Source organism: Streptomyces griseus subsp. griseus (genome assembly GCF_003610995.1).
In the GTDB taxonomy this organism is placed as follows: Bacteria; Actinomycetota; Actinomycetes; order Streptomycetales; family Streptomycetaceae; genus Streptomyces.
In genome coordinates this window covers 7,161,116-7,216,327 of the sequence record NZ_CP032543.1, presented here as the reverse complement: position 1 = coordinate 7,216,327, position 55,212 = coordinate 7,161,116, and the positions used below count along the sequence as shown (strand labels likewise).

Here is a 55,212-nt window from a genome sequence, read left to right as displayed (position 1 = left end):
CTCCGGTGCCGCCGCCGAGCGGCGGGTTGGCGTTGCGCAGGAGCTCCTGGAACTGGCTGGAGAACCAGTGCCCGGCCACCGGGGAGTCGGGCAGGGCGCCCGTCAGGTTGAAGCCGTTGCGGCCGTTGCCGGTGTACGTGGGGTCGCACATCCGGTCGAAGCCCTTGCCCTCGTCGTTGTCGATGGGCTTGCTGCTGCCGTCGGACTCACCCGGGGGCTTGGCCCAGACGTAGGCGTCGATCCCGGGCTCGGGGGCGGCCGTCGGTCGCTCGCCGACCCCCGCGCCCTTCTGGTTGCACCAGTTGCCCGCGTGGATGCGCCGGTCGGTGCGGCTGCCGTCGACGTAGGCGTCGACGCTGGTCTGCGGCCCGGGACCGGTGGGCCGGGAGGGCCCGCCCAGCCACTGCGGGCGGTGTCGATGAGCATCCCGATGCCGGAGGCGAACCCCTGGCGGACCAGCTCGGTGCGCAGGGCCTGGGCGAACGAGAGCTCGTCCACGTAGTAGTTCCAGTCGACCCAGGAGGACTGGCGCACCGTGGTGCCGTTCACGGAGTCGGTCACCTTGAAGTGGGGCTCCTTGAGCACCGAGTAGTTCGCCGTGTTCACGATGAAGCCGTGCACGTCGGAGACGGAGGCGCCTTCGAGCGTGGCCGCCTTCTTGAACTGCTGGGCCGCCGGTGTGAAGTTGGTGTCCCAGCCGAGCCAGCCGTGGTGGGCCGCGTCGACGTAGTTGTAGACGTTGGGGAGGGCGCCGAGCTTGTGGAGGGCGTACCCGATGCCCTTCTCGTAGTTCCCGTTCGCCTTCATCGTGGCGCACTCGGGCGTCGAGCCTTCCGTGCCGCCCGCGTTGGTGACCAGGTTGGGCAGGGAGTCGGGTTCGATGAGGGTGACGATCCGCAGGTTCGCGTAGGCGGGGTCGCCGAGGACGGCGGCGATCGGGTCGATGTAGTCGCTCTTGTAGCGGCCGAGCTCGGTGGGGCCGAGCTCGCCGTTGGAGGCGAGTGCGGAGCAGTCCCGGCCGGGGAGGTTGTAGATGACGACCTGGAAGAGGTCGGCTCCCTGGGCCACCGCCGTGTCGAGGTGGGCGCGCAGGCTTCGCGCGCCGGGTGTGCCGCCGATCGCGGCGATGCGGTCCATCCAGACGAACGACGGCTCGTCGGCGATGACGCCGCCGCCCGGCTCGGCGGCGGCCTTGGCCGACCAGTCGGGGTTCACGTAGGGGGTGGCGCCGACGTAAGGGTTGTCGACGCGGGCGGCGGCCGTCGCCTGGCCGGGTGCGGCGATCGCCAGGGACGCGCCCATGACCAGGGCGGACAGTGCGGCGACCGCTCGTCTGCGCGGTACGTGCGGGGTGGTGCCTCTGATTCTCATTGCGGCTCCGTGTCCTCTCGTTCGTCCGCCACGGCCTGACGTGGCGGACGGGCTCAGGGGTACGTGGTGCTCAGGAGGTGAGGCGTGCGGGGTGGTGCGGAATGAACTGTGGGAGCGCTCCCAAAGTGGCGTGACTGCCGGTACATGTCAAGGATCCCGGCGCAATCACCTTGCGCTGGAGGGACTTTGACCGAATGGAAGCGCTCCCATACCGCAGTGGAGACGCTCCTCGCCTGGGTCCTGCCGGACGGGTGGGCCGGGCTGTCGGCCCACCCGTCCGGCCCGGCTCACTGCAACCGCCGGATGTCACCCCGGACCCGGTAGAAGCCGCCGGCCGCCGCGTGCAGGGCGTCCACCACGTACCGCGCGCCGGGCTGCCGTATCGCACGGGGGAACTGGACGTTCCAGGAGGTGTCGTAGCCCCGGAGACCACGTGCACGCGGAGGCGGCCGCCGGTGTCCTGGACGCACTCGACGACGACCGATCCGGCGGGGGCGTGGGCCACGGTGGTGACCGCGGCGGCGGCCGTCGCGGGCGCGTAGGTCGGCAGCGCGGCGGCCAGCTTCACATCCCGGGGAGCGGGCACCGTGCCCTGCTGGGCCGCGGAGATGGCCGCCTCGCTCGCGTCGACGCAGACCAGCGAACCGTCGGTCGTCACCAGGTACAGCCGTCCCTCGCGGTACTGCATGGACAGCGCCGACCCGCCGCCCGTGCCGAGCTTCCACAGGCGGGTGCCGTCCTGGTCGAAGCAGTACACGGACGAGGAGGCGTCGCCCGCGAAGACGAACCGCCCGCCGGGCGAGGTCGCGCACGAGTAGACCGCGCTGTCGCAGGCATACGTGGCCTCGATCGCGCCGGTCGCCTTCGCCAGCCGCTGGACCGCCCGGTGCGCCGTCCCCGCGTACACCGCGTCGTCCTCCTGCCAGCCGAACAGGACACCGCCCCGGGTGGCCGTGTGCCACAACTCGCCGCCGCCGTCCGGGGCGTAGGCGGTGACGCCCCGGTGGTGGCCGTGGTAGACCGCCCGGTCGTCGGCGCGGACCATCCAGGCGTGCTCGCCCTGGCTGCGGCGCGACCACTGGTGCTCGTCCTCGTGGTCGATGACGGTCAGCCGGCCCTCGCGGTCCGACACGTTCAGCAGGCCCTCGTGGATGTCCAGCCAGAAGATGTCGACGTCCGCCGCGATGTCGTACGCCGCGAACGGCAGCTTGGAGGAGAGGTCGTAGACCCGGCCGTCGTCACACCCCGCGTAGATCCAGAAGTCGTCGGCGACCAGGCACTTCACCCCGTCGGGGAGGCTGAAGCGGGCCAGGACGCCGCCCTCGTGGTCCAGGGTGTAGACATCGCCCGCCTGGTTGCCCACCCAGCACTGCTCGTCGTCGACGTGGATGCCGAAGGCGGAGGAGCCGGTGCGGAAGCGCCAGAGCACGGGAGCGACGGCGCGCGCGGTGGAGGGCGCCGAGGCCACCTGGCGGCGGGTCACCGACCGGGGTGCGCGCTGCCCGGGGACGGCCGGGGCGTAGCCCTTACGGACCTTCTCCCCCACCTTCTTCGCCGCCGCGGCCTGCGCCTTGGCGAGCGTGGCGAACGTGGAGGTCTGGGTCTGCCCGGCGGCACCGATCCGCCCGTAGCGCACCGTCACCACCAGTCCGTCGACGGTCACCTCGTAGAACTTGTGCGCACCGGCGCCTTCCTGTGACAGCTCCAGATACGTCGTCGTCGGCACGGTGGACGCGGCAGACATGGCAGACCCCTCCCCAGGGCGGATCCGCGGCCGTTCCGGCGGATCTCACTGATCACACCGTAGAAGAGGGCACTGACAACGCGCCTTCGCCGCCGCTCCCCTGCGGGAGCGGCGGCGAAGGCCGGCGGTGTGCGGGCTCCACGCCCGGCGGGCTACCAGTAGTGGCGCCGACCGCCCACCGCGCGGCCCGTCGCTCCCAGGACCCAGAGCACCAGACCGATGGCCACCAGAACGATGCCGATGGTCCAGAGGATGGAAATGCCGGCGATCAGGCCGATCACCAGCAGAATGACACCGAGGACAATCATGGAGCCCTCCAAACAATGCCGACTACCTTCGAGTATGCGCCTCATAAACGTTTTCCGTCGGCCAAGGGTTTTCGTCGGCCGGCTCCGCGTGGGCCCACCGGATCCGGGTACCAGAGAGCCCAAGCCATACCCGAGGGAAAGCAAGGTGGTCGTGCATGTCCTCCTCCATCGTCGAGACCGTCGACATCCAGGCTCCGGTCGCCGTCACCTGGGCGCTGTGGAGCGATGTCACCCAGTGGCCGAAGTTCCTGAGCCACGTGCAGCGGGTCGATCCGCTGGACGAGCGGCGTTTCGCCTGGCAGCTGTCGCTGCCCGGGGCGGAGAAGGGGTTCGTCGCGGAGCTGACGGAGGTCGTGCCCGAGGACCGCATCGCCTGGAAGACGACCGAGGGTGTCCATCACGCCGGGGTGGTCACATTCCACCGGCTCGACGACCGCTCCAGCCGGGTCGCGCTCCAGATCGAATACGACCCCCAGGGATTCCTGGAACGCCTCGGCGCGCTCACCAATCTGGATTCGGTGCTCGCCAACTACGACCTCGGGGAATTCCAGAAACTGGCCGAGCTGACTGCGTCCGGCGGGGATCCCGGCACCCGCTGACCGCGCCGCCGCGCACCTCGGTATCGGGCGCCCGGGCCCCTGTGCCGCACCCCACTCGCACTTCCAGGTGCAATCCGGCGCGCAGCGGGTACGAGTCCCCCTGACCCGAGTTCATGCAGGCGCCCCCCCCCTCCTGCCTGCACGAACCGCCGAGGCCCCACCGGTCCACCGACCGGTGGGGCCTCGGCTCTGTTCAGGGGTGGATCAGCCGGGCGTCTTCCAGCGGCGGCCCTTCGCAGCCGCGACCAGGGCGGGCACCGTGCCGAGCTTGACGCGCGGCCGGCCGTGCTCGCGGCCGCGAGCCGTCTCCGCCCGGTCGATGGCGGCCAGCCCCCGGGCGTCGACGACGTTCCGGCCACGGCCGCGCGCGAGGCGGCGGAAGGCCGTGGCCGGGTGGGCCGGGGAGGGCAGGGCACCCGCCACGGCGTCGGCCAGCAGCGTTCCGACGGTCTCGGCCGCGCAGGTCCGGTTGGCACCGATGCCGCCCGAGGGGCCGCGTTTGATCCAGCCGACGACGTACGTCCCCGCCATGCCGCTGACCCTGCCGCCCTCGTGCGGTACGGTCCCCGACGCCTCGTCGAAAGGCAGGCCCGGGACGGCCACACCCCGGTAGCCGATCGCCCGCAGCAGCAGGCCCGCCGGAATGTCCTGCTTGCCCGGCCCGGCCGTCACACGCACGGCAGTCAGGGCGTCCTCACCGACCCCCGCGACCGGGGCGGAGTGGAAGCGGAAGACGATACGGCGGCCGGGCCCGGGCGGCCGCGTCCAGTCAACCGCCCGGCGCTCCACGTCCCGCAGCAGGGCCGCCTTCGTACCCGGGGCCGCCGCGTCGATCGCGGCGCCGGTCCTGGGGTCGTGGTCGTCGACGACCAGGCCGACCCCCGGCAGGTGCTTCAGGGCGAGCAGCTCGGACGCGGTGCAGGCCGCCTCCTCGGGCCCGCGCCGCCCGAGCAGCACCACCTCACGGACCCGGGACGCCCGCAGCGCCGCGAGCGCGTGGTCGGCGATGTCGGTGGCGGCCAGCGCCTCCGGGTCCGTGACGAGGATGCGGGCGACATCGAGGGCGACGTTGCCGTTGCCGACGACGACCACGCGCTCCGCCGCCAGGGACACGGACCCGGGCGCCACCTCCGGGTGGGCGTTGTACCAGGAGACGAACGAGGTGGCCGAGGCGCTGCCGGGCAGGTCCTCCCCCGGGATGCCGAGCCGGCGGTCGGTGGAGGCGCCGACCGCGTAGATCACCGCGTCGTGGTGGGCGGCCAGCTCCCGGGCGGTGACGTCCCTGCCGACCTCGACGCCCAGATGCATCCGCACCCGGGGGTGGGAGTGGAAGCGGGCGAAGGTCTCGCCGACCTTCTTCGTCGCGGGGTGGTCGGGCGCCACGCCGTAGCGGACGAGGCCGCCCGCCACCGGAAGCCGGTCGACCAGGGTCACCTCGGCGTTGGTGTGCAGCAGCAGGTCCTCGGCCGCGTACATGCCGGCCGGTCCGGTGCCGACGACCGCCACCCGGATCGGGGCGAAGTCGGCGGGCAGACCGCGCTCGAAGGTGGGCTCACCCCAGGCGTGGAAGTTCGGCCCGGCGGGGGCGGGTCCGGGCTCCCGGCCCGCGAAGTAGGCCGCGTTGATGGCGGCGTACTCCTTCTGCGCCCCGAAGAGGCTGTCCACCGGGAAGATCGCGTCGACCGGGCAGGCGTCGGCGCAGGCCCCGCAGTCGATGCAGGTCTCCGGGTCGACGTAGAGCATCTCCGTGGACCCGAACGCCTGCTCCTCGGGGGTCGGGTGGATGCAGTTGACGGGGCAGACGGCGACGCAGGTGGCGTCGGAGCAGCAGGTCTGGGTGATGGCGTAGGTCATCTCGTCGTCTCGGGTCGTGGTGAGGGATCGGACCGGCCGCGGGGCCGTACCGCCGCCGCGGTCAGATCAGCGAGGCGCGCTTGTAGAAGAACAGCGCCGGCTTCGTCAGCAGCCGGGCCGAGGCCAGGAACTCCATCAGCCCCGAACAGCTGGACCGCATCAGCGACTTGTGGTGCTCGTTGGCCTTGGCCTCGGTCCGCGCCCGCCGGGAGTCCAGGCCCGCGTTGGCGTAGACGTCCCGGTTCACCATGCTGGTGACGATGTAGTACGAGGCGATCGCGACCACGATCGCGTTGAGCTGACGGCGGACGGCGCCCGCGTCCCGCAGCCGTTTGCGGGTCTCGGCGCGGGCGAACTTCATGTGCCGCGACTCCTCCACGACATGGATGTTGTTGATGGTGCGGACGAAGGGCGCCACCCGCTCGTCCCGCATCCAGTCGCGCTGCATCACGTCGAGGACTTCCTCGGCCACGAGTATCGCCGCGTACGCCGCCTCACCGAAGGCCAGGGTCTTGAAGGCGCGTCCCAGCTCCACCACGGGGCGGCGCGGCCGGTAGGCGGGGGCGCCGAGCTTGGCCGCGCCGCGGGCGAACATGATCGAGTGGCGGCACTCGTCGGCGACCTCGGTGAGCGCCCACTGGAACCGGGGGTCGGTGGGGTCCTTGGCGTACATGTCGCGGAGCACCATCTGCTGGAGGATCATCTCGAACCAGATGCCCGTGCTGGCGACGGAGGCCGCTTCCTGACGGGTGAGCGCCTTGCGCTGGGCGTCGGTGAGCTCGTTCCAGTACGCGGTGTTGTAGAGCGTGGACCACTCGGGGCTCGCCCCGTGGTGGTCCGGGTCGAGGGGGGTCTCCCAGTCCACCTCGGTGGCCGGGTCGTACGAGAGTTTGGCGGCCGAGTCCAGCAGCCGTCGGGCGACGTCCTGCTCGGCGAGCCGGTCCTGGTCCTCCGGCCGAACGGTGCTGCTTGACATGGTGCGGCTCCTTGACTCGAGAGATCGGCCCGGCGCCGCCCGGCCCGTCGCCCATCGCGTTCCCGCCCGATGAGATCGATGGCCGCCGAGCGCCGCCCCCGCTTGTTAGACGCTGCGTCTAGCAAGCTTATTAGACGCAAGGTATAGCAAGAGGGGAGTGCGGGCCTAGACCCGTGCGGAGAATCTGTACGAGCTCTCCACGACCCGGCCCGCCGCACGCCGGAAGCGGGCCACGGAGAACCGGCCCGCCTCGATGGTGCCGAGGCTGGCCGGTGCGGTCCAACAGCGCTGAGCGGTCAAGTACGCCGAGAGGAAAGGCTGTTACGGCGTCATGCGGGAACCGGGGTGTCGGACTCGGGGCCGCCCGGCACCGGTTCGGGCTCCGGAACCCGGTCCTGCTGCTCCGACCCCTCCCCCGGGTCGCTGAGCTGCTCGCGCAGATAGTTCCAGATCACGGCGATCAGCGCCGCCGCCGGTACCGCGAGCAGACTGCCCACGACGCCGGCCAGACTGCCGCCGAGCGTCACCGCCAGCAGGACCACCGCGGCGTGCAGACCGAGCCCCCGGCTCTGGATCATGGGCTGGAAGATGTTGCCCTCCAGTTGCTGCACCACGATGATGATCGCCAGCACGATCAGCGCGTCCGTCAGGCCGTTGGAGACCAGCGCGATGAGCACCGCGACGAAACCGGCGAAGACCGCGCCCACGATCGGTACGAACGCGGAGACGAACGTCAGCACCGCCAGCGGCAGCACAAGCGGAACGCCCAGGATCCACAGGCCGAGGCCGATGAAGACGGCGTCCAGCAGGCCGACGAAGGCCTGGGACCGCACGAACGAGCCCAGTGTGTTCCAGCACCGCTCGGCCACGACGGGGATGTCGGTGGCGAGGCGGCCGGGCAGCTGACGGGCGAGCCACGGAAGGAAACGCGGGCCGTCCTTGAGGAAGAAGAACATCAGGAAGAGGGCGAGAACGGCGGTGACGAGGCCGCTGAAGACCGTGCTGACCCCCGTGACCGCCGTGGTGACGACGCTGCCCGCGCTGTTCTCGATGCGATCGACCGCCGCGTCGAAAGCGCCGGTGATCTGGGCGTCGCTGATGTTCAGCGGCGGCCCGGCGGCCCAGTCGCGCAGCCTCCCGATACCTGCGACGACCCCGTCGGCGAGCTGGCCGGACTGGGAGGCCACCGGCACCGCGATCAGCGCGACGATGCCGCTGCCGACCAGGAGGAACAGCACGGTGACCAGGGCGGCGGCCGGCGCGGGCCGCCACCCGCGGTTGCGCAGGAAGCGGGCGATCGGCCAGGTCAGGGTGGTGAGGAGCAGACCCACTATGAGGGGCCACACCACCGACCACGTACGGCCCACGAGCCACAGGACGACGGCCGCCATCAACAGGACCAGCAGCAGTTCGAGCGAGACGCGCGCCGATCTACGGAGCGCGCCCGCGGTCTTTTCAGAGCTCAACGTGGCAGACATGGGCTCACCTTATGAGTGCTCGGGCCGCTCTCCCGCATTGCTGGTGCGACGGGCCGGAGCGGGCACCGTGGCGCCCGGCCCGGAGCAGGTCCGAGGGGCAGCACCGTGCGGTGCTGCCCCTCGGACCCCCGGACCTGGCCTCAGCTCTGCGGGCGCTTGCCGTGGTTGGCGCCGTTCTTGCGTCGGGCCTTCTTCTTACGACGTCGCTTCGAGGACATCGAACCCTCCTCTTCCCTCTGCTCGGTTGGGCACACATGATCCGCCGGACCGTGGGGTCCGGTGGTGAGGAATACCACTCCCCGCCCCTACCGTCACAAAATCGGGGCGCCGTCGCAAACCGCCGTCCCGCCGTTCGAGGTCACTTGAACAGGTTGTCGCCGAAGTCCTCCGCGCAGCGGTCCTCCTGGGCCTGGGTCTCGGCGCGGTCCACGCAGTCCTGGAGGTCCTGGAACGACTCGGAGTTGAAGAGGGATATACCGATGATGAGGACGACGACCGAGCCGATCAGCCCGAGCGCGCCGAGCACGGCACCGGTGATCGCCATGCCCTTGCGCGGAGCCTGCCCCCTACGGGCGCGGAGCGCCCCGAGGATGCCGAACACCAGGGCGAGCAGGCCGAGAAGGAGTCCCCCGACGACCGTCCAGAAGAAGAGGCAGGCGAGCAGGCCCAGGACGAGAGCGGTGACCGCGAAACCGTTGCCGCTGCTGGTGGGTTCCGGGGCGCCGTACTGGGTGTCGTACTGCCCTTGGTCCGCGTTCGGCTGCTGAGGGTAACTGGGCATGGACATCGGATATGAACTCCTTACCAAAAGTTGTCCTGTCCATATGCCCTACAAGAAACTCTGTATGCAAATCCGACCTATCCTGCGGCGTTCCCGGAGCTAGGGGTTCCGGAGCCAGGCCGGGCCGCACCGCCGGAGCTCCGCCGACAGGTGGTGTTGCAGTGGCTGTCCGACCGCCGCGAGGTCGTGGACGAACGTGAGGGTGTCCGCGCCGGTCAGGGTGTAGCGGCGGCGGGTGGCGTCGACCTGCTTGGCGGTGGGTGTGAGAGCCACTTCACGGGTGGCGAGGTCGACGGAGCCGTCGGCGGCCCGGCCGACCGCGATCTCCGCGATGCCGGTGGGCTGGGTGATGAGCGCTTCCACCCGCCCTTCCGGCTGGAGCCGCCACCAGCCGCCCTCCCGGGCCGACGGACGCAGCGGCCGCCCGTCGGCGTCGACCAACCAGGCGCGCGACGCATAGTGGAGGAAGGGGCGCCCGTCATGGCTGAAGGTGACCTCCTGCGCGTAGGCGAACGCACCCTCGATTGTCGGATACTCCCCCCGCCCACTCCCCGCCCAGGTGCCCAGCAGCCCGAGCACCGGCGCGAGGAGTGCGTGCGGCGCCGGCGCTTCGTCCGGCCCGAAGCCATCGGGGTACGGGTGGTGCGGGGCGTGCTGGGACATGGGGCGTGCTCCTGGGTCGCTGCCGGTTCTCGTGCCGGTGGCAGCCTAGGCGCATCGCCCCGCGCGGCGTGGGCGGCTCAGGCCGGGCCGGCGGCCAGGCTCTCCTTCAGGCTCCTGGGCCGCAGGTCGGTCCAGTTCCGCTCCACGTAGTCGAGGCAGGCCTGGCGGGTGTCCTCCGGGTGCGCCACGGTCCAGCCACCGGGCACCTCCGCGAAGGCGGGCCACAGGGAGTGCTGCCCCTCGTCGTTGACGAGCACCAGGTAGGTGCCGTTCTCGTCCTCGAACGGGTTGGTCACCGGTCCTCCTAGACCTTAGGTAAGGCTGTCTTTACTTCGACGGCAGCGACTCTACCCGCCCCGCCGTCCATGGAGTCCCCGAACGCGGCAACTCCCCTGCCCATCGGGAGCATTACCGCACGCGATCGGGGCGCGGCCTCAGAGTCCGAGGTCACTCAGGCGCGCTTCGTACCGGATGGTGAGGTCCTCCTCGTCGCCGACCGGGTTGTCCCAGAGGGCCACCAGCTCGGCGCGCACGGAGTCGGGCAGGGCCTCGTACCGCTCGTTCCAGCTGTCGGCGTCCGGGATCCAGTAGCCGACGACCTTGAACCGGGTGGCGGGCAGCCCCAGCTCCTTGCGGAGGTAACGGCGTACGGCACGCAGCGCGTTGGTCTCACCGGCGACCCAGACGTAGCCGCCGGTCATGTCCGTGCCGGGCGGGATCGCGGCGCTCACCAGCTCGGCCAGCCGGCTGGCTCCATGGCCGTTGCCGCCGTAGGTCCAGGTCACCTTGGTGCCGGGCAGCGGCTGGACGGCCTCGGGGCCGGGCAGTTCGACGACCGCACGGGTGGCTACCTCGTCCGGGGTGTTCTCCACCAGACGGGCCACGGCGGGCAGTCCGGTCTGGTCGGCGATCAGCACCTGCCAGGCGAGGTCGGCCGGAGGGCTGTAGAGGCCGGTGGGGTCGTTGACGCCGATGACGTCCCCGGGCCGCGCCCCGGCCACCCAGGTCGACGCCACCCCGTGGTCGTGCAGCACGAAGTCGACGTCGACCTCCCGGCTCTCGGGGCGCACCGCCCGCACGGTGTACGTACGCATCGGAGCGACGGGCCGGCCCTCCGGGGTCTCCCAGCCCTTCTCCGTCGTGAGGGGCAGGGACAGGTCGGTGCGGTCGGGGCCGTGCGGGAAGAAGAGGCGTATGTACTCGTCGCCGACCCCGGTGGACTCGAAGCCGGCGAGCCCCTCGCCGTGCAGCGTGACCCGGGTCATGGTCGCGGTGAGCGGCTGGACTCGGGCGACGACGGCTCGGTGGATCGTCATGGGCATGGCCCCTTCGTACGCGGCGGTCGACCTGTTCGCGAGGGCGACAGGACGCGGATACGGCCATCGGACACCGCCACGGGCGACGGGTGCGCCACCGGGACGGGCTTCGGCGCGCGCGGAGGCGGCCGTCCGGCCCGGAGCGCTCACCATCAGGGCAGCTCCGATTGACTTAGGTCAGCCTAACCTTCTCTGGCCCCTTCTTCGATACCACCTCGGGGCTACTGCCCGATACCGGCCGGAGCACCACGGTCCTGGACTACCGGGCCGCCATCACCGCGCTCCACCAGCGGTGCGGCACCTTCGAGGCGTGCTGGCGCACTCCCTGGGGGGCGATCGGGTCGTTCTTCGCACGCGAACACGGCGACCGTCCGGAAGGTGGTGACCATCAGCGGGGTGGCATCCAGCCCGGCGCCGTTCTCCGTGCCCCGCGCGGCGCCGGCGACCGTCCGCGCCCGCTGGTCCGCCTACGTGGAGGAGACCGTGTCCGGGGCGCGCGCGGCCGGCGAGATCGCGGAGGACACGGACGTCCCGCAGCTCGCCTTCGAGATCGCCACGCTGCTGGAGCCGGCCAACACCCCATCCGTCCCGCACAACGAGTGCAGCAGCCCGCAGCCTCTTTCCGGGGACCGCGCGCACGTCCCGGCCGGTACGTGCGCGGTGGCCCTCCTGCCTCCCGCACCCGCGGACGCGGACACGCCGACGGCCCCCGCCGCGGTACGCGAACGGGGGCCGTCGGATGCGCGTCAGGACTCGGTGAGCACCGCGTCGATCTGGCGCAGGAAGTCCTTCAGGTCATCGGGCGTCCGCGAGGTGATCAGCGGCCAGCCGCCCTCGTCGTCCCGGACCACCGACTTGTCGACCCAGGAGGCGCCGGCGTTGGTGAGGTCGGTCTTGAGGGAGGCGTACGACGTCAGGGTCTTGCCCTGGACGTAGCCGCCCTCGATCAGCGCCCACGGACCGTGGCAGATCGCCGCGACGGGCCGGCCGGACGCCGCGAACGAGCTGACGATCCGGGTGGTGGCGTCCTGGAGGCGCAGCGTGTCGGCGTTGAGCGTGCCGCCGGGGACGAGCAGGAGGTCGTACGCGGCGGGGTCGACGTCCGTCAGCGTGAGGTCGGGCCGCACCGTGTCGCCGGGGTCGCGGTCGCCCACGAGGGTGCGGATGTCGTCGTCGGAGACCGCCGCCACGCTCACCTGGGCTCCGTTGTCGCGCAGATGCTTCACGGGGACGACGAGTTCGTCCTGCTCCACCCCGTAGTTGGTGACGATCGCCAGGATCCGGCGGTTGCCGAGATCGGTGGTGGCCATGTGCTGCTCCTTTCCTCACAGGTCGTGCGGTCGTGTCGTCGGTCGGTCGCTCTCAGCCCCCCGTGATGCGGACGCATTCCGCGACGGTGTCGCGGAGGCTCCCGGTCCGCTCCAGGATCTCGCGCTGGACCCTGGCCCCGTTGCCGCGCCGCTCCAGGGCGGCCAGCGCCTTCTGCGCGGCCTTGAGGTCGCCGCTGTCCTCCAGGGCGTCCCGCACATGGGTCACCAGCGCCTGGAGCACATCGGCCGCGGGCTCGGGCCGTAGGGTCCCGGGGTGGATCAGCCGGTCCTCCAGACCCGACCGGGCCGCCTGCCAGGACGCCACCCGCAGCAGAGTCACGTCGGTGTCCAGGGCGGGCTTCCCGGCCCGCCACTCCCGCGCCGCCGTCTCCACCAGCGCGCGCACCAGTGTGGCCAGCAGCACGGTGTCCGCCGGGTCGAGGCAGACGTCGGCGATCCTGACTTCCACTGTGGGGTAGCTGTCCGAGAGGCGCGCGTCGAAGTAGACCATCCCCGCGTCCTTGAGCACGCCGGTGCCGACGAGGGCCTTCACCTGCTCGTGGTACCGCTCGGCGGAGCCGTGCAGCCCCACCGGCCCGGCCGAGGGCCACCTGCCCCACACCCGGCTGCGGTAGCTGGCGTACCGGGTGTCCTGCGCCTGCCAGAAGGGGGAGTTGCCGCTCAGGGCCAGCAGGACGGGCAGCCAGCCGCGCACCCGGTCGAGTACGGCGACGCCCTCCTCGTCCGACTCGACCGAGACATGTACGTGGCAGCCGCAGGTCAGCTGCTCCTGGGCGGTCAGCCCGTAGCGCTCGGCCATCCAGTCGTACCGCTCGCCCGTCCCGATGGTGGGGCTGACCGGCAGCGGCGAGGTCGCCAGGGCCGCGACCGACGCCCCCGCGTCGGCGGCGTGGCGGATCGCCTCGGCGCGCCGGCGGTGCACCGCGTCGGCGATCTCGTCCATCTCGCGGCAGGGATGCGTGGCGAACTCCAGCTGCTGGCGGTGCAGCTCCGGCTCGAAGGCCGACTCCCCTTCCGCTTCCCTCTCGGCGAGGGCCAGCACGGCGGTGGAGAGGGCACGCGCCTCCCCGCTCTCCGGGTCGACCAGCAGCAGCTCTTCTTCCACGCCTACGGTCCGCACCATAGCGCCCACCCCTTCGTTCTTCATCCGGCGATCAGGCAGAGAGGACGGAGTCGTCCTGGGGGCGGGCCCCCGGCAGCCGGTGCCGGGCGGCGACCAGCGCGCTGTCGACATCGCCCGTGCCCGTGGAGACGCACAGGGTGTAGGCCACGTCGTCCATGCGCTGCCGTGCCTCGGTGGAGCCGCTCTCCGCGTGCAGCAGGCGCAGGGTCTCGTACTGCTCGACCAGGTTGCGCAGCACGGTGGGGTGGGCCATCAGCATGCGGGGGATCCTTCCGCGGGATCATTCGTGTGAATGTCGTGTGCCCGGCTTGTGCGCTCGGGCACAGCCCCGGGTACCCCGGCCGGGGCGACCCATACCTCCGTGTGGGAAGTCTCCCCCGGCCCCGCCTGCGGTGAATCGATCGGTCCGCAAGGGGTACCCAGCAGGACGGACGCCCCGCCCCGGGCACTTCCGGGGCAGCACGGAAGGAAGCTCTCATGACCGACCGCAGGCCGGAAGGCACCGCCTATACCGGGGCTTCCGGCAGCCCGCCCCCCGTACCGGCGGATCTGCCGGACCAGCAGCACCAGGAGGGCGAGGACGCCCTCGACATACCGATTCCGGACCGGGTCGCCCGCGAGAGCGGCGACCGGCCCGATCCGGACGAGGCGGGTTCCGGCCGGGACGAGCCGCGCAACGCCGGCGCGCACCCCGAGGAGCACCCGACACCGGACGAGTCCACGGGGTAGCCGGCGCCGGACGCACCGGGCCCCCAGGACGCATGGCGTCCTGGGGGCCCGGTGGTTGTTCGACCCGGATCAGGCGGTGGTGATGTTCTCCGCCTGCGGGCCCTTCTGGCCCTGGGTGATGTCGAAGGTCACCGCCTGGCCTTCCTGGAGCTCACGGAAGCCGGTGGAGTTGATGTTGGAGTAGTGCGCGAAGACGTCGGGGCCGCCGCCGTCCTGCGCGATGAAGCCGAAGCCCTTTTCCGAGTTGAACCACTTGACGGTTCCGCTGGCCATGCCTGTACCTCTCAGCAGTAAACGGATCCGCACCGCGCGGACCCGGAGGTGATCGCCCTGGTTCTCAGGCACTGCACAGCAAAACGCCCGCGCCAGGCGCGGGCAGGTACTGCGAACCACGACATCTTCCGGCGACGCTACACGGCGGGATCACTCCTCACCAGAGAGCAACGCCATTTTGCTGTGGATCTTCCTCCGGGCAGGTGGCTCGAACCCCACCGACTGCGCCCCCTTCAGGGTGTGTCGGCACCCCGGGCGACGCTCTGCGCCCACAGGACCAGCGGCAGCTGGAGGGGCAGCCTGGCCAGGGCGGCAACCCGCTGCGGCCGGGGCCGGTCCCGCCAGTCCACGGCCATCTGGACATTGGCCGGAAACACCCCGACGAAGAACCCCGCGGTCGCCCGGGCGGCGGCGCCCCGCGTCCGGGGGTGGGCGATCCCGGCGGCCAGGGCGAGTTCGACCACTCCGCTCGCGTACGTCCACGTCCGGGGCGCTCCGGGCAGGATGCGGGGCACGGTGGCGTCGAACGCCTTCGGGACGGCGAAGTGGAGCACCGCCGCTCCCGCCATGAGTCCGGCGAGCGGGAGGGGCGAACGGGTCCGGCGGGACATGGGGACTCCTCGGTTCGTCAGATGGTCCGGGAACTCGACTTACTTGTCAGTAAGTTACCGGCTCCCGGCGCCCTCGTCCCCCCTTCCCGCTACTGGATGAACCGGGGCAGCCACCGCGCCTGGTAGTCCGGATGCCCGGCGTACTCGGCGGCCAGCTGGCGTACGGCGAAGCCCAGGCCCACCGCCCGGCCGGAGCGGAAGTCCTGGGCCGGGCGGTCGGTGTCCAGCTCGGCGACCTCGACGTACTCCCCCAGCAGCACCCGGTGCGTCTCGATCCGCTCCAGGGTGCGGGCGGGGTCCTGGAGGGCGATGTGGTGGTCGAATCCCTGGTCCCGGACCGTGAACGCGACGCCTCCCCTGCGGTCGTGGACCTCGCCGGGCACATCCGCCGGACACCGCCACCGGTCCCCGCCGGCAGCCAGGGCGACCTGCTCCTCATCGGCGAGACGCGCCTGCACGAAGGCCACCATGTCTGTGTTGCCGGCCATTGGATGCTGCTCCCTCGTGTTCATGGATCACTGCGGTGATACGGGGAGCATTGTGGTGGACCGGGGCGGCGCGATCCACCGCGGCAGGCGGTGCGGGCCCCGGTGGGCGGGTGTGCGAGCGGCCAAGGGGACGAGCGGGTCAGTCCGCCGTCTCCCCGGCCCCCTTCGCGGCCAGACCGGCCAGGACCTGGTGCAGGGGCTCGGTCAGCCGGCGGCGGTACTCCTGCACGGCCCAGCCGTTGCCGTCCGGGTCGGTGAAGTACAGGAACGTGGCCCCGTCCTCGGGGGCGTACCGCTGGGGCTCGGAGACCTCCACCCCTCGGGCGGCGAGCTCCGCGTGGGCGGCGTCGATGTCGGTGACGCAGAGCTGGAGGCCGTGGTACGTGCCCGGCTGGGGGTCTCCCGTCGGGTTGGGCACGCCGTCGGTCAGGGCGATGGAGCAGCCCGAGCCGGGCGGGGTGAGCTGGACGACGCGTGCGCCGGGCATCACCTCGCCGTCGATGTCGACGTGGAAGCCGAGCTTGTCCCGGTAGAAGTCACGGGCCCGGTCCAGGTCGGTCACCGGGAGCACGATCACTTCAAGGGTCCAGTCCATGGCCGTGGGGACCTTTCGTCGTGTCGTCGGCCGACGCGGAGGTGTCGTCGGTCGTGTCCGGCAGCGTCTCACCGGGGGTCGCGCCGCCCTGGAGGCGGGCCAGGTCGGAGGGGCGGACCTGGATGACGAAGAGGGCGACGAGGGCGGCGAGGACGGCAAAGCAGGCCGCGACGACGAAGGCGCTGGACACTCCGGCCGTGAGGACCTCGTTGCCCCAGGGCGGTGGCAGCTCCTGTGTCCTGCCGAACTGGAGCTTCTGGGCCGGGGTGGCCTCTTGCATGAAGCGCGGCAGCTGGTCGGTGAACTCGTGGCGGCTGGCCGTACCGAACATGGTCACCAGGATCGACAGCCCGAGGGAACCGCCGACCTGCTGGGTCGCGTTGAGGATGCCGGACGCCGCACCCGCCTCCCTCGGCGCCACCCCCGACACCGCCATCAGCGTCAGCGAGACGAACTGCATGCCCATACCGAAGCCGAAGACGAGCATGGGGCCGAGGATGGAGCCGAGATACGTGCTGTGGACGTCGGTCAGCGTGAGCCATCCGAGGCCGGTGGCGGCCAGCAGCGCACCCGTCACCATGAAGGGTTTCGGCCCCCATCGGGGCAGCAGCTGGGAGGCCAGGCCGGCACTGACCGCGATGATGACGCTGACCGGGAGGAAGGCGAGTCCGGCCCGCAGCGGGCTGAAGCCGAGCACGTTCTGCACGAACAGCGTCAGGAAGAAGAACATCCCGAAGATCGCTGCGGACAGACTCAGCATCATCGCGTAGGTTCCGGCGCGGTTGCGGTCGCGGAACATCCACAGCGGAGTGATCGGCTGCCGGGAGCGGGTCTCGATGGAGATGAAGAGGGCCAGGAGCACGAGCGCGGCGGCGAAGGAACCGAGGGTGAGCGGATCGGTCCAGCCGTCCTCGGACGCGCGGATGAAGCCGTAGACGAGCAGCACCATGCCGGCCGTGGAGGTGAGGGCGCCGACGACGTCGAAGTGGCCCGGGTGGCGTTCGGACTCGCGGATGTAGCGGGGGGTGGCGAAGGCGATGAGCAGTCCGATGGGCACGTTCACGAAGAGGACCCACCGCCAGTCCAGCCATTCGACCAGCATCCCGCCCGCCAGTAGCCCGATCGCGCTACCGCCCGCCGAGACCGCGGCGAACACGCCGAACGCCCGGTTGCGTTCGGGGCCCTCGCGGAAGGTGGTGGTGATCAGCGACAGGGCGGTCGGCGAGGCGATGGCGCCGCCGACGCCCTGGAGCGAGCGCGCGGCCAGCAGCTGCCAGGACTCCTGGGAGAGCCCGCCGAGCAGCGAGGCGAGCACGAAGAGCAGCACGCCGAAGATGAAGACGCGGCGGCGCCCGAGAATGTCACCGAGCCGGCCGCCGAGCAGCAGCAGTCCGCCGAAGGTCAGCGTGTAGGCGTTGACCACCCAGGACAGGTTCTCGGTGGAGAAGCCCAGGGCCGTCTGCATGTGCGGGAGGGCGATGTTGACGATGGTGACGTCGAGAACCACCATCAGCTGGCACGAGGCGATGACGAGAAGTGCCAGTCCGCTGCCCCGGCCCCGTTCGTCGGGCCGGGCGGTCGTGCCGGGTGTCGCGTCGGAGCCCGTCATAGTGGGTTCGTCTCTCGTTCCGAGGGCGATACGCCCCGTCGGGGCGGTCGGTCTCTCCGTCGGCCGGATGAACGCGGGCGTTCACCGGACCGACGTTATTCCCGAACCCCCCGGCTCGCCATTCGATCACTGCAACGCGTGGACCGCCGCCCGGAAGAGGGCCGGTAGGCGATGGGCCGCCGTGACGATGTTCCGGCGCGATACGGGGTGGCCCGCGGCGCCCAGCAGGGCCTGGGTGAGGAGCCGGTAGCGGCGGGTCGCCCTGGCCCACCGCGCCGGGTACTCCTCGGGGCGTCCGGCGGCCAGACAGCCGACGGCGGCCGTCGCGGTGGCCACGGCGAGGGCGATGCCCTCCCCGGTCAGCGCGTCGGTGTACCCCGCCGCGTCGCCGACCAGCAGGACGCGCCCGGCCCGTGGCCCCCGGGCACGCTGCCGGAGCGGGCCCGCCCCGCGTACGGGGGTGGCGTGCGGGCCGAGCCGGGCGGCCAGGGCCGGGAAGTCGGCCAGGTGGTGCTCGTACGGGCGGCGGTCGCGGCTGAGTACGGCGACGCCCACCAGGTGGTCTCCCACGGGGGTCACGTACGCCTCGCCGTGCGGCGACCAGTGCACCTCGACCAGGTCGGTCCAGGGGGCGGTGCGGTAGTGGCGGCGCAGCCCGTAGCGACCGGGGCCGGGGGCGGGGTGGTCGAGGCCGAGGGCGCGCCGCAGGGGTGAGTGCAGCCCGTCGGCGGCGATGAGCCAGCGGGCGGTGAGACCGGCGGCGGTGACGGTCCGCTCGTCCTGGCGGACCTCCCGGACCTTGCCTTCCACGATGCGTACGCCGAGGGCTCGCGCCCGCTCGTGCAGGGCCGCGTGCAGGGCGGTGCGGCGTACGCCTAGCCCGTACGCGCCGCGGAACCGCGCCTCCGCGCTCCGCCGCCCGTCGGTGTACCGGATGCCGCGCAGGGGGTGTCCGTCCGGGTGTACGCCGAGGCGGTGGAGGGCCGCGAGGCCCCCGGGCATGATGCCCTCACCGCAGGCCTTGTCGACGGGGGCGGGGCGGGGTTCGACGACCACCGCCTCCAGGCCCGCCTGGGCGGCCCGGATCGCGGCGGCCAGACCGGCCGGGCCGCCGCCCGCGACCAGGATGTCGATCACGCCCGCGCTTCCGCCGCCGGGAGGCGGGCCAGCGCCTCGTCCTCGCAGTGGATCCGGACGGCCATGAGGACGGCGTTGAGCAGGGTGAAGACCATCGCGGTCACCCACGCCCCGTGGACCAGGGGCAGCGCGATGCCTTCGGCGGCGACGGCGACGTAGTTCGGGTGGCGCAGCCACCGGTAGGGGCCGCCGGTGACCAGGGGCAGGCCGGGGACGACGATGACGCGGGTGTTCCACCGGGGCCCGAGCGTGGTGATGCACCACCAGCGCAGCGCCTGCGCCGCGACGACGACGGCGGCCATGGTCCAGCCGGGGACGGGCAGGAAGGGGCGGTCGGCGTAGTGGGCCTCGGCCAGGCAGCCGGCCAGCAGGCCGGTGTGCAGGACGACCATCGCCGGGTAGTGGCCGCCGCCCGCCTCGGTCCCGCCGCGGGCCAGGCTCCAGCGGGTGTTGCGGCGGGCGACGGCGAGTTCGGCGAGGCGTTCGCCGGCGACGGCGAGCACCAGGGCGGTGTACCAGATCATGGGCCGTACCTTCCTACCAGCGCAGCAGCACCAGTTCGCAGCAGAAGCCCGGGCCCATGGCCAGCAGGACTCCGGGGGTGCCCGGTTCGGGGCGGCGGTGTTCGATGGTGTCCCGCAGGACGTGCAGGACCGAGGACGAGGAGAGGTTGCCGACGTCGGCCAGCGAGCGCCAGGTGACGTCGAGTGCCCCCTCGGGCAGGTCGAGGACCTCGGTGACGGTCTCCAGGACCTTGGGGCCACCGGGGTGGCAGACCCAGTGGGCGATGTCCTTCGGCTTGAGACCGTGCTCGTCGAGGAACTCCCGTACGTCGTCGGCGAGATACCGGCGTACGACATCGGGCACGGCCGGATCGAGGACCACGCTGAACCCGGTGGAACCGATGGACCAGCCCATCACATGCTCGGTCTCCGGGTACATCCGGCTGCGGGTGGCGACGATCTCGGGCCCGGTGACGGCCCGGCGTCCGCCGAGGGCGACCACCGCGGCCGCCCCGTCGCCGAACAGGGCGGTGGCCACCAGGTTGGCGGGGGTCACGTCCTGGCGCTGGAAGGTGAGCGAGCAGAGTTCGACGGAGAGCAGCACGGCCACGTCGTCGGGCCGGCCGAGCAGGTAGTCGTGGATCCGGGCCACCCCGGCGGCTCCTGCGACGCAGCCGAGGCCGAAGACCGGCAGCCGTTTCACATCGGAGCGCAGGCCGAGGCGGGCCACCAGCCGGGCGTCGACGGAGGGGGCGGCGATGCCGGTGACGGAGGTGAACATCAGCAGGTCGACATCGGTGGGGCGCAGCCCCGCAGCGCGCAGGGCGCCGCGTACGGCATGGCCGCCGAGGTCGACGGCCGAGCGGATGAACACGTCGTTGGCGGCGCCGAAGCCGTCCAGGTCGCGGTAGCCGTCGAGGGGGAGCGCGGTGTGCCGTGCGCGGACGCGGGCGTTCTCGTGGAGCCGGTCCAGGAGACGGCGGTCGGCACCGGGCGGCAGACAGGTCTCGGCCACCATGTCGGTGACCTCGCGCTGGGTGTGGCGGTGGGGCGGCAGGGCCCCGTGGACCGCGGCGATCCGGGTCATTGCGGCTCCTGCGTCGGGGGCGTCATTGCCCCATCCTGACCGTAAAGTCCGGAGAATCCCGGTAAGGGACCCGCGCGGCCACCGTATTGACGGGCCGACAGGTCTCTACGATCGCCCGATGGGTGCCATGGACGGGGCAAGGGCGTCGGTGTCGGCGGTCCGGTGGCCGGGCCGCGTGGCGGGGCTGGCGCTGGCCTGCCATCCGGGGCCGGTGGTCGCGGTGACCGCACTGGCCTGCGCCCTCGCGGTCGGGGTGGGCCTCCCCCCGGCACGGCTCGCCCTGGCCGGGGTGGCGGTGCTGACCGGGCAGCTCTCGGTGGGCTGGTGCAACGACGCGTACGACGCGGGGCGCGATGCCCGGGCCGGACGCCGGGGGAAACCGGTCGCCGACGGTGCGGTCTCCGTGCGCGCGGTGTGGCGTGCGGCGGCGGTCGCGCTCGCCCTGTGCGTACCGCTCTCCCTGGCCTGCGGTCTTCTCGCCGGTACGGTGCACCTGGCCGCGGTCGCCGCCGCCTGGCTCTACAACCTGCAGCTCAAGGCGACGGCGCTCTCCTGGGTTCCGTATGCCGCCGGGTTCGCCGCGCTCCCCTCCCTGGTGACGCTCACCCTGCCCGACGCCCCCTGGCCCCGGTGGTGGACGGTCACGGCGGGGGCGCTGCTGGGGTGCGCGGCGCATCTGGGCGACACCCTCCCGGACATCGAGGCGGACCGGGCCGCGGGTATCCGGGGGCTGCCGCACCGGCTCGGCCCGGCGGGGACACGGCTGCTGCTGCCGGTGCCACTGCTGGCGGCCACGGGCGTCCTGGTGCTGGGCCCGCCCGGCCCGGTGGACGCCGGGTCCCTGACCGTGCTCGCCCTCGCCGGTGCGGCGGCGCTGCTGGGTCCCGTGCTCGGCCGGCGGTGGCACAAGGCCGCGCTGGCGGGAGCGGTGATCGTGGCGGCGGCGGACCTGGCACTCCTCTTGGCGCGCGGCACGGCGCTCTCCTGAACCACGCACCGGGGAACGTCTTCTGACGGGACGTCACTCAGCATGCCCTCATGACGTGAGCATGCGAGAACCGTTGACAAATCAGAAACAGACCAGAAATCTATCAACTGCTGTTTGCAAAACATTGACTGCATGGCTCAAATACCGTGGAAGCAGAGGACAGCATGAGATGGAAACGGCTCAGCGAAAGATCGATCACCGGCCTGCTCATAGCGGGGCTCGTCACCGTCGGACTGCTTCCCGTCCAGGCGGCAGCGGCTGAGGCGACCGACCTGGCCCGGGGCAAGACCGTCACGGCCAGCGGATCGCACGGCGGCTTCCCCGTCGTCAACGCCAACGACGGCCAGGTGAACACCTACTGGGAGTCGAACGGACACCCCTCGAACCTCACGGTGAAGCTCGGCGCCGACGCGGACCTCCAGTCCGTGGTGATCAAGCTCAACCCGGATCCGATCTGGGGCACCAGGACCCAGGAGTTCCAGGTGCTCGGCCGGACGCAGAGCGGCACCAGCTTCACCTCGCTCAAGGCCCGGGCCGGCTATGTGTTCAACCCGGCCACCAACCAGAACACGGTGACGGTCCCGGTCAGTGGCCGGGCCGCCGATCTCCAGCTCCAGTTCTTCTCCAACACCGGGGCGCCCGGGGCCCAGGTCGCCGAGATCCAGATCCTCGGGACACCGGCGCCCAACCCGGACCTGACCGTGAGCGCCCTGTCCTGGTCGCCCTCGACCCCCTCCGAGAGCGACACCATCACGGTCAACGGGACCGTCCGCAACATCGGCTCCGCCGCCTCGGCCGCGACCACGGTCGATGTGAGCCTGGGCGGTGTGGTCGTGGGCAGCGCCCCGGTCGGCGCGCTCGCCGCGGGGGCCTCCGCGGCCTTCTCGGTCCCGGTCGGCAAGCGGCCGCAGGGCTCGTACACCGTCTCCGCGCTGGTGGACCCGGCCGACACGGTCATCGAGTCGGACAACACCAACAACAGCCGCACCACCGCCTCCCCGCTGGTGGTCGGCCAGAGCCCCGGCCCCGACCTGGAGGTCCGCTCGATCACCTCCAGCCCGTCCAACCCGGCCGTCGGCGCTGCGGTCACCTTCACCGTGGCCGTGCACAACCGCGGCACCACCGCGGTGAGCGCGGGAACGGTCACCCGGCTGACCGTGGGCTCCACCACGCTCAACGGCACCACCCCGGCCGTCCCGGCGGGCGCCACGGTGAACGTGCCCATCAGCGGCAGCTGGACGGCGACCAGCGGCGGGGCCACCCTGACCGCCACGGCCGACGCGACGAACCTGGTCGCGGAGACCAACGAGACCAACAACGCGCTCGCCCGCTCCATCGTCGTCGGGCGCGGCGCGGCGGTGCCCTACACGGAGTACGAGGCGGAGGACGCCAGATACCAGGGCACGCTGCTCACGTCGGACGCCGAGCGGACCTTCGGCCACACCAACTTCGCCACCGAGTCCTCCGGGCGTAAGTCGGTGCGGCTCAACTCCACCGGTGAGTACGTGGAGTTCACCTCGACCAACGCGTCGAACTCCATCGTCGTACGCAACTCCATCCCGGACGCGGCGGGCGGTGGCGGCCGTCAGGCGACCATCAGCCTCTACGCGAACGGCCAGTTCGTGCGCAAGCTGGACCTCTCCTCCAAGCACAGCTGGCTGTACGGCAACACCGACAGCCCGGAGGGGCTCACCAACACCCCCGGCGGCGATGCGCGGCGGCTGTTCGACGAGTCGCACGCGCTGCTCGCCCAGACCTACCCGGCGGGCACCAAGTTCCGGCTCCAGCGGGACGCGGGCGACAACGCCGCGTTCTACATCATCGACCTGATCGACCTGGAGCAGGTCGCCCCGCCCACCGCCCAGCCCTCGGGCTGTGTCTCCATCACGCAGTACGGCGCGGTGCCCAACGACGGCATCGACGACACCGCCGCCATCCAGCGCGCGGTGACCGCCAACCAGAACGGCCAGATCAGCTGCGTCTGGATCCCGGCGGGCCAGTGGCGCCAGGAGCAGAAGATCCTCACCGACGACCCGCTGGACCGGGGCCAGTGGAACCAGGTGGGGATCCGTGACGTGACGATCCGGGGTGCGGGCATGTGGCACTCCCAGCTCTACACGCTGACCCCGCCGCACGAGGCGGGCGGGATCAACCACCCGCACGAGGGCAACTTCGGCTTCGACATCGACGAGAACACGAAGATCTCCGACATCGCGATCTTCGGCTCCGGTACGATCCGCGGCGGTGACGGCAACCATGAGGGCGGCGTCGCGCTCAACGGCCGGTTCGGCAAGAACACGAAGATCAGCAACGTCTGGATCGAGCATGCCAACGTGGCCGTCTGGGCGGGCCGCGACTTCGACAACATCCCCGCTCTGTGGAACCCGGGCGACGGCGTCGAGTTCACCGGGATGCGGATCCGCAACACGTACGCCGACGGCATCAACTTCGCCAACGGCACCCGCAATTCGACCGTGTACAACTCCTCGTTCCGCAACACCGGCGACGACGCGCTCGCCGTCTGGTCCAGCAAGTACGTCAAGGACCAGTCCGTCGACATCGGCCACGACAACAGCTTCCGCAACAACACGATCCAGCTGCCCTGGCGCGCCAACGGCATCGCGATCTACGGCGGTTACGGCAACAAGATCGAGAACAACATCATCGCCGACACCATGAACTACCCGGCCATCATGCTGGCGACCGACCACGACCCGTTGCCCTTCTCCGGGCAGACGTTGATCGCCAACAACGCGCTGTACCGCACCGGCGGGGCCTTCTGGAACGAGGACCAGGAGTTCGGCGCGATCACGCTCTTCCCGCAGAACCTGCCCATCCCCGGTGTCACGATCCGCGACACCGACATCATCGACTCCACCTACGACGGCATCCAGTTCAAGACGGGTGGCGGCCTGATGCCGGACGTGAAGATCCAGAACGTCCGGATCGACAAGTCCAACAACGGCTCCGGCATCCTCGCGATGGGCGGCGCACGCGGCAACGCCACGCTGACCAACGTGACCATCACCAACTCGCGCGACGGCCATGTGCTGATCGAGCCCGGCTCGCAGTTCACCATCAGCGGCAGCCCGACCGGCGCACGCGCCAAGCAGTAGTTCCTGCTGTACGTCGCCGGGCCGGCGGTCATCCGCCGGCCCGGCGACGCCCTTTCCCACGGCCCGAACTCACCCCGTCACGGCTCTGGGAAGTGCGAGGTCCGGCCGCTACCCTCCGCGCATGATTCCCACGGTTGTCTGGGGTACCGGCAACGTCGGCCGCGCGGCGATCCGCGCCGTCGAGGCCCATCCGGCACTGACACTCACCGCCGTCCTCGTCCACGATCCCGCCAAGGTCGGCCGCGACGCGGGCGAGCTGGGCGCACTCGGCCGCACGCTCGGCATCGCGGCCACCGACGGCATCGCCGCCGTCCTGGCCGGCCGCCCCCGGGCGGTGGTCTACGCGGCCTCCGGCGACATCCGCCCCGACGACGCCCTCACCGACATCGGCCGGGCGATCCGGGCCGGAGCGGTCGTCGTCACGCCCTCCCTCTATCCCCTCTACGACCAGCGCAACGCCCCGCCGGAACTGCGGGACCCCGTCCTGGCCGCAGTCGCGGAGGGCGGTGGCTCCCTCTTCGTCTCCGGGGTCGACCCCGGCTGGGGCAACGACGTCCTGCCGCTGCTGGTCAGCGGTCTGGGCACCGAGGTGGACGTGATCCGCTGCCAGGAGATCTTCGACTACTCCACGTACGAGCAGGAGGAGTCGGTACGCCACCTGATCGGCATGGGCCACCCGCTGGACTACCAGCCGCTGATGCTGGCGGAGACGGTACCGACGATGGTGTGGGGCGGTCAGATCCGGCTGATGGCCCGGGCGCTGGGCGTCGAACTGGACGAGATCCGCGAGACGCTGGACCGCCGGGCGCTGGAGACGCCGGTGACCACCCGCACGATGGGCGAGTTCGCGGCGGGCACCCAGGGCGCGGTCCGGTTCGAGGTCCAGGGCATCGTGGGCGGGGAACCCCGCATCGTGATCGAACACATCACCCGTATCCACCCCTCGTGCGCACCGGACTGGCCCTCCCCGCCCGACGGCGTGGGCGCGCACCGCGTGGTGATCGAGGGCCGCCCCCGTATCGAGGTGACGGTCGAGGCCTCCGACGAGGGCGAGAACCGGTCGGCGGGCGGCAACGCCACGGCGGTCGGGCGGCTCGTCTCGGCCATCGACTGGCTGGTGGACGCCGAACCGGGCCTGTACGACGCACTCGATGTCCCGCTGCGGCCCGCCGTCGGCAGGCTGGGAAGGAGACCCGCATGATCATCGACATCCCGGAGGGCCAGGAGCCCATCGGTTACGTATGGGGGGAGATGGTCCCCGGCATCGGCGTGGCCGCCGCCACGTTCTCGATGTCCGTGTACGAGCACACGACGCTGGGTCTAAGGGAGTTCGAGGCGGCGCGGCTGCGGATCGCGCAGGTCAACGGGTGCCTGTTCTGCCTGGACTGGCGGACCGAGCGGGACGGGGAGAAGGTCGAGGAGGAGTTCGCGCAGGCGGTGACCGAGTGGCGTACGACAGCCGCCTTCGACGTGCGGACCAGGCTGGCGGCGGAGTACGCGGAGCGGTACGCGCTGGACCACCACGGTCTCGACGACGCCTTCTGGAAGCGGATGACCGCGCACTACAGCCAGGTGGAGATCGTGGAGCTGTCGATGAGCATCGGCTCCTGGCTCGCGTTCGGGCGGCTCAACCATGTGCTGGGGATCGACGCGGTGTGCGTGCTGCCGGGTCACTGACGGAGTCCGGGGCCGCCGGGTTGGCACTCCCGGCCCCGGGCTCTCCGTACGCCCCTACAGATCAGTGGCGATGATGCGCTCGATGTTGCGCTCGGCGAGCGCGGTGATCGTGACGAACGGGTTGACGCTGGTGTTGCCGGGGATCAGGGCGCCGTCGATGACGTACAGGCCCGGGTAGCCGTGCAGCCGGCCGTAGTTGTCGGTGGCCTTGTTCAGGACCGCGCCGCCCAGGGGGTGGTAGGTGAGGTGGTCGCCCCAGATCTTGTAGGTGCCGAAGAGGTCCGTGCGGTAGATCGTCCCCTCCTTCTTGTTGATCTTGTCGAAGATAGTCTTCGCGGCGTCGATGGACGGCTGCTTCCACGCCGTCTGCCAGCTCAGTTCGGGCCGGCCCGCCGCCGCGTTCCAGGTGAACTCGGCCCGGTGGGGGTTCTTGGTGATCGAGAGGTAGAACGACGCCCAGGTCTCGATCCCGGTGGGCAGCGGAGCGACTTCGGCGAACGCTCCGCCGGCGTCCCAGTTGTCGATGCCGCCGGTGGGGATCGACGCCTGCACCTTCCCTGTCGGGTCCCAGAGGTGGTTGGCGCGGCCGCACATGACGTTGCCGTTGTCGCCCCAGCCCTTGCCGATCTCGCTGTTGAGGCCGGGCAGGGCGCCGGTGGCCTTCAGGCCGACGAGCAGCTTGCTGGTGCCGACGCTGCCCGCCGCGAAGAAGACCTTGTCCGCCGTGACGGTCTTGGTGACGGTGGTGCGGCCGGTGGTGTCCAGCTGGTCGATGAGGACCGTGTAGCCGCCGCCCGAGGCCGGGGAGACGCGGGTGACCTTGTGCAGCGGGGAGATGGTGACCCGGCCGGTGGCCCTGATCCGGTCGATGTAGGTCTTCTGGAGCGACTTCTTGCCGTAGTTGTTGCCGTAGAGGATCTCGGCGTCCAGCGCTGACTTCGGTACGGTCCCGGCGGCCTCCTGCTTCATGTAGTCCCAGTCGTACACGGCGGGCACGAAGAGGAAGGGGAAGCCCGAGCGCTGCGCGTGCTTCCGGCCGACCCGGGCGTACTGGTAGCAGTCGACGCCGTCGAACCACGCGGGGTCGATGGTGGAGACGCCGAGGTCGGCGTTGGCGCGCGGGTAGTACGTGCTGTACATCTCCGCGGCGTTCACCGACGGGAGGATGGCGGCGAAGTTCTCCCGCTTGGGCGTGACGGCCATGCCGCCGTTGACCAGCGACCCGCCTCCGACTCCGCGCCCCTGGTAGACGGTGATGCCGGCGAACTCCTCGGCGTCCAGGATCCCGGTGTAGCGGTTGACGTTCTTGTCGATCGGGAAGCCGAGGAAGTTGCTCAGGGGCTGCTTGGTACTGGTCCGCAGCCAGAAGGAGCGGTCGTCCGGCTTGGTGGTGTTGGCGAAGATCTTGCCGTCCGCGCCGGGGGTGTCCCAGGCCATGCCCATCTCGACCATGTGGACGTCCGTGCCTGCCTGGGCGAGCCGGAGGGCGGCCACCGAGCCGCCGTAGCCGGTCCCGACGACCAGCACCGGCACATGGGCTCCGGAGCCGATGGCGGCCGCTGCCGCACGGGGTGCGGCCCAGACCGGGGTGGTGGGCCCGGCGAGCGCCGCGACCCCGAGAAGAGAACCTGTTCCAGTGATGAACCTTCGACGTGATACACCCTTGGGGGCGTTGTCGTGCGGGGTAGTGTCGTTCATGTGACATCCCTCACTCTCGACAGAGTGCAACAGGTTCTACTGGCGATCGCGCGGTAAGTCACTAGAAACTTGGTGGTAACTTCCCGGTACACCGGAGGGGCCCCGGACCAGGCGGTCCGGGGCCCCTCCGTCTGTGCGTACGGGGATCAGTAGGCGCCGAAGACGTTGTCGATCGACCCGTACCGGTCCGCGGCGTAGTTGCACGCGGCGGTGATGTTGGCGACCGGGTCGTAGCTGTCGGTCGAGGTGCCCGGCACGTGGTACGCCTGGAACGTCGGGTCGATGACCTGGAGGAGCCCCTTCGACGGGGTGCCCTTCACCGCGTTGGAGTCCCAGTTGTTGATGGCGTTCGGGTTGCCGGAGGACTCGCGGATGATGTTGCGGTGGATGCCCTCGTAGGTGCCGGGGATGCCGTGCTGGGCCATGACGGCCAGCGACTCCCTGATCCAGCCATCGAGGTCGTTGGTGTACGTGGCGGGAGCGGCGGCGGCCGGAGCGGCGGCGGGGGCCGCCGTGGTGCGCTCCGAGCGGTCGGCGCGCTCGCCCGGCGCGGTGCGGGCGGCCGCCTCGGAAGCCTTGCTCGCCTTGGCGTCTGACGGGGCGGCAGCCTTGGCGCCGATGGTCAGCGTGATACCGGGGTGAATAAGGTGCGGGTTCTCGCCGACGACCTTGCGGTTGCCTTCGTACAGCTTCTTCCAGCCGCCGCTCACGGAATGCTCACGGGCGATCTTGGCAAGCGTTTCGCCGGACACCACGGAATGCTTGACGGCCGCGGCCTTCGTCACGGAATTCGCCTGGGCGGTCACGGAGACGGGAACCACCGCCTTTTCCGCGGCGACGGAGTGCGCGGGAGCGGCGGACGCGGTGGTGGCGCCGAGCACCGGCAGGGCCAGAACGGCTCCACCCGTGGTCACGGCCGCGATGCCACGGCTCAGCGAGACGGACTTGGGACGGCGGTGCTTACCCTGTGCGGGCATGGGGAATTTCCTCTCCGGCGCCTACGAGGTGAGCTGTCGGGTTCAGACGGGAGATGTCTGGCCGCACGGACATGCGACTTCACCCCTAGCCGTTCCGGATACCGGACCGGCGGCTTACCTGGGTCCCCCGCTCCTGCCGTACGTGAGTGGGTTTCGGTTTCCCGGACGGCGGCAGGATTCGGCGTTCCATCCGGATTGAGCGTGACCGTAGGCGAAAAGCGACGGACAGAACAAGCCCCGAATTACGGATGACCTTTCTCCGCAAGATCGAATTCAGGAATTCCCGGATCCGGCCGTTCCGCCGCGTCGTCAACTTTCTTCGCACAGAAGGGAACCGGACCCTCCACTTCTGCGTCCGCACCCCCGGACGTGACGCTCACCACTTCGCACAGAGGTGGCCGAAACGGCTGCGGTCAAAATAACCCAAGAGGCCCAATAGCTCCTTTATGGAAGAGAAGAGCAAAAGGCCGAAATCACCCATACCGAACAGCAGAAACGGACTTATCGGGCGGTTCCGTAGGCCGGGTCGGGGTCCTCGCCGGGCCAGGGCTTACGGTGTGGGGTGGAGACTAGTAAGCCAACCCTTACCTCCGACGTACGCTGTACCTGCCCGCGTTCGCCCGCCTTAAGGATCACCACGCCATGACACGCCCCGTCCGCGTCGCCATTGTCGGAGCCGGCCCTGCCGGTATCTACGCTGCGGACGCGCTGCTCAAATCCGAGGTCTGCCAGGACCCGGGGGTCTCGATCGACCTGTTCGAGCGCATGCCCGCGCCCTTCGGTCTGATCCGCTACGGCGTGGCCCCCGACCACCCCCGGATCAAGGGCATCGTCAAGGCGCTGCACCAGGTGCTGGACAAGCCGCAGATCCGCCTCTTCGGCAACGTCAGCTACCCCGACGACATCGGCCTGGACGACCTGCGCTCCTTCTACGACGCGGTGATCTTCTCCACCGGTGCCGAGGCCGACCGGGCCCTCGACATCCCGGGCATGGGGCTGGACGGCTCCTTCGGCGCGGCCGAGTTCGTCTCCTGGTACGACGGGCACCCCGAGGTCCCGCGCACCTGGCCGCTGACCGCGGAGAAGGTCGCCGTCCTCGGCGTCGGCAACGTGGCGCTGGACGTGGCCCGGGTACTGGCCAAGACGGCCGACGAGCTGCTGCCCACCGAGATCCCGGACAACGTGTACCAGGGCCTCAAGGCGAACAAGGCGCTGGAGGTGCATGTGTTCGGGCGGCGTGGCCCGGCGCAGGCCAAGTTCAGCCCGATGGAGCTGCGGGAGCTGGACCACTCCCCCAACATCGAGGTCATCGTCAACCCCGAGGACATCGAGTACGACGAGGGCTCCATCGCCACCCGGCGGGAGAACAAGCAGGCCAACATGGTCGCGCAGACCCTGGAGAACTGGGCGATCCGCGATGTCGGCGACCGCCCGCACAAGCTCTTCCTGCACTTCTTCGAGTCCCCGGTCGAGATCCTCGGCGAGGACGGCAAGGTCACCGCGCTGCGTACCGAGCGCACCGAGCTGGACGGCACCGGCAACGTCCGGGGCACCGGCACGTTCACCGACTGGGACATGCAGAGCGTCTACCGCGCCGTCGGCTACTACTCGGAGGAGCTGCCCAAGCTCCCCTTCGACGTGGCCTCCGGCACCGTCCCGCACGAGGCGGGACGCGTCATCGCCGGTGACGAGCACATGGCCTCGGTCTACGTCACGGGCTGGATCAAGCGCGGCCCGATCGGTCTGATCGGCCACACCAAGGGCGACGCCAACGAGACGGTCGCCTGCCTGCTGGAGGACCGCGCCGCCGGCCGTCTGCCCGAGCCCTCGACGCCCGCCCCGGAGGCCGTCGAGGCCTTCCTGGAGAGCCGGAACGTCCGCTACACGACGTGGGAGGGCTGGCACAAGCTGGACGCCCACGAGCAGGCGCTCGGCGCGGCGCAGGGCCGTGAGCGCGTCAAGGTCGTGGAGCGCGAGGGCATGCTCGACGCCTCCGGCGCCTGATCAGGCGCTCACTCCTCAGGCCGGGTCCGGGGCACTCGCCGTGCCTCCCGGGCCCGGCCCGCGGAACGTCCGCCACAGGCCCGGCGGGGCGGTCTCCCGGGACGGCGGCGGCGGCGCCTTCTCCGGGACGTGCGTCCAGCGGGCGGCCAGCAGGATCGCGATGTCGTCGGGGCGGTCCGTGGCCTGTCTGGCCTCCCCGGTCACCCGGTCCGCCAGCTGGGCCAGCGGAACGGAGCCGGTCCCTGCGATGGTGGCGCGCAGCCGTTCGATGCCCTCGTCGATGTCGGTCCCTGGCCGTTCGATGAGCCCGTCGGTGAACAGGGCCAGCACATCGCCCGGGTCGAGTTGCAGCTCGGTGACCGGGTACGTCGCCTGCCCGTCGATGCCGAGCACGATGCCGCCCGGCAGGTCCAGCACCTCGGTCCGGCCGTCGGGGTGCCGCAGCACCGGCTGGGGATGCCCGGCCCGTACGGCGCGGGCCCGTCCCGTGAGCGGGTTCAGCGCGATGTAGCAGCAGCTGGCGAACTGTCCCGGGTCGAGATCGATGAGCAGCCGGTTGGTGCCGCTCACCACCTCCTGCGGATCGTGGTTGCTGAGGGCGAACGCCCGTACCGCACTGCGTAGTTGTCCCATGGTGGCGGCCGCCGATACACCGTGGCCCTGGACGTCGCCGATGACCAGGGCGAGTTCGTGGCCGGTCTCGATGACGTCGTACCAGTCGCCGCCCACCTCCATGCCCTGGGTACCGGAGAGATAACGCCCGAGCGTGTCGACCCCGTCGACCTCCGGCAGCCCGTGCGGCAGCAGGGCGTCCTGGAGCCCCCGGGCCAGCGCCGACTCGCTGTCGTACCGCTGCGCGCGTTGCAGGGCCTGGGCGATGAGCCCGGCGAGGGCGGTCAGGACGGTGCGCTCCTCCGGGCTGAACCCGCGCGGCCGGTCGAAGCCGAGGATGCACGAGCCGACGGGCCGTCCCGAGGCGATCAGCGGCAGGAAGGCCCGCGCCCCGATGTCGGTCTCCATCGGGATGCCCGGGTAGGCGTCGGCCAGGCGCTGCATGGACTCGAAGAAGAGCGGGCGGCCGGTGGTCAGGGTCTCCACACCGGGGATGGAGACATCGAGTCCGACCCCGTCGAAGCGGTCGAGGAACCCTTTGGGGAACCCCGTCTCCCAGGCCAGGTGGAGGTGACGCTCGCTCAGCAGGTAGATGGCGAGCTGCCGGCCGCCGAACGCGGGGAGCAGCTCCTCGGTGACCACGGCGGAGACCTGACGGGCGGTGACCGCCTCGGTGAGCGCGATGGCCAGGGCGACCGGCCGGTAGAGCGCGGAGGACCGGTCGGCGGTGGAGCCGATGCCCAGGCCCGGCGAGGTGATGGAGCCGGGGGTGTACGCGGGCTGTTCCGTGGCCTGGAACACCACGCTCAGCCCGTCGTCACCCGGGTACAGCGAGACCGACAGCCAGACGGACTCGGCCCGCCGGGCGAGGAAGTGGACGGGTTCGTCGGAGATCAGGGCCGCCCGGCAGTGGTCCTCGTACGCGGGATGCCCGAACCACGGCAGCGCCTCCCAGACGACATGGCCGACCAGCTCGGCACGTGAGCGGCCCAGCAGCTCCTCCGCGAGCGCGTTGGCGTACGTGAGGCGCCCGCTCCGGTCCAGGGAGACGATCCCCCGGGGCAGCCGGTCCGCCGCCTCCGCGATGACGGGTCCCGCACCGAAGTCGACGACGAAGCCGCTCAGGTGGCTCTCGGCGCTCTCCCCGTCCGGGTGCGTCCAGCGGCCCGAGAGCTCCAGCAGGTGGTACCGGCCGTCGGGGCCGCGCAGCCGCATCCGGCGGACCACCGGATCCGCTGACTCCACCGCCTGCCGGGCCAGAGCCCACAGCCCGTACACGTCCTCCGGTACGAGGCGTTCGGCCAGCGCGTCGACGGTGCCGGGGAACTCCGCCGGCTCGGTGCCGAAGATCGCGCACAGGTCGTCGTCCGCGGTGAGGGAGCCCGAGTGCAGGTCCCAGTCGAAGCTGCCGACCCGCACCGGGGGCGCGGGGGCGGCCGGCAGCTGGACGGGGATCGGTTCCTTCTCCCAGACGACGGGAAGGGACCGCGCGTCCAGGTCGGTGAGCGCGGCGCCGAGCCGGCGGCCGAGCCCCAGCAGCCGCTCCCCGTCGGCTGGGTCGACCTGCTCGCCCGGGGTGGCGGCCCGCAGGACGGCCATCACGCCCATGCTGCCCTGCGGGCCGGTGATCGGGACCCAGAGCGAGCCGAAGGGGAACGGCAGCCCGGCCATCAGCTGGGGGAAGCGCCGCATGGCCTCCTCCGCGTCGGCGAGCAGGACGGGCCGTCCGGTGCGGTAGGCCTCGGAGACGGGGAAGGGCCGGTTCACATGCATCCGCCACCAGGGCCGGAACAGCGGCCCCGGCAGTCCGGCGAGGGCGGCGAGGCGCAGCAGTCCCGGCGTACCGGTGCGGAGGTAGATGCCCCCCGCGTACCCCCCGGCGGACTCGACGGCGCTGACGACCGCCTGCGCGAGTACGAGGGACAGCTCGTCCGGTACTCGGCCGCCTCCGTCTCGCCCGGCCGCGGCCCCGCTTCCGGGGGACGGGGTGGGCCGGGTCGCATCGTGCCGGGTCACACAGCCAGCATGCTCCCGGGGGCGGGGGCCGCGCACGTCGGCGGACCGGCCGGAACCCCGTGCCGGCCGGTCCGCCGACGGGTCTCAGTGGAGCTCGGCGACGGCGGTTCCGGCCGTCTTCCTGAACCCCTTCAGCGGGGCGCCGTCCAGGTCACCCAGCTGTCCCCACTCCAGGACGGTCACCGTGCGGCCGTCCCGGCCGACCGCGTGGAGGCCGATGTCGGTGGAGCCCGCCTCCGGGTGGGAGGTGTCGATGCTGTAGATGTGCGCGCCCTCCGCCACGTTCACCCGACCGTGGTACCGGCTGACCCCCTCCAGGCCGGGGTCCTGCTCCTTCAGCCGGTCCAGGCAGGCCGCCAGCGCGGTCCGCAGCTCGGTGGCGAGCGCCTTCGCCTCGGCGGTGGTGGGAGCGACGGTGATCGTCTGCCGGGCCCCGGTGTCCAGTTCGGTACGGAAGTCCCGGTGGCGGGTGCCCTTCGCCGGGGTGGTCCCCGCCGTGCAGAGGGAACCGTCCTCGGGCAGGCCCTTACGGACCGGCCCGGCGGTCCAGGGGGTGTGGGAGGCGGGCCACTGCGCGGCGGAGAGGAACTTGGGCGCGGACGCGGCGGAGGCGGGGGCCGTGGGCAGTGCGGTGACGGCGAGCCCCGCGACCGCGGCGGTCAGGAGCGCGGTGCGGAGCGTGCGGGTGGTGCGCATGGATGAACTCCCCGTTCAGGTGGTCGATCGGTCGGACCGGGTGGTGCGGCACCAGCGTGGGCCGGGTCTCCGGGCGGCGACAAGCACGACACGGGTTCCGCCCGGCCCGGAACCGTCCCACCCCCGGTGACGTGGGTGTTCTCGGTGGGGTGGAACGCGCCCCGGAACGGCCAGGGAGGTCGATCGGGTGGTGAGCGAGCACGGAACGGGCGAGGAGCCCGCACGGGAGGCTCTGGCGGAGCGGCTGCGGGAGCTGAGGGAGGGCTCGGGCCGGACGTACGCGTCCCTGGGCCGCCGCGTCGGGGTGAGCGCCTCGACGCTCCACCGCTACTGCACGGGCCGGACCGTACCGGCGGAGTTCGCCCCGGTGGAGCGGTTGGCCCGCCTGTGCGGCCGCACGGGCGAGGAACGACAGGCCCTTCACCTCCTGTGGCTGCGGGCGGACGCGGAGCGGGTGGAGCGGCAGGAGGCGGGGGTCCTGGGCGTGGCCGCGGGCCAGGAGGACCCGGACCCGACGGCTGCGGAGCCCCTGGACCCCGCGGGCCCGGAGGCCCTCGGCGACCCGCCGTCGCCCGCGCCCTCGCCCGTACACCGCGACGAGCACCGACCCGACCCCGCACCCCCAGGGCCCCGCTCCCCCTCCGTACGCCGGTGGGTGCCGCCGCTCACCGCCTGTGCCGCCGTCGCCGTCCTGGCCCTCGTGCTGATCGTGGCCTTCGGCGACCCCTCGCGGCCGGATCGCCCCGCGCCACCGGCCCCGGTGGCGCGGCCCGCCGCTCCCCCGTTCACCTGGACCACCGACGACCACGTCTGGCGGTACGGCTGCGGGCACGCCTACCTCGTCGCCCGTCCCCCGGGCGCTGTCCCCCCGCCACCGGCCGAGGCCGACGCGGAGGGCTGGGCGAAGGCGCTCGGCGCGGTGCACGCGGGTGAGACCGGCGTACGGATCACCCTCCAGGGCACGGGCGAGCAGGCGGTGGTCCTGGAGGCGCTGCGGATCCGGGTGGTCGCGCGGCGGGAGCCCGCCGAGGGGCGGGTGCACCGGATGAGTTCCGGGTGCGGCGGGGCGCTCACCCCGCGGATGTTCGACGTCGACCTCGACGCGGAGCGACCGGTGGCCCGCTCGGTGCCGGGCAACGACACGGGGGAGCCCATTCCGGCGGTCTCCTTCCCGTACCGCGTCTCGGCCTCGGACCCCGAGGTCCTGCTCGTCACCGGACGTACGGCCCGCTGCGACTGCGACTGGGTGGCGGAGCTGCGGTGGAGCGGCGGGGGCCGGTCCGGCACGGTACGGATCGACGACGACGGGCGCCCGTTCCGTACGAGTGGCGCGCCGGGGCGGCCCGTCCACGACTACGACTTCACGGCCGAGCGCTGGGTGGCGGGAGCGGAGGAGGCCGACGCCTCACCGGGCTCCTGACACCGGGGTGCGGTGGCCGTTCGGGCGCCGCTGCGGCCATCCTGAGGGCAGGCGGCCCGGCCGGGTGACCTGCGGGGCGGCCACCGCTCCCACCTGGAGGTGCCGATGGATCCCGTCACAGCGCTGCGGCGTATCGCGTTCCTGCTGGAGCGCTCGCAGGCCGCCACCTACCGGGTGAAGGCCTTCCGGACGGCCGCCGAGGCCGTGACCGCGATGGCCCCCGGAGAGGCGGCCGAGCGGGTGGCCGCGGGGACCCTGGAGCGGGTCACCGGGATCGGGCCTCGCACCGCCCAGGTGATCCGGGAGGCCCAGGCGGGTGAGGTCCCGGGCTATCTGGAGCGGCTGGAGGACCAGGCAGCCGCCGAACCCGTCCCCGCCACGGGCCAGGAACTCCTCTCCCTGCTGCGGGGCGACTGCCACCTCCACTCCGACTGGTCGGACGGCGGCAGCCCGATCGAGGAGATGGGCCGCACCGCGGCGGATCTGGGACATGACTGGGCGGTGCTCACCGACCACTCGCCCCGGCTGACGGTGGCCAGGGGACTGTCGCCCGAGCGGCTGCGGGAGCAACTGACGGTGGTGGCGCGGCTCAACGAGGAGTGGGCGCCGTTCCGTCTGCTCACGGGGATCGAGTGCGACATCCTCCCCGACGGTTCGCTGGACCAGGAGCCGGAGCTGCTGGAACAGCTGGATGTGGTGGTGGTCTCCGTCCATTCCAAGCTGCGGATGGACGCGGCCCCGATGACCCGCCGCCTGGAGGCGGCCGTACGCCATCCGCAGGCGAATGTGCTGGGCCACTGCACGGGCCGCCTGCTGTCGGAGCGCGGCAGGCCGCAGTCGCGGTTCGACGCGGACCGGGTCTTCGCGGCCTGTGCCGAGGCGGGGACGGCAGTGGAGATCAACTGCCGGCCCGAGCGGCTGGACCCGCCCCGCCGTCTGCTGCGCAAGGCCGTGGAGGCGGGCACCCTCTTCGCCATCGACACCGACGCGCACGCCCCCGGCCAGCTGGACTGGCAGATCAACGGCTGCGCGCGGGCCGAGGAGTGCGGCGTACCGGCGGACCGGGTGGTGACCACCTGGCCGGTGGAGCGGCTGCTGGAGTGGGCGGGGTGAGTTCCTCCGTGCGCCCGGAAGATGCGCCCGGACAAGCGCGCACATGGGGCCGCCCGCCCCGGAAGGAGTCCGGGGCGGGCGGGCACCGCGTGCGACGTACCTACTTCTGGGGGTAGACGTCTCCGGCGGCCATGCCGCTCTGCTGCTCGCTGCGATCCCGGATCGTCCGGGACTTCTTCTCCAGCCGCTCGCGCTCCTGCGGGTCGCTCGCGCGTTCCGCGGCCTCGGCGAGCTGCTGGGCCTTCTCACGCATCTGCCGCGCCAGGTCGGCGGGCTCGTCCGAACCGCTCATCACCACTCCTTGGACATATCCCTGGTGGGAACCGGACCACTGCCCCCAGCGAACCAGTGACCGGAGCCTTCCGCATCCCGCGCGCCGCGCCGGGGGCGGCTCATGTGCCGCTCCGGCCCAGCCGCCGGACCACGGCGCGCAGCCGGGGGTGGCGTTCATGGGCCTCGGCCGAGCGGCGGTCCAGCTCCTCGCCCAGCCGCTTCGTCCGCTCGTCGATGTCCAGCTCGGCCAGCACCCGGTCGATCTCGGCGAGCAGGGCCCCGTGCAGCTGCCACTGGCGCGGATGCTCCTGTACGTCCTCCAGCAGCAGGTCGGCCACGCGGTCGCGGGTGGCCCGGCTGCGGGCGAGCGCTGCGGAGAGCCGGTCCTCCGCCGCCTCGGCGTCGGCGGCGAGCGGAGCGGTGACGAGTTCGGCGAAGCTCTCGATGGCGTCGGCGAGCCGGCCGAAGAGCTCCTGGAGGAGGCCCGCCACATCGGCGGGGAACAGCGCCTCCTCGGTGCGGGCCTTCGCCAGATCGGTGAGGGTCCGGGAGAGGACCCGCAGCACGACCGCGCAGATCTCCAAAGTGTCGAGTCCGGTGCGCAGGACGACCCGGTAGAGCAGCCCTTGTCTCACCCTAGGGTTGAGGGTGAGACTTTCCTCCGCCTGGCGGAGCGAGGCGTCGACCTCGACGATGTCGTGGTCGAGTCTGCGGGCCTCGTGGAGCCGGGCCGCCGCCCGGGGGACGGGGTTGTTCCCCACCACCTCCTCGCCCATGCTGCGGAGCATCGCGCCCATCCGGCCGGCCAGGGAGCCGATGGAGGTGCCGGCCGAAGCGACCCAGACGGGCGGCGCGAAGACCAGGTTGAACAGCAGCCCGACCACCGCGCCGATGAGCGTCTCCCAGACCCGGTCCCAGGCGGTGTCGGCGACCTGGGCGACGCCCAGCACGAGCATCGCGCTGATCGCCACCTCGGGGACGAACTCGTTGACCCGCACCAGCCGCCCGATCAGCAGCGAGGTGAAGATGGTCAGCCCCAGACTCCACCAGGTCAGCCCCACCAGGGAGCTGAAGGCGATCGCGATGAGCACGCCGACGATGACGGAGTTCACGCGGCGGATGCCGGTGGTGAGGGTGGCGTAGAGGGTCACCTGCACGACCAGGAGCGCGGTGAGGGGGGCGGTCAGCGGCGCCGGTTCGGGCAGGGCCCAGACGGCGACGGAGTAGGCGATGACGGCGGCCGCGGTGGAGCGCAGCGTCTGGACCCCCGCGGGTTCGGTGGTGCGCTGCACGAGCTTGATGACGGGCGCGGAGACGGCGGGCATCCTTTGACCGTGCCCCGTTTCCCCCGCGCACAGCGCTCCGCGCCCGGGGTGCCTCCGTACGGCCCTGTGCCGGAGCCCCCGCCTGCGCACGGCGTGCGCGCGGGCGGAGACCGGGGGACTCTGGATGCATGGCTGTTCTTCTGAATCCCCCCACAGAGACGCCCCCCGCCGAGGGCTCCATCGGCGAAGCCCACGAGGAGCGTCCGGACGGCGGTGTCTGGGAACACCCGGCCGTCTGGATCAGCCTCATCGTGCTCGGCGCGCTGCTGGTCGCCGGGTTCTTCGTCGCGCGGGTCGTCGGTCTGGCATGAGCGGGACGCGACCGCCCTCGGCACGCCGGATCGCCGACGCGCTGGTGGCGGAGTGCGGCCGGACGTACGCGGAGGAGGCGGGTATCCGGCTGAGGGACACCCCGCAACCGCTCTACCAGCTCCTGGTATTGAGCCTCCTGCTCTCCGCCCGTATCCGCGCCTCGGTCGCCGTCGCGGCCGCCCGCGCCCTCTTCGACCACGGCATGCGCACCCCGCGCACCATGGTGGACGCGACCTGGCAGCAGCGGGTCGACGCGCTGGGCGAGGGCCACTACCGGCGCTACGACGAACGGACCGCCACCCAGCTCGGTGAGGGCGCCCGACTCGTCCTGGACACCTGGCGGGGCGATCTGCGCCGGTTGCGCGAGGAGGCCGACGGCGACCGGGACCGGCTGATGGAGGGGCTCCGGCGCGTGCCGGGCATCGGACCGGCCGGGGCCGACATCTTCGTACGCGAGGTGCAGTCCCTCTGGCCGGAGACCGGCCCCTGGCTGGGCGCGAAGGCGCTCCAGGGTGCCGAGCGGCTGGGCCTGCCCACCTCCTCCGGCAGGCTGGCCCGGGCGGCACGCGGGCACGACGACGCGACGTTCGCTGCCGCGCTTGTGCGGGCGGCGCTGGACAAGCGGACCGTGGACACGGTCACGGAGTCGGCGCGGGCCCGCTGAGTCGGCACGCCGCCGATACGCCGCGAGACACCGCCCGTAAACGAGAGCCCCCGCACCCCGCCGACGCTTGCCCGTACGCGGAGAGAAGCCCCGCACGCAGCGCGGGCGCCTCGTACGCGCGGAGGCGCCCGCGCCGTACGCGGTGAACGCGACGGCACGGGCGCCCCGGCACCCTCAGCGGTCGAAGGCCCCTCGCAGTGCGCGGGCCCGCTCTTCCTCCCGGCGGGCCGCGTCCTGCTCCTGCCTTCCTTCGGACTTCAGCCGCTCGTCGCCGAGAGCGATGCCGTCCGACTCCTTCTTCATGCCTTTCGGCCGACGCGCCTTGGCGCGGGCCATGTCGGTGCTCCTCCCCACAGCCGCCTCCGTACCGCGAGGAGATGCACGCTTCTCCTCCTCTATGCCTACGGGCACAGCCGAACGCAGAAGGCCGCCGACGACGGCTCAGATCACCGGGCCGTCGCCCTCGTCCTCGGGGCCGCCGGCCTCGACCCGCAGCGCCAGATCCTGGAGGACGTCGGCCGACGAGACGTCCGTCTGCCCGGAGTCGTGCACCTGCGCCAGCATCGTGAACGCGAGCGTGAAGGCGCTCACGAGCTGTTCGACCGCGCCGCCGACCTCCCGGCCGACCACCGTCACCACCTCCTCGACGGAGAAATCGTCGGGGATGGCGATGTGGGGCATCGTCTCGTTCAGCAGGGCGGTGACGGCGCCCGCTCCCGTATCCAGGTCTTCCCGTTCGAGGTCCGCCTCCAGCAGGCGCTGCATTTCGCGCGCCTCTGTGAGGATGCCGATCACGCGCTTCACGACTTCCCGTTGCTCCATGGCCGCGAGCATAGGCCGTACGCACCGCTCACCACGTGCGGTGGTGCGCACTTCCGTGCGGCGTCAGCCCGCTTTCCCCGCTCCTCAGCGGGTGTTGCGAACGGGCAACGCGCCGAGCCGCGCGCCCGTCCGCCCGCCTATCCGCGCGGCGGGGGCTGCCGGTGCGAGCGGTTCTCCAGCATGGCCCGGCGGATCCTGGCCGCCGCCGCGTGGGCGTGCTCCGGGGTCGCGGTGCCGTCGGCGACCGAGGTGACGAACCGGTGCAGCGGCTGCCGGCAGCGCGGGCACGGGGCGTCGGTGGTGACGAGGTGGCCGTCCTCGCACTGCGGGTCGGAGCAGGAGCCGGGCATCAGCAGCTGCTCGGCGATGTCCTGGGCGCTCCACCGGCGGCGGCCGTCCTCGTCCTTCTCGTTGAGGGCGTGGGCCCAGCGCAGGTTCCAGCGGCGTTCGATGCGCTCACGGAGGAGACCGGCGCTGCGGTTGCGTTCCAGCTCCTGGTGGATCAGGTCGTGGACCGTGCTCGGGACCCGGCCGCCGAGCGCCTGGAGGAGCTGCTGCGGCAGCGCCTGGAGGACATAGCCGCGCGGGTTGCTCTTGGCGCTCTCCCGCCAGCGGTCGCAGCCGCAGGAGCCGTCGTGCCGTTTCGGGGCGTGGCACCGGCCGCACAGGCCGCGGCACTCGGCGCACACACCGCCGTCGAGTCCGTCCAGATGGGGCGCGGGCGCCCGGCCGCAGACCCGGCAGCACGCGGCGCACGGCCCGCAGAGCCGCTCGTCGCCCGCCTTCGTCGTCCAGGTACGCATCTGGCACCGGCAGCAGAGGCCGGTGTTGCAGAACTCGTGGTGGGCGGCGCCCGAGTGCCGTCCGGGGGGCGGAAAGGACATCTGCCCATTGTGCGCGATCGCCGGGCACCGTGTGGACGGGCCGGAGGTCACGGGGTCAGGGGTGCAGGCCGCTGACCAGGTTGGCGGTGGCTCCGATCCCGTCGTGGATGGTCGGCGCCATGCTCGTACTGGCCAGCAGGAAGCCCAGCAGGGCACAGACGATCGCGTGCGAGAGCTTCAGACCGCCGTTACGGAGGAAGATCACCGCCAGGACCGTCAGCAGCAGCACCAGTGAGATCGAAATGACCATGGCCAACCTCCTCCGCCGCGCCGGATTTGCGGCATTCGGCCGCCAGTGTGGCGCAGCGGAGCGACCGTTCGGCGCACTGGCGTGTCCGCCGAACGGGTACTCCCGGGCTGTGCGGTGTTACGGGGCCGGGGCCGCGCCCGCCCGTGCGCGGAGGAAGCGTTCGAGCCCGGCCAGGTCGTCGGTGTTGAGGTGGTCGACGCCGGCGGCCAGGAGCTCCCTCCACACGGCCTCGCGCTCGGGGCCCGGCAGGTCGGGGGTGGCCCAGAACCGGATGCGGCGGCCCTCCCGGTGGGCGGTGGCGACGAGGGTACGGAGCCGGTCGCGCTCGGCACGAGGGAAGGAACCGGCTCCGAGCCAGCCGAAGGACTGGGTCCAGTTGGCGCTGACCAACGGGATGAAGGAGGCGGGCGACGCGGTGCCGAGGTCGTCGAGGCGTCCGTCGTAGAAGGCGAGGCGGGTGCGCTGGGCCTCCATCGGCGCCCGGGCGGCACGGTCGCCCGAGATGACGGCGGTGACCGCACCGGGGCGGACGCGGCCGTGGTGGTAGCGGGTGAAGAGGGTGCGGTAGCGCGCGAGTTGCCGGTCCAGTTCGCGGTAGGCGGCGACGCCGTCGGCCTTGATGTCGATGAGCAGTTGCAGGGGCTGCCGGTGGTGCGGGTGGACGCTGCCGTGTCCGGCGCGGACCAGGGCACGCAACGGTTCGAGGTAGAGACCGGCGAGGGTGCGGCTCGGGTCGGTACCGGCGAGGTCGTGGGCGACCAGCAGCTCCCCGTCGACGAGGAAGATGTCCGCCTCGACGCTGGTGAACCCGTGCGCGAGGGCGTCGTACAGGGGGTGGGGGTGCAGGTAGTCGTTGTGCGCGTGGGCGTGCCGGAGGGGCCGGGGCCCGGGCGGGCGGCCCACGGCGGCCGGGGACGCCGCGGCCACTCCGGCGGGAGCGGCGATCACGGCGGCGGCGGTGGCGAGGGTGACGGTGAGGGCGCGGCGGCGGGTCGGGGCGGGCAGCGCTGACGGGGCTTCCATGAGGGCTCCCTGGAGCGGTCGGCCGGGCGGGGCGCCCGGAGCGGGCCGGACGCGACGAGTATGGGGCCGGACGGAACGAAAGAGTCAGGTACCTGCCAACTGTTGGCGGGGTGGACTCCCCCGCGTCGCGTCTGCGTCACGTCCGGGCCCCGGCCAACCGTGGGCGGCCGGGGCCCGGATGTCTCGGTCTCAGTTGCCGGAGTGGTCGACGACGTTGCCGTTGGAGCAGTTGTTCACGTGGTCGGAGACGTAGTCACCCGTGACCGGCACCACGGCGACCTCCTGGAGGCAGACGGCGGCGGCCGTGAAGTTCCAGTTGTTCGCGGCGTTCACGCCGCCGCCGAAGTTCGCGTCGTTGTCGGCGTGGGCCACGGGAGCGGCGAGGGACAGGGCGAGAACGGGCAGGGCCGCGATCATGATCTTCTTCATGACCGGTCAACGATCATGGAACGGGCAGGTTCCGCCCCGACTCCACCCCGGCACTCCAACGGACCGTCCGGTCGCACCAGCGCTCCAGCAGGACACGGTCATGGCCGACGGCCAGCAGCGCGGCGCCGGACTCCGCGCGGTACGCCTCCACCACCGCGACCAGCGCGGCCGTCGTCGAGGCGTCCAGCATCGCGGTCATCTCGTCGCAGATCAGCAGCCCCGGCCGCAGCACGAGCGCCCGCGCCAGGCAGGCCCGCTGGAGCTGACCGTCACTCACCGCATGGGGGCGGCGCTCCAGCAGTTCGGCGGAGAGGCCGACCAGCAGGGCCAGTTCCGCCACCCGGGCCGGGACCTCGCGGCGGCGGCCGGTGGACCGGAGCGGCTGGGCGATGAGTTCGCGGAGGCTGAGGCGGGGGTCGGCGGAGAGCCGGGGCTGCTGGAAGACGACGCCCACGGCCGTGCGCTGCTCCTGCGGAGCTCGGTGGCGCCAGCCGCGTACGACCGTTCCGTCCAGGGTCATGGTTCCGGCGTCCGGGCGGTGCAGGAGGGCGGCCACCTTGGCCAGGGTGGACTTGCCGCAGCCGCTGGGGCCGAGGAGTCCGACCGCCTCGCCGTGACCGACGCTCAGGGAGACATCGCGGACGACGGGTTCGCGGCGGTCGTATCCGGCGGTGATACCGGACAGCTCAAGCATCGGCGGCCTCCTTCACGAGGGAGTGCGTGCGGCCGGTCAGCCCGTGGTGGCAGGCGAGTCGGTCGTCGAAGGCCGGGCGTTCGGCGGTGCAGCGGGTGTCCGCACGTGCGCACCGGGCGGCGAAGGCGCAGCCCTCGGGGAGCGCGCCGAGTTCGGGCGGCATGCCGGGGATGGGGGCGAAGTCCCGTTCGGGCAGGGCGTCCAGCAGGCCCTTGGCGTACGGGTGGCGGGGGCCGGGCGTGCCGAAGAACGGCCCGGCGTCGGCGATCTCGACGATCCGGCCCGCGTACATGACGGCCACCCGGTCCGCGATCCGCTCGGCCGCCGCCAGGTCATGGGTGATGATCAGCAACGCCCGGCCCTCGTCGGTGTGGCGGCGCAGCTCGTCCACCGTCCGCTCCACGAGGTCCCGGTCGAGTCCGGTGGTCGGCTCGTCGGCCAGCAGCAGCGGTGCGTCGCCGATCAGGGCGAGGGCGGTGGCGGCGCGCTGGGCGAGACCGCCGGAGAGTTCGTGCGGGTAGCGGTCGAGATGGCCGGCCGGGAACGAGGCCCGGTCCGCGGCCCGCACCGCCGCTTCCCGTACGGCGGCGGACCCGCGCACCCCCGTCAGCTCCCGCAGGGTCTCCTCCAGCTGGGCGCGGACGGTGCGCACCGGCGTGAGGTGGGCGGCGGGGCTCTGCGGTACGAGGCCGATGCGGCGTCCCCGTACCGTGCGGGCCAGCGTCCGCTCCCCCGCTGTCAGCAGGTCGATGTCCCCGCCGAGCACCGCGCTCCCCGTGGTCTGCGCGTTGGCCGGGAGCAGGCCGAGCAGCGCGGAGGCGAGCACCGACTTGCCGCAGCCGCTCTCGCCGACCAGGGCGAGGCACTCCCCCGGCGCGACGGAGAACCGGGCGCCGGTGACGGCGGCGATGTCCCGTCCGCCGCGCATCCGGAAACGTACGGAGAGGTCCTGGACATCGAGGACGGCGTGGTCGCGGGTCACAGCATCAGCTCCGATTTCCGGCGCGGGTTGATCCGGTCCCGCCAGGCTCCGGCGATCCCCGCCAGGGCCAGGGTCGGGATGATCAGGAAGAGCCCGGGGAAGAGCGTCGGCCACCAGTCCCCCGCGAGCAGCGAACCGCGCGCGGACTGGACGAGGTTGCCGAGGCTGGCCTGGTGGGCGGGGAGGCCGAGCCCGAGGAAGGAGAGCGCGGACTCGTGCCACATGGCGTGCGGCACCATGAGGACCGCCGCGAGCCCGGCCTGCGGCAGCACCCCGGGGAGCAGGTGGCGCACGATGACCCGGCCCCGGGACGCGCCGCCGGAGACGGCCGCGTCGATGAAGGGGCGCGAGCGCAGCGAGAGCACTTCGGAGCGGACGATCCGGGCGGTGGAGAGCCAGTGGGTGAGGGCCACCGAGATGATCACCGGCCAGACGCCGGGCCGGAACATCGCCACGATGAAGATGCCGAGCAGCAGGTGCGGCACCGAGGAGAAGGTGTCCACCAGCCGCATCACGATCCGGTCGGTCCAGCCGCCGAAGGCCGCCGCGAGGGCGCCGATGGCGGTGCCGATCACGGTGGCGGTGAGGGCCGCGACCAGGCCGACGAGCAGCGAGACGCGGAGCCCGTAGACACAGCGCAGCAGCAGGTCGCGGCCGACGTCGTCGGTGCCGAAGGGGTGCGCCCAGGAAGGCGGGTGGAGCTTGTCGGAGAGGTCGACGGCCTGCTCGTCGAGTTGGGCCAGCGGCGGCACGATGAGCACGGCGAGCGCGACGGCGACGACGATCGTCACGGAGGTGGCGACGCGGATGCGGCGGGTGGTGCGGCCCGGGAGGGGGGCAGGCGCTGTCTCAGCCATCGAAGGCCACCCGGGGATCGGCGAGTCCGTAGAGCAGGTCGGAGAGCAGGTTGCCGAGCAGGACGGCCGCCGTGGCGAGCACCGTCAGCGCGGCGAGCAGGGAGAAGTCGACCGAGGTGGCGGCCTCCACGGTGGCGGCGGCGATGCCGGGCCAGCTGAAGACCGTCTCGATGAGGAGCGCCCCGGTGATGAGTTCGGGGACGCGGGAGCCGATCAGGGTGAGCATCGGCAGCATCCCGGAGCGCAGGCCGTGGCCGAGGAGGACCGTGCGCTCGCTCAGGCCGCGGGCGCGCGCCCCGCGCACCGGGTCTTCGGCGAGGGCGTCGGTGACCCCTTGGCGCACGTACAGGAAGAACCACGGCAACTGGGAGATCCCGAGGACCGCGGCCGGGAGCACCAGGTGGGAGGCGACCTGGCCGAAGGTGATGGTCTCGCTGGCGGTGTCGGTGAGACCGCCGGCCGGGAGGACGCCCAGCTTCAGGGCGAAGAGCCAGATCGCGAGGAGGCCGAGCCAGAAGGCGGGGGCGGCCTCCAGGGTGTACGCGGCGGAGCTGACGCCCCGGTCCAGCCAGCCGCCGGGCCTGCGGGCGGCGAGGACGCCGAGTCCGGTGCCGAGGAGGATCGCGATCAGGAAGGCGGAGGTGGCGAGCAGGGCCGACCAGCACATGCGTTCGACGATGACGTCGGTGACGGGCTGGCGCATGACGGTGGAGTCGCCGAGGTCGCCCTGGAGCGCGGAGGTCAGCCAGTTCCACCAGCGGGTGACGAGTGGCTGGTCGACGCCGAGGTTGGCGCGGATCTGGTCCAGGTTCTCCTGGGAGGCGGTGAGGCCGGCGGTGCCCGCGTACGCCTTGACCTGGTCGAAGGGGGACGCGGCGGCGACGGCGAAGACGCCGAAGGTGACGGTGAGGAGGACCGGGACGGCGAACAGGGCCCGCCGTCCCGTCATCCGTGCCATCGGCCCCCAGGGGAGGCGGGGCTTCACTTCTCCGTGTCTCCGGTGCTCTCGGGCTTCCACTTCTCGACGTTCCACCAGGGGCCGGAGGCCAGGCCGTGGTCGTGCGGCTCGACCTGGGTGGTGAGGGGGCCGAAGCGGTCGTCGACGACGTAGAGGTGGTCGATGTGGGTGAGGAAGGTGTAGCCCGGGTTCTTCACCAGCTCGCGCTGGACGGTGTCGTAGGCCTTCTTCCGCTCGGCCTTGTCCCCGCTCTTGCGGCCCGCCTCGATCGCGGCGTCGACGGCCTTGTTGTCGTACCAGGCCATGTTGTTGAAGCCGTCGCCCGCGAGGGAGGACTTCAGCAGGGTGTACTGGTCGAAGTCGGGGTCGGCCGGGGAGCCGCCGCCCGCGAGCACGGCGTCGTGCTTCATGCGGGGCTCGATGACCTCCCAGGTCCCGGCCTCGGTGCGGATGTCGATGCCGGCCTTCTTGGCGTCGGAGGCGTAGGCGAGGGCGTGCTCCTGGCGGAGCTTGTCACCGCTGAGGTACCAGAGCGGGAAGGTGGCGCGCACCCCGTCCTTCACGCGGACGCCGTCCTTGCCCGGCTTCCACCCGGCCTCGTCCAGGATCTTCTTGGCGGCGGCGAGGTCGTGGGGGCGCTCGGTGCCCTGGGTGAACCACTCGCTGTCGGTGGGGACGGGCCCGTAGGCGGGCTTGCCGCTGCCGTTGAGGATGGCGTCGACCATGGTCCGGCGGTCGACCGCGACATCGAGGGCGCGGCGCACGGAGGTGTCACCGGCGACCTTGTTGTTGGTCGGCAGCGTCACCGTGCGGTAGTCGTAGCTGTTCGCGGCGTACGTCTTCCTGCCCTGGTCGCCCGCGAAGCCCTTGGCCAGGTTGGGCGGCAGGATCGCCCCGTCCAGGTCGCCGGAGCGCAGCCGGGTGGCGCGGACGTCGTCGTCCTTGATGATCGCCATGGTGAACTTCTTCACCTCGGGTTCGCCGCCCCAGTAGTGCGGGTTGGCGGTGAAGCTGAGCTTCTCGCCCTTGGACCACTTGGTGAGGACGTACGGTCCGGTGCCGATCGGCTTGGTGGTGAAGGCGCCGGTGTTGACGTCCTGCTCGCCCGCGATGTGCTCGGGGGCGATGGGCAGGACGGTGCGCTGGGCGAAGGGGGCGTAGGGGTACTTGAGCGTGAAGACGACGGTGTCCTCGCCCTTGGCCGTGACGTCCTTGACGGCGTCCAGCTCGGTGCGGGAGGGGTTGTTGGTCTTCGCGTCGAGGATGGTGCGGTAGGTGAAGACGACGTCCTTGGCTCCGAACGCCTTGCCGTCGCTGAACTTCACGCCCTGACGCAGCTTGTACGTGTACGTCAGCCCGTCCTCGCTGATCTCGGGCAGTGCGGTGGCGAGGGCCGGCTGGAGCTTCATGTCGGCGTCCAGGGTGAGCAGCCCGTCGAAGATCTTGGAGTTGCCGTCCTTGCCGTAGCCGAGCAGGGGGCTGAGGCTGTCGGGCTCGTAGGCGATGCCGACGACGGCCGAGGTGGTCCCGGTGCCGGAACCGGCCTTCGGGCTGTCCGGGTTGGAGCAGGCTGCCGCGGTCAGGGCCAGGGCGGTCGCCAGCGTGGCGGCGACCGCCCCCCGTATCGATCGGGCCGTCATACTCTGCACATCCCTGTTCAAGATCGACTGTTATTGCGAACAGTGTGCAATTAAACAGGATGTAAAAGGCCCCGGTACAGCCCCTCGCTCGGCGCCGAGCGGGAACAGGGACGGGAACGCGCCATGCTGTCAGCGCGGTCCCCGCGCGCCGTCACCCCCGCCGGGCACCGGGGTCCAGCCGTGCGCCATCCGCCAGTGGCCGCCCGAGCGCAGGTGGTCCACCACCGCGCGCTGGAGGGTCGTCCCCTGGGGCAGGCGGTCCAGGGCGGCCTGCCCGGGCGGGGCGTGGAAGACGAATTCCAGGACGTCGTCGTCCCCCTCCGGCGACGCCCCGAAGGGGCGGAAGCGGCGTTGGAACGCGAGGATGTTGGATCCCTCCGGGAGGTGTCCGGCCCACTGCCGGTCCAGGAGCCAGGAACTGCACGTGGCGTGCCGGAAGGGGGTCCCGGGGAAGTGCCGGGCGTGGAAGGGCCCCGCGGCGGCGAACGACGCGTCGCATCCGGAGGGGGTCAGCGGCCCGTCCCCGGGGATGTGCACCTGGAGGACCGGGTCTCCGTGGGCGGGCCCCCCGGCCGCCTCGGCGTCGCCGCCGCAGGCTTCCGCATCGAGGATCCCGCGCTCGAACTGGAGGCGGCCGAGCCGGTGCAGCGTCCCCCGGAAGTGCCGCACCATCCAACGCTGCCGGTCGAAACCGCCGGTGCCGTGCGCGAGACGGTAGCTCCGGAGTTTGGCGCCGAGGTCGGCGAAGGTGGCGGCCACCACGTCGTCGGGGATGCCGAGAGCCGTCTGCCGCGTCAGGGCCGCCGGGAGGGCCAGGACGAGGAGATGGACGTAGAAGTACCGTCCGGCGTCGCCGAGTCCGGCGGGTGCGTCGGGCCACGCGGGCGCGGGCCCCCCGGGCTCTTCGTCGGCGAAGAGCCGCTGATGGCAGCGGACCACCGCCTCCCAGCCGGTCCGGTCGTGCGCCAGGGCCGACAGGCCTTCGTACACCGGCTCGCGGTCCTGGTCCGGGACGGCGAGCAGGTCCAGCCGCCGGACCAGCTCGGCGGAGGACGGGAGCAAGGGGTCGGGGACGGGTGCGGCGGGCTGTTCGCGCAGCAGGTCCAGCCACCGGCGTCCCGCCGCCGGGTCGGACTGCGGGAGTGCGGTGGAGTGCGGGCGCTCGCTCGGGCCTGTCACCGCGTCGCCGCTCGGCTCGCTCATGCCGGCCGTCCCCTCGTCGCCCAGCCCGCTCATGCCCGCCGTCCCCTCGCCGCTCGGCTCGCTCACGCCGGCTGTCCCGTCGCCGCCCAGGCCGCTCACGCGTGGGCCGCCTTCAGCAACTGGTGCCGCAGCCGGTCGAGTTCGCCGATACTGTCCTCCAGGCCGCCCGGACGCGACCGGAGCAGCCAGCAGGCTCGCTGCTCGGCCAGCAGGGGTTCGATGCGGCGCAGCAGGTGGCGGGCGGCCGTCGCGCCGATGGCGTCGGCACCCGCGAGCCTGGGCTCCTCTCCCGTCCCCTCCGCATCGGCGCCCACGGGGGCGGCGGCACGCGCGCGGAGCACGTCCAGGCCGAACTCCGCGAGGCTGATGACGTGCTGGAGTTCGCGCCGTACCGTCTCGCCGTCCGCGGCGGCCGGGGCCGCGGCGGTCAGGTCGTCCCGGCAGGCGGCGAGGGTGGCCGCGACCCGGTCCAGCGCTTCGGGCGGCGGGAAGGCCGGCAGCGGCACGGCGGGGTCGGGGAAGAGGGCGCGGGCGATCGGCGATGCGTTGAGCAGCGGGACCTCCAGGTCACGGTGGACGCGGCCGAGGCGCGTCAGGGCGCCCCCGGTCAGCCGGGCCTCGTCCAGCAGGACGTGCTGGTCCAGTACGGCGGCGATGTCGAGGTCCCGGTTGGCCTCCAGGCACCAGCTGACCGCCCCGCCGAAGACCACGGGCCCGTAGGTCACCGACGGCGGGTCCCAGTGGCCGTGGTCGCCCCAGGAGGTGAGGAGGAATCCCTCGGCCCCGTTCTCCCGGCCGGTCTCGGCCGCGTCGACCATGTTGTCCACCGCGTTGTCGATCCGGCCGAGCAGGGAGTTCCAGTTGCTCGCGCCGGGAGCGACCCAGAACGGCACCCCGGCCTCGGAGAGCAGTTTGGCGCGGGACCGGAACCCTTCGCGCAGGTTGTCCACGTCGGCGCCGAGCCGCTGCCAGGTGCGGGCCTCGGGGGTGTCTCCGTCGATCACCTCCGCCAGCAGCCGGGGGCCGTCGTACTGCCAGACCACGGGCACGGCTCCCGGCGGGACCCGGTCCATCAGCCCGGGATGGCCGGCGAAGACGTCGGCCCAGAACTGGACGGTGCGGCCGGCGGCGAGCCAGGGCTCCATGAGGCGGGTGACGAAGTCGAAGTAGACCTCTCCGGCTCCCTGCCGGGCCACCCGGTCCGCCGAGCGCCCCCGGCCCAGCTCGAATGGTTCGTCCGCGCCGATGTTCAGGCGCCGGGACCGGACCTCGCGGGCGACCTCCGCGACCAGGGCGGTGGCGAAGGCGGCGTTGTCGTCGGTGGGCTCCAGGGTGCTGGGCGGCCGGTGGAAGCCGCCGCGCTCGAACCCCTCGGGGCTCTCGGCGCGGTGGGCGTGGCGCGGGTGGCGCAGGAAGCGTTCCATGTGGCCGAAGGTGTTCTGGTTGGCGACCAGTTCGATGCCGGCGGCGGCGCAGCGCCCGTCCAGCCACCGCAGGTCCTCGGCGGTGAGCGGGGAGGCGTCCTGCCACACCACCTGGTGGTCGCGGAAGGCGAACGTGTGCTCCGTGTAGAGCTCCAGCTGGGTGTAGCGGGCCAGGGCGAGGAGCTCGGTCCAGCGGGCCAGCGTACGACGGGTGGGGACCCGGTCGCGGCTGATGTCGAGCAGGAACCCCCGTACCGCGAAGTCCGGGTGGTCGCTGATGTCGTAGCCGGTGGCGGTGAAGTCCCGCCCGGCCCGGAGCTGGTCGAGGGTGTGCAGGGCGTAGCGGAGGCCGAGGGCGTCGCGGTGGCCGATGGTGACGCCCTCGGGTCCGGTGCGCAGGCGGTAGCCCTGGACCGGGAGTCCGGGCTCGGGGTGCGCGCGGACGGGGGCGTCGAGGGGAGCGCCGCCCGGGGTCGTCGCCAGGGTGCGCGGGGCGGGGAACGGGGTGACGGGCACGGCAGGGGCTCCGGGGGTGAGGGGTGGCGGGTGCGCCGGGCGGCGTGGCGCGTTGCGACCGCCGCCCGGCGCGGTTCGGCTCAGCGGCAGGAGCTGAGTTCGCAGATGTCGTTGCGGTCGGTGGAGACCTTGATGTCGTCGTACCAGATGTAGCTGTTGTTGTTGTTCGGGGCGAAGGACGGGGTGGCGCCGCCCGCGAAGCTGGAGAAGTAGGCACGGTCGACCTGGTCGCTGTTGGTGACGAAGCGCAGGCCGGTCACCTTGGCGGCGGACTTGCCGTTGTAGAAGACCTCGATCTCGCCGTCCGCGTTGGCGTTGCCGTTGCTGACGCTGTTGACCTTGACGCGCTGGGCGACGTTGACCCACTGGTTCTTGGGCCAGTGGATGTCCGCGCCGTTGTTCTTGAGGACGGCGTAGTCGCCGTACTGTCCGGCGTGGCCCATGTGGTAGTAGTACACCGCCGCCTGGCCGTTGTTCTGGCGCCAGATCATGCGGGAGCTGAAACCGTTCTTGCCGTCGCAGACCTGGCCGCCGGAGCAGGAGGCGCCGCCCGCCAGTCCGAGGCCGACCTTTCCGGCGTACTCGGTGGTGCCCCAGCTGAAGTCGCCGCTGAACTTCACCCAGAACGACAGGTAGTACTCGCGTGCCTTGGTGAGGGCGAAGGGGGCCTGCGCCCCGGAGTCCTCGGGACCGATCTTGCCCTTGGGGTAGTGGATGCGCAGGGACTTGGAGCCGCTGTGGGCGGGGGTCGTGTTGTCGATCCGGGCCCGGGTCTCCATGCCCTGCTGCCAGGGCGCGTTCCAGCCGTCGGCCGCCCACTGGCTGAGCGGGTAGGAGTTCCCGGCGGCGGGCCGTTCGAAGGTGTTGACCTTGTACGTGGGGGCGGCGGCCGGTGACGCGCTGCCGGCTGCCGCCTGCGGGGCCAGGACGGCGGTGGGGACGAGCAGGGCGGTGGCCGTGGCCAGGAGCAGGGTCTTCTTCTTCATCGTTCCTCTTCCCTGTGGGGTGGGTGCGGGGTGACGTCAGGCGAGCCAGCGCGGTCGTGCGCCGGCGATGAACGCGTCCTCCTCTGCGAGCCAGGGGTAGGCGGTGTGTACGCGGTCGATCTCCCGTGCCTGTCCGGGCGAGAGGCCTTCCGCGGGATCGAGGCACCAGGTGCCGGTGAGCAGTCCCTGGCGTCGGAGCACCTCGTGGACGCCCGCGATGACTCCGGCGAAGCCACCGCGTACGTCGTAGACGGCGGCGTTGGCGTCGGTGTCCCCGGCGAGCCGGGCCAGCGCCCGCCGCCGGGCCGCCGCATCCCCGGCGTCCGCCGCGTGGACGTCGCCGAGCAGCCGCACGGCGGAGCGGGTCCACACCGCCCAGTGGCCGAGCAGCCCGCCCACGAAACGGCGGACGGCGGGACCGGCGGGGGTGGTCACGTGGTACGGGGTGAGGAGGTCGGCGACGATGTTGTCGTCGTTGCCCGTGTAGAGGGCCACCTCATGGCCGCGCGCGGAGTCGGCGACGCCCTGGACGAGTTCCAGGGTGCGGTAGCGGTCGAAGGGGGCGGCCTTCACCGCGACGGTGGACTCCTGGTCGGCCAGCGCGTGCCAGTAGGCGCGCGGCAGTTCACGTCCGCCGACCGCCTCCTGGAGGTAGAAGCCGATGACCGGGAGGATCTCGCCGACGGCGGCGCTGCGGTCCAGGAGGTCCTCGGTGGTGGCGTGCGGGAGGCCGGCCGGTGAGACGAGGACGGCGTCGTAGCCCAGTTCGCGGGCGGTGACGGCCTCCTGGACGGCCTGGCGGACCGGCCCGGCGACTCCGGCGACGCGCAGGAAGGGGCGTTCGGCGGCGACCGTCCCGCTCTCCTGGGCGGCGAGTTCGAGGACCCGGCGGAACAGCCCGTGCTCCCGGATGGCGAACTGGGTGGTGTGCACGCCCACGGCGATGCCGCCCGCACCGGCTTCCAGGTAGTAGCGGGTCAGGGCGCGCTGCCGCCGTTCGTCGAGGGTGCGGTCGGCGGTGAGGGCCAGGGGGTGGGCGGGGATGACGGTGCCCCGGTGCAGCAGTGCGGCGGTCTCCGCCGCCAGGGTGGCGGCCATCAGAACCGCCCGTCCCGTCGCCCGAACTTGGTGGGCTTGTCCCAGAGTTCGCCGCCTTCGGTGATCCACCGGGCCTGGAGGTCGATGAGTTGGCCGAGCGTGCGGTCCGGATAGCCGAAGAGGGTGTGGCAGAGGGCGGCGTCCGCGAGGAGGCTGGTGGCGGGCTCCTGTCCGGTGAACTCCGCTACGGAGCCGAGTCGTTCGGCCAGTCGCGTGGCCAGCCCCCGCATTCCGGCCGTCTCGGGTCCGGTCAGGTTGAGGAGGAACGGCTCGGGCGCGGTGGCGTGCAGGGCGCTGCGCAGGACGACCTCGTTGGCGTACCGCTGCCAGACGACGTTGACCGCGCCCGCGCCGAGATCGACCGGCTCTCCGGCGAGCAGGGTGCGGGCCAGGTCGGCGAGGACGCCGTAGCGGGGCTCCACCGCGTAGTTGAGGCGGATCAGGGCGACGGGTGTGCCGTCGGCGCGGGCCGCGTGGGTGAAGACCTGTTCGCGGCCACGGCAGGTGATCGCGTAGTCCCCGGCGGGGCGGGGCGTCTCGTCCTCGCGCGATCCGCCGGTCACCGGGTCCGTCATCCCGTAGACGTTGCCGGTGGACAGGGCGACGATCCACGCGCCCCGGAAGCGCCTGGCCACGAAGGCGGGCAGCACCGTGTTGGTCATCCACGCCTGTTCCGGGGCGCCGGAGGTCCCGAACTTCGCGCCGACCAGGTGGATCACGACAGCCGCGTCCGGGAGGGAGTCCAGGGCCGCCGGGTCGGCGAGGTCGGCGACGGCGGTCCGTACGCCGTGCCCCTCCAGGGCGGCCCGGGCCCGGGCGTCCGTCCAGCGCGACACGGCCAGGACGCCGGTCTCCGTCCGGCCCGCCGCGTCCAGTGCCCGGCGGGCCATCGCGGCGATACCGGACCCGGTCTTGCCGCCGGCCCCCAGGACCACCACGTCGCCGGGCCAGTCGGCGGCCTCGGCCATCAGGGCGTCGCCGGGGCGGCCGAGCTCCCGCTCCAGCTCCGGGACGCTGTGCCGGAGTTCTTTCATGAATTCTCCCACCCAATTCATTCCTTCAAAGGGAATGAATTTCTGCATCTCCTGACGCTGGGGTTACGAAATCACCGCCAAGTGGTTGACGCAAGAGGAGGATTGATGCAATCTCCCCAGCATGAAATCGGCAAAGGAGAAGGATTCATTCCTTCGAGGCCCCAAATACCTGCAAGTCGCGGAGCGTCTGCGCAGGGAGATCGCCGACGGGGCGTGGGCCCCGGGTACGCAGTTGCCCGTCGAGAAGGAGCTGGCCGGCACGCTCGCGATCAGCGTCAACACCTTGCGCCGGGCGGTCAGCGAGCTGGTGGACGAAGGGATCGTGCAGCGTCGGCAGGGGGCGGGAACATTTGTCTCACCGCCTGGGGAAGCCAATGCCGGGGAAGGTGAACAGCCCCGTGGCCGACGGCTCGTGGGCGTCCTCGTACCGTCCACCACGTACTACTATCCGCGGGTCGTCGACGGCATCCAGCGGGTGCTGCGGGAGGCAGGGGTCGGCGTGCTGCTCGCCTCGTCCAAGTACGACCCCGCCCTCGAACGCGAAGAAGTGCGGGCGATGGTCGACAGCGGTGTGCAGGGCCTGCTCCTCGTGCCGAACCTGCATCTGCTGGACGACGCCCAGGCACACGTGGACGCGCTGCACCGGCTCCCGGTGCCCCATGTCCTGGTGGAGCGGTTCCCGCCCGCCCCGGCGCCGGACGACCCCACCACGTACGTCGGCACCGACCATCCGGGCGGCGTCTGTCTGGCGCTGCGCCACCTCAGCTCGCTCGGCCATCGCCGGATCGGGCACCTGGGGCGGCTGCGCACCGGCACGGCGGACATCGTGGCGCGGGGGTTCGACGAGGCCGCCGCACTGCTGGGGGTCGAGGTGGTGGACGGCTCGGTGGCCCGGCAGGACCACTGGACCGACGAGGGCATCACCGCGTACGTGCGGCACTGCGC

Annotated in this window: 54 protein-coding genes, 3 pseudogenes and 1 riboswitch (2 of these 58 only partly in view); of the genes and pseudogenes, 13 read left to right on the top strand and 44 right to left on the bottom strand. The window is 72.0% G+C overall.

From position 1 onward, the window contains the following. The 3 genes and pseudogenes from D6270_RS32300 to D6270_RS33555 form a co-directional block, all read right to left on the bottom strand. A pseudogene (locus tag D6270_RS32300) lies at positions 1-1,371 on the bottom strand (glycoside hydrolase family 6 protein) (it extends 749 nt beyond the left edge of the window). Between the two features lie 287 nt (positions 1,372-1,658). Continuing rightward, a pseudogene (locus D6270_RS32295) lies at positions 1,659-3,115 on the bottom strand (WGR domain-containing protein). 152 nt (positions 3,116-3,267) lie between these two features. Continuing rightward, complete coding sequence (locus D6270_RS33555; RefSeq protein ID WP_199811442.1) at positions 3,268-3,423, bottom strand: DUF6131 family protein; 156 nt, start codon at positions 3,421-3,423, stop codon at positions 3,268-3,270. Between the two features lie 155 nt (positions 3,424-3,578). Here D6270_RS33555 and D6270_RS32290 point away from each other — a divergent pair, with 155 nt between their 5' ends. Further along, positions 3,579-4,022: an SRPBCC family protein gene (locus D6270_RS32290; RefSeq protein WP_109162185.1), complete on the top strand. Its 444-nt coding sequence runs from the start codon at positions 3,579-3,581 to the stop codon at positions 4,020-4,022. Between the two features lie 204 nt (positions 4,023-4,226). Here the strand turns inward: D6270_RS32290 and D6270_RS32285 are convergent, their stop codons facing one another. The 8 genes from D6270_RS32285 to D6270_RS32255 all read right to left on the bottom strand — a co-directional run bounded on the left by D6270_RS32285 (position 4,227) and on the right by D6270_RS32255 (position 11,090). Beyond that, positions 4,227-5,876 (bottom strand): FAD-dependent oxidoreductase, encoded by a 1,650-nt coding sequence (locus D6270_RS32285; protein ID WP_109162186.1) that lies wholly within the window; start codon positions 5,874-5,876, stop codon positions 4,227-4,229. 61 nt (positions 5,877-5,937) lie between these two features. Beyond that, the gene (locus D6270_RS32280; protein WP_109162187.1) at positions 5,938-6,852 is read right to left on the bottom strand and encodes an AurF N-oxygenase family protein; all 915 of its coding nucleotides are present in this window, start codon (positions 6,850-6,852) and stop codon (positions 5,938-5,940) included. A 329-nt stretch (positions 6,853-7,181) separates the two neighbouring features. Continuing rightward, complete coding sequence (locus D6270_RS32275) at positions 7,182-8,330, bottom strand: AI-2E family transporter (RefSeq protein ID WP_109162188.1); 1,149 nt, start codon at positions 8,328-8,330, stop codon at positions 7,182-7,184. A 140-nt stretch (positions 8,331-8,470) separates the two neighbouring features. After that, positions 8,471-8,548, bottom strand: a complete 78-nt coding sequence (locus D6270_RS34105) for a 50S ribosomal protein bL37 (RefSeq protein ID WP_370454205.1) — start codon at positions 8,546-8,548, stop codon at positions 8,471-8,473. 140 nt (positions 8,549-8,688) lie between these two features. Next, entirely contained in the window at positions 8,689-9,117 is a 429-nt protein-coding gene (locus D6270_RS32270; RefSeq protein ID WP_109162189.1) for a DUF4190 domain-containing protein, read from the bottom strand. 93 nt (positions 9,118-9,210) lie between these two features. Next, positions 9,211-9,774: a nitrobindin family protein gene (locus tag D6270_RS32265; RefSeq protein ID WP_109162190.1), complete on the bottom strand. Its 564-nt coding sequence runs from the start codon at positions 9,772-9,774 to the stop codon at positions 9,211-9,213. Between the two features lie 77 nt (positions 9,775-9,851). Next, entirely contained in the window at positions 9,852-10,070 is a 219-nt protein-coding gene (locus D6270_RS32260; RefSeq protein WP_109162191.1) for an MbtH family protein, read from the bottom strand. A gap of 138 nt (positions 10,071-10,208) precedes the next feature. After that, a complete protein-coding gene (locus D6270_RS32255) occupies positions 10,209-11,090 on the bottom strand; it encodes a siderophore-interacting protein (RefSeq protein WP_109167183.1) in 882 nt (293 codons plus the stop codon). A gap of 378 nt (positions 11,091-11,468) precedes the next feature. Here D6270_RS32255 and D6270_RS34100 point away from each other — a divergent pair. Then, positions 11,469-11,657, top strand: a pseudogene (locus tag D6270_RS34100) (TetR family transcriptional regulator C-terminal domain-containing protein); the annotation flags it as partial. Between the two features lie 179 nt (positions 11,658-11,836). Here D6270_RS34100 and D6270_RS32250 read toward each other — a convergent pair. From D6270_RS32250 to D6270_RS32240, 3 genes are read right to left on the bottom strand one after another with little or no spacing between them, the layout of a single operon-like run. Continuing rightward, entirely contained in the window at positions 11,837-12,400 is a 564-nt protein-coding gene (locus D6270_RS32250; RefSeq protein WP_109162192.1) for a type 1 glutamine amidotransferase domain-containing protein, read from the bottom strand. 52 nt (positions 12,401-12,452) lie between these two features. Next, positions 12,453-13,544, bottom strand: coding sequence for a glutamate--cysteine ligase 2 (locus D6270_RS32245; RefSeq protein ID WP_109162193.1), 1,092 nt, complete (start codon positions 13,542-13,544; stop codon positions 12,453-12,455). A 31-nt stretch (positions 13,545-13,575) separates the two neighbouring features. Further along, entirely contained in the window at positions 13,576-13,803 is a 228-nt protein-coding gene (locus D6270_RS32240) for a DUF5133 domain-containing protein (protein WP_109162194.1), read from the bottom strand. 218 nt (positions 13,804-14,021) lie between these two features. Between D6270_RS32240 and D6270_RS32235 the strand changes: the two genes are divergently transcribed. Next, on the top strand, positions 14,022-14,273 hold the full coding sequence (locus D6270_RS32235; protein ID WP_093687915.1) for a hypothetical protein: 252 nt from the start codon (positions 14,022-14,024) through the stop codon (positions 14,271-14,273). 69 nt (positions 14,274-14,342) lie between these two features. Here the strand turns inward: D6270_RS32235 and D6270_RS32230 are convergent, their stop codons facing one another. From D6270_RS32230 to D6270_RS32195, 8 genes are all read right to left on the bottom strand, one after another. Next, the gene (locus tag D6270_RS32230; protein WP_003964323.1) at positions 14,343-14,546 is read right to left on the bottom strand and encodes a cold-shock protein; all 204 of its coding nucleotides are present in this window, start codon (positions 14,544-14,546) and stop codon (positions 14,343-14,345) included. A gap of 233 nt (positions 14,547-14,779) precedes the next feature. Continuing rightward, the gene (locus D6270_RS32225; RefSeq protein ID WP_109162195.1) at positions 14,780-15,157 is read right to left on the bottom strand and encodes a DoxX family protein; all 378 of its coding nucleotides are present in this window, start codon (positions 15,155-15,157) and stop codon (positions 14,780-14,782) included. Between the two features lie 89 nt (positions 15,158-15,246). After that, entirely contained in the window at positions 15,247-15,645 is a 399-nt protein-coding gene (locus D6270_RS32220) for a DUF6221 family protein (RefSeq protein ID WP_109162196.1), read from the bottom strand. Between the two features lie 139 nt (positions 15,646-15,784). Then, complete coding sequence (locus D6270_RS32215) at positions 15,785-16,240, bottom strand: VOC family protein (RefSeq protein ID WP_109162197.1); 456 nt, start codon at positions 16,238-16,240, stop codon at positions 15,785-15,787. Continuing rightward, positions 16,224-17,849: an MFS transporter gene (locus D6270_RS32210; protein WP_225977013.1), complete on the bottom strand. Its 1,626-nt coding sequence runs from the start codon at positions 17,847-17,849 to the stop codon at positions 16,224-16,226. Before D6270_RS32210 ends, D6270_RS32215 begins: the two co-directional genes overlap by 17 nt. 126 nt (positions 17,850-17,975) lie before the next feature. Continuing rightward, a complete protein-coding gene (locus tag D6270_RS32205) occupies positions 17,976-18,986 on the bottom strand; it encodes an NAD(P)/FAD-dependent oxidoreductase (RefSeq protein ID WP_109162198.1) in 1,011 nt (336 codons plus the stop codon). Beyond that, positions 18,983-19,510, bottom strand: coding sequence for an isoprenylcysteine carboxyl methyltransferase family protein (locus D6270_RS32200; protein ID WP_109162199.1), 528 nt, complete (start codon positions 19,508-19,510; stop codon positions 18,983-18,985). The genes D6270_RS32205 and D6270_RS32200 overlap by 4 nt, the downstream gene beginning before the upstream one ends. A 13-nt stretch (positions 19,511-19,523) precedes the next feature. Next, positions 19,524-20,576, bottom strand: a complete 1,053-nt coding sequence (locus tag D6270_RS32195) for a type III polyketide synthase (RefSeq protein ID WP_109162200.1) — start codon at positions 20,574-20,576, stop codon at positions 19,524-19,526. A gap of 127 nt (positions 20,577-20,703) precedes the next feature. Between D6270_RS32195 and D6270_RS32190 the strand changes: the two genes are divergently transcribed. The 4 genes from D6270_RS32190 to D6270_RS32175 all read left to right on the top strand — a co-directional run bounded on the left by D6270_RS32190 (position 20,704) and on the right by D6270_RS32175 (position 26,357). Then, complete coding sequence (locus D6270_RS32190; RefSeq protein ID WP_109167184.1) at positions 20,704-21,564, top strand: UbiA family prenyltransferase; 861 nt, start codon at positions 20,704-20,706, stop codon at positions 21,562-21,564. Between the two features lie 164 nt (positions 21,565-21,728). Next, on the top strand, positions 21,729-24,680 hold the full coding sequence (locus D6270_RS32185) for a CARDB domain-containing protein (RefSeq protein ID WP_109162201.1): 2,952 nt from the start codon (positions 21,729-21,731) through the stop codon (positions 24,678-24,680). Between the two features lie 121 nt (positions 24,681-24,801). After that, entirely contained in the window at positions 24,802-25,881 is a 1,080-nt protein-coding gene (locus tag D6270_RS32180; RefSeq protein ID WP_109162202.1) for an NAD(P)H-dependent amine dehydrogenase family protein, read from the top strand. Continuing rightward, positions 25,878-26,357 (top strand): carboxymuconolactone decarboxylase family protein, encoded by a 480-nt coding sequence (locus D6270_RS32175; RefSeq protein WP_109162203.1) that lies wholly within the window; start codon positions 25,878-25,880, stop codon positions 26,355-26,357. The genes D6270_RS32180 and D6270_RS32175 overlap by 4 nt, the downstream gene beginning before the upstream one ends. Positions 26,358-26,411: 54 nt before the next feature. Here D6270_RS32175 and D6270_RS32170 read toward each other — a convergent pair whose 3' ends face one another. After that, complete coding sequence (locus tag D6270_RS32170) at positions 26,412-28,055, bottom strand: GMC oxidoreductase (protein WP_202418552.1); 1,644 nt, start codon at positions 28,053-28,055, stop codon at positions 26,412-26,414. Positions 28,056-28,201: 146 nt separating this feature from the next. Then, positions 28,202-29,032 carry a transglycosylase SLT domain-containing protein gene (locus tag D6270_RS32165; RefSeq protein ID WP_109162205.1) on the bottom strand — a complete coding sequence of 277 codons (831 nt, stop codon included), beginning with the start codon at positions 29,030-29,032 and terminating at the stop codon, positions 28,202-28,204. A 3-nt stretch (positions 29,033-29,035) separates the two neighbouring features. Further along, positions 29,036-29,226, bottom strand: a riboswitch (cyclic di-AMP (ydaO/yuaA leader). Between the two features lie 448 nt (positions 29,227-29,674). Between D6270_RS32165 and D6270_RS32160 the strand changes: the two genes are divergently transcribed. Further along, complete coding sequence (locus D6270_RS32160) at positions 29,675-31,036, top strand: FAD-dependent oxidoreductase (RefSeq protein ID WP_109162206.1); 1,362 nt, start codon at positions 29,675-29,677, stop codon at positions 31,034-31,036. Positions 31,037-31,051: 15 nt separating this feature from the next. Here the strand turns inward: D6270_RS32160 and D6270_RS32155 are convergent, their stop codons facing one another. Together D6270_RS32155 and D6270_RS32150 are read right to left on the bottom strand one after the other, a co-directional pair. Beyond that, on the bottom strand, positions 31,052-33,664 hold the full coding sequence (locus tag D6270_RS32155; protein WP_204117023.1) for a SpoIIE family protein phosphatase: 2,613 nt from the start codon (positions 33,662-33,664) through the stop codon (positions 31,052-31,054). Between the two features lie 84 nt (positions 33,665-33,748). Further along, the gene (locus tag D6270_RS32150) at positions 33,749-34,360 is read right to left on the bottom strand and encodes a hypothetical protein (protein ID WP_109162208.1); all 612 of its coding nucleotides are present in this window, start codon (positions 34,358-34,360) and stop codon (positions 33,749-33,751) included. Positions 34,361-34,550: 190 nt separating this feature from the next. Here D6270_RS32150 and D6270_RS32145 point away from each other — a divergent pair, with 190 nt between their 5' ends. Beyond that, complete coding sequence (locus tag D6270_RS32145) at positions 34,551-35,780, top strand: helix-turn-helix domain-containing protein (RefSeq protein ID WP_109167185.1); 1,230 nt, start codon at positions 34,551-34,553, stop codon at positions 35,778-35,780. Between the two features lie 105 nt (positions 35,781-35,885). Then, positions 35,886-36,893 (top strand): PHP domain-containing protein, encoded by a 1,008-nt coding sequence (locus tag D6270_RS32140; protein WP_109162209.1) that lies wholly within the window; start codon positions 35,886-35,888, stop codon positions 36,891-36,893. 100 nt (positions 36,894-36,993) lie between these two features. Here D6270_RS32140 and D6270_RS32135 read toward each other — a convergent pair whose 3' ends face one another. Both D6270_RS32135 and D6270_RS32130 read right to left on the bottom strand, forming a co-directional pair. After that, entirely contained in the window at positions 36,994-37,185 is a 192-nt protein-coding gene (locus D6270_RS32135) for a DUF6381 family protein (RefSeq protein ID WP_109162210.1), read from the bottom strand. A gap of 100 nt (positions 37,186-37,285) precedes the next feature. Beyond that, positions 37,286-38,491, bottom strand: coding sequence for an FUSC family protein (locus D6270_RS32130; protein WP_109162211.1), 1,206 nt, complete (start codon positions 38,489-38,491; stop codon positions 37,286-37,288). Between the two features lie 128 nt (positions 38,492-38,619). Here D6270_RS32130 and D6270_RS32125 point away from each other — a divergent pair, with 128 nt between their 5' ends. After that, the gene (locus tag D6270_RS32125; protein ID WP_109162212.1) at positions 38,620-38,802 is read left to right on the top strand and encodes a DUF6480 family protein; all 183 of its coding nucleotides are present in this window, start codon (positions 38,620-38,622) and stop codon (positions 38,800-38,802) included. Further along, positions 38,799-39,467 (top strand): endonuclease, encoded by a 669-nt coding sequence (locus D6270_RS32120; protein ID WP_109162213.1) that lies wholly within the window; start codon positions 38,799-38,801, stop codon positions 39,465-39,467. Before D6270_RS32125 ends, D6270_RS32120 begins: the two co-directional genes overlap by 4 nt. 174 nt (positions 39,468-39,641) lie before the next feature. Here D6270_RS32120 and D6270_RS32115 read toward each other — a convergent pair whose 3' ends face one another. The 16 genes from D6270_RS32115 to D6270_RS32040 all read right to left on the bottom strand — a co-directional run bounded on the left by D6270_RS32115 (position 39,642) and on the right by D6270_RS32040 (position 54,267). Continuing rightward, positions 39,642-39,821, bottom strand: coding sequence for a hypothetical protein (locus D6270_RS32115; RefSeq protein ID WP_109162214.1), 180 nt, complete (start codon positions 39,819-39,821; stop codon positions 39,642-39,644). Between the two features lie 87 nt (positions 39,822-39,908). Further along, positions 39,909-40,301, bottom strand: coding sequence for a hypothetical protein (locus D6270_RS32110; protein WP_109162215.1), 393 nt, complete (start codon positions 40,299-40,301; stop codon positions 39,909-39,911). A gap of 125 nt (positions 40,302-40,426) precedes the next feature. Beyond that, on the bottom strand, positions 40,427-41,173 hold the full coding sequence (locus tag D6270_RS32105) for a hypothetical protein (protein WP_109162216.1): 747 nt from the start codon (positions 41,171-41,173) through the stop codon (positions 40,427-40,429). Positions 41,174-41,228: 55 nt separating this feature from the next. Next, positions 41,229-41,423, bottom strand: a complete 195-nt coding sequence (locus tag D6270_RS32100; protein ID WP_015613051.1) for a hypothetical protein — start codon at positions 41,421-41,423, stop codon at positions 41,229-41,231. A 117-nt stretch (positions 41,424-41,540) separates the two neighbouring features. Then, on the bottom strand, positions 41,541-42,428 hold the full coding sequence (locus D6270_RS32095; RefSeq protein WP_109167186.1) for a phosphatidylinositol-specific phospholipase C/glycerophosphodiester phosphodiesterase family protein: 888 nt from the start codon (positions 42,426-42,428) through the stop codon (positions 41,541-41,543). A gap of 207 nt (positions 42,429-42,635) precedes the next feature. After that, a complete protein-coding gene (locus D6270_RS32090; protein ID WP_109162217.1) occupies positions 42,636-42,875 on the bottom strand; it encodes a hypothetical protein in 240 nt (79 codons plus the stop codon). Positions 42,876-42,888: 13 nt separating this feature from the next. Beyond that, positions 42,889-43,569, bottom strand: a complete 681-nt coding sequence (locus D6270_RS32085) for an ABC transporter ATP-binding protein (RefSeq protein ID WP_109162218.1) — start codon at positions 43,567-43,569, stop codon at positions 42,889-42,891. Further along, positions 43,562-44,497 carry an ABC transporter ATP-binding protein gene (locus tag D6270_RS32080; RefSeq protein ID WP_225977097.1) on the bottom strand — a complete coding sequence of 312 codons (936 nt, stop codon included), beginning with the start codon at positions 44,495-44,497 and terminating at the stop codon, positions 43,562-43,564. The genes D6270_RS32085 and D6270_RS32080 overlap by 8 nt, the downstream gene beginning before the upstream one ends. Before the next feature lie 50 nt (positions 44,498-44,547). Continuing rightward, positions 44,548-45,408: an ABC transporter permease gene (locus tag D6270_RS32075; protein WP_109162220.1), complete on the bottom strand. Its 861-nt coding sequence runs from the start codon at positions 45,406-45,408 to the stop codon at positions 44,548-44,550. Further along, positions 45,401-46,366 carry an ABC transporter permease gene (locus D6270_RS32070; RefSeq protein WP_109162221.1) on the bottom strand — a complete coding sequence of 322 codons (966 nt, stop codon included), beginning with the start codon at positions 46,364-46,366 and terminating at the stop codon, positions 45,401-45,403. Before D6270_RS32070 ends, D6270_RS32075 begins: the two co-directional genes overlap by 8 nt. A 23-nt stretch (positions 46,367-46,389) precedes the next feature. After that, on the bottom strand, positions 46,390-48,006 hold the full coding sequence (locus D6270_RS32065; RefSeq protein ID WP_109162222.1) for an ABC transporter substrate-binding protein: 1,617 nt from the start codon (positions 48,004-48,006) through the stop codon (positions 46,390-46,392). Between the two features lie 129 nt (positions 48,007-48,135). Beyond that, entirely contained in the window at positions 48,136-49,275 is a 1,140-nt protein-coding gene (locus D6270_RS32060; RefSeq protein ID WP_225977012.1) for an acyltransferase domain-containing protein, read from the bottom strand. Between the two features lie 29 nt (positions 49,276-49,304). Next, on the bottom strand, positions 49,305-51,149 hold the full coding sequence (locus D6270_RS32055; RefSeq protein WP_109162223.1) for a glycoside hydrolase family 20 protein: 1,845 nt from the start codon (positions 51,147-51,149) through the stop codon (positions 49,305-49,307). Positions 51,150-51,229: 80 nt separating this feature from the next. Continuing rightward, the gene (locus tag D6270_RS32050) at positions 51,230-52,135 is read right to left on the bottom strand and encodes a polysaccharide lyase (RefSeq protein ID WP_109162224.1); all 906 of its coding nucleotides are present in this window, start codon (positions 52,133-52,135) and stop codon (positions 51,230-51,232) included. Positions 52,136-52,171: 36 nt separating this feature from the next. Beyond that, positions 52,172-53,233: a dihydrodipicolinate synthase family protein gene (locus tag D6270_RS32045; RefSeq protein WP_109162225.1), complete on the bottom strand. Its 1,062-nt coding sequence runs from the start codon at positions 53,231-53,233 to the stop codon at positions 52,172-52,174. Further along, positions 53,233-54,267, bottom strand: coding sequence for an NAD-dependent epimerase/dehydratase family protein (locus D6270_RS32040; protein ID WP_109162226.1), 1,035 nt, complete (start codon positions 54,265-54,267; stop codon positions 53,233-53,235). The genes D6270_RS32045 and D6270_RS32040 overlap by 1 nt, the downstream gene beginning before the upstream one ends. Positions 54,268-54,388: 121 nt before the next feature. Between D6270_RS32040 and D6270_RS32035 the strand changes: the two genes are divergently transcribed. Then, on the top strand, positions 54,389-55,212 hold the 5' portion of the coding sequence (locus D6270_RS32035; RefSeq protein WP_109162227.1) for a GntR family transcriptional regulator. Its footprint extends 307 nt past the window's final position; 824 of the gene's 1,131 nt are visible here — the first part of the coding sequence; its start codon is at positions 54,389-54,391; its stop codon lies off the right edge, out of view.

Coding starts and splice junctions, on each gene's coding strand:
- D6270_RS33555 (WP_199811442.1), bottom strand. CDS start 3,423: ATGATTGTCCTCGGTGTCATTCTGCTGGTGATCGGCCTGATCGCCGGC.
- D6270_RS32290 (WP_109162185.1), top strand. CDS start 3,579: ATGTCCTCCTCCATCGTCGAGACCGTCGACATCCAGGCTCCGGTCGCC.
- D6270_RS32285 (WP_109162186.1), bottom strand. CDS start 5,876: ATGACCTACGCCATCACCCAGACCTGCTGCTCCGACGCCACCTGCGTC.
- D6270_RS32280 (WP_109162187.1), bottom strand. CDS start 6,852: ATGTCAAGCAGCACCGTTCGGCCGGAGGACCAGGACCGGCTCGCCGAG.
- D6270_RS32275 (WP_109162188.1), bottom strand. CDS start 8,330: ATGTCTGCCACGTTGAGCTCTGAAAAGACCGCGGGCGCGCTCCGTAGA.
- D6270_RS34105 (WP_370454205.1), bottom strand. CDS start 8,548: ATGTCCTCGAAGCGACGTCGTAAGAAGAAGGCCCGACGCAAGAACGGC.
- D6270_RS32270 (WP_109162189.1), bottom strand. CDS start 9,117: ATGTCCATGCCCAGTTACCCTCAGCAGCCGAACGCGGACCAAGGGCAG.
- D6270_RS32265 (WP_109162190.1), bottom strand. CDS start 9,774: ATGTCCCAGCACGCCCCGCACCACCCGTACCCCGATGGCTTCGGGCCG.
- D6270_RS32255 (WP_109167183.1), bottom strand. CDS start 11,090: ATGACGATCCACCGAGCCGTCGTCGCCCGAGTCCAGCCGCTCACCGCG.
- D6270_RS32250 (WP_109162192.1), bottom strand. CDS start 12,400: ATGGCCACCACCGATCTCGGCAACCGCCGGATCCTGGCGATCGTCACC.
- D6270_RS32245 (WP_109162193.1), bottom strand. CDS start 13,544: ATGGTGCGGACCGTAGGCGTGGAAGAAGAGCTGCTGCTGGTCGACCCG.
- D6270_RS32240 (WP_109162194.1), bottom strand. CDS start 13,803: ATGCTGATGGCCCACCCCACCGTGCTGCGCAACCTGGTCGAGCAGTAC.
- D6270_RS32235 (WP_093687915.1), top strand. CDS start 14,022: ATGACCGACCGCAGGCCGGAAGGCACCGCCTATACCGGGGCTTCCGGC.
- D6270_RS32230 (WP_003964323.1), bottom strand. CDS start 14,546: ATGGCCAGCGGAACCGTCAAGTGGTTCAACTCGGAAAAGGGCTTCGGC.
- D6270_RS32225 (WP_109162195.1), bottom strand. CDS start 15,157: ATGTCCCGCCGGACCCGTTCGCCCCTCCCGCTCGCCGGACTCATGGCG.
- D6270_RS32220 (WP_109162196.1), bottom strand. CDS start 15,645: ATGGCCGGCAACACAGACATGGTGGCCTTCGTGCAGGCGCGTCTCGCC.
- D6270_RS32215 (WP_109162197.1), bottom strand. CDS start 16,240: ATGGACTGGACCCTTGAAGTGATCGTGCTCCCGGTGACCGACCTGGAC.
- D6270_RS32210 (WP_225977013.1), bottom strand. CDS start 17,849: ATGACGGGCTCCGACGCGACACCCGGCACGACCGCCCGGCCCGACGAA.
- D6270_RS32200 (WP_109162199.1), bottom strand. CDS start 19,510: ATGATCTGGTACACCGCCCTGGTGCTCGCCGTCGCCGGCGAACGCCTC.
- D6270_RS32195 (WP_109162200.1), bottom strand. CDS start 20,576: ATGACCCGGATCGCCGCGGTCCACGGGGCCCTGCCGCCCCACCGCCAC.
- D6270_RS32190 (WP_109167184.1), top strand. CDS start 20,704: ATGGACGGGGCAAGGGCGTCGGTGTCGGCGGTCCGGTGGCCGGGCCGC.
- D6270_RS32185 (WP_109162201.1), top strand. CDS start 21,729: ATGAGATGGAAACGGCTCAGCGAAAGATCGATCACCGGCCTGCTCATA.
- D6270_RS32180 (WP_109162202.1), top strand. CDS start 24,802: ATGATTCCCACGGTTGTCTGGGGTACCGGCAACGTCGGCCGCGCGGCG.
- D6270_RS32175 (WP_109162203.1), top strand. CDS start 25,878: ATGATCATCGACATCCCGGAGGGCCAGGAGCCCATCGGTTACGTATGG.
- D6270_RS32170 (WP_202418552.1), bottom strand. CDS start 28,055: ATGAACGACACTACCCCGCACGACAACGCCCCCAAGGGTGTATCACGT.
- D6270_RS32165 (WP_109162205.1), bottom strand. CDS start 29,032: ATGCCCGCACAGGGTAAGCACCGCCGTCCCAAGTCCGTCTCGCTGAGC.
- D6270_RS32160 (WP_109162206.1), top strand. CDS start 29,675: ATGACACGCCCCGTCCGCGTCGCCATTGTCGGAGCCGGCCCTGCCGGT.
- D6270_RS32150 (WP_109162208.1), bottom strand. CDS start 34,360: ATGCGCACCACCCGCACGCTCCGCACCGCGCTCCTGACCGCCGCGGTC.
- D6270_RS32140 (WP_109162209.1), top strand. CDS start 35,886: ATGGATCCCGTCACAGCGCTGCGGCGTATCGCGTTCCTGCTGGAGCGC.
- D6270_RS32135 (WP_109162210.1), bottom strand. CDS start 37,185: ATGAGCGGTTCGGACGAGCCCGCCGACCTGGCGCGGCAGATGCGTGAG.
- D6270_RS32130 (WP_109162211.1), bottom strand. CDS start 38,491: ATGCCCGCCGTCTCCGCGCCCGTCATCAAGCTCGTGCAGCGCACCACC.
- D6270_RS32125 (WP_109162212.1), top strand. CDS start 38,620: ATGGCTGTTCTTCTGAATCCCCCCACAGAGACGCCCCCCGCCGAGGGC.
- D6270_RS32120 (WP_109162213.1), top strand. CDS start 38,799: ATGAGCGGGACGCGACCGCCCTCGGCACGCCGGATCGCCGACGCGCTG.
- D6270_RS32110 (WP_109162215.1), bottom strand. CDS start 40,301: ATGCTCGCGGCCATGGAGCAACGGGAAGTCGTGAAGCGCGTGATCGGC.
- D6270_RS32105 (WP_109162216.1), bottom strand. CDS start 41,173: ATGTCCTTTCCGCCCCCCGGACGGCACTCGGGCGCCGCCCACCACGAG.
- D6270_RS32100 (WP_015613051.1), bottom strand. CDS start 41,423: ATGGTCATTTCGATCTCACTGGTGCTGCTGCTGACGGTCCTGGCGGTG.
- D6270_RS32090 (WP_109162217.1), bottom strand. CDS start 42,875: ATGAAGAAGATCATGATCGCGGCCCTGCCCGTTCTCGCCCTGTCCCTC.
- D6270_RS32085 (WP_109162218.1), bottom strand. CDS start 43,569: ATGCTTGAGCTGTCCGGTATCACCGCCGGATACGACCGCCGCGAACCC.
- D6270_RS32080 (WP_225977097.1), bottom strand. CDS start 44,497: ATGCGCGGCGGACGGGACATCGCCGCCGTCACCGGCGCCCGGTTCTCC.
- D6270_RS32075 (WP_109162220.1), bottom strand. CDS start 45,408: ATGGCTGAGACAGCGCCTGCCCCCCTCCCGGGCCGCACCACCCGCCGC.
- D6270_RS32070 (WP_109162221.1), bottom strand. CDS start 46,366: ATGGCACGGATGACGGGACGGCGGGCCCTGTTCGCCGTCCCGGTCCTC.
- D6270_RS32065 (WP_109162222.1), bottom strand. CDS start 48,006: ATGACGGCCCGATCGATACGGGGGGCGGTCGCCGCCACGCTGGCGACC.
- D6270_RS32050 (WP_109162224.1), bottom strand. CDS start 52,135: ATGAAGAAGAAGACCCTGCTCCTGGCCACGGCCACCGCCCTGCTCGTC.
- D6270_RS32045 (WP_109162225.1), bottom strand. CDS start 53,233: ATGGCCGCCACCCTGGCGGCGGAGACCGCCGCACTGCTGCACCGGGGC.
- D6270_RS32040 (WP_109162226.1), bottom strand. CDS start 54,267: ATGAAAGAACTCCGGCACAGCGTCCCGGAGCTGGAGCGGGAGCTCGGC.